This window comes from Collinsella aerofaciens, assembly GCF_040926265.1.
Classification (GTDB): domain Bacteria; phylum Actinomycetota; class Coriobacteriia; order Coriobacteriales; family Coriobacteriaceae; genus Collinsella; species Collinsella aerofaciens_BB.
The window spans coordinates 1-57671 of sequence record NZ_JBCOIL010000010.1; the positions used below are offsets into that span (position 1 = coordinate 1).

Sequence of the window (57671 nt, forward strand, 5' to 3'; positions counted from 1 at the left end):
GGGGCCGCGGGGGCGTTCGGCTAACTGCGGGAGCGAGCCATCAGCTCAATGTGTTCGGCTGAGATCGGAAATCAACCCGCGAGCCGCCTGGCATGTAGGAGTCTGACGCAGCGTAAGCGGCTTGTCCCCCGCCTCGGCCGACGTGGTCAGCGTATACGTGATCGTCGTCGTCTCGCCAGCATGCAGGTCAACGGTGCCCGAATAGAAGGGGATTCCATGCCACGTAGCGGCGCCAAGACCAAACTGGGTGCCCTCGACGGTCAGATCAGTAATGTTGCCGCCCGTCGGGGCAAACAACGAGACATTCAGACGCTCGTCGTCACGCGCGGCATCGGGTGCGCTCGCCGCAACGTAGTCGGGCAGCTTGCCAGCCTCCTCCTGCGTCATGATGTTCGTCAGGGTAACGGTGATGCGATAGGAGCACGTGCCGTCGCCGTTCTTCACGCCCTGACCAATCTGAGTGTCGGCGTTCAGATACCAGTCGAGCTTGGAGAAGCTCAGGTTGTTAAAGTAAACGCCGGCAACGGGATCGGCACTCGGATCATCCGGATCGGGCAGCGAAGCGTCAATGCCCGTCTCTTTGATGGCATTCTGCTCATCATCGTTTCTCATCCACGCGATCAGGCGGCCCTCTTCGGCACCGCGCTCAACGGCGCTGACAAGCTTCGTAACATCGACATCGCCGATACCGCCAAGGATCTTGTCGAAGGCAGCGCTGGCGACGGATGCAAAGATGCCGTCCGACTCCTCGACCGGATAGTTCCAGTACACATCGTGCATGAGGACCTTTGCGGCGTTGGTGCCGTCGACAACCGTTCCGTCGGGCAGTGACACGTTACCGACCAGGCCCAGCAGATACTGCAGGAACACCGGGTCGATACCGATGACGCCATCAACGTCCTGTCCATACTGGGACTTCCACAGCGCGGCGACACGCTGCGAGTTGCGGGGCCAATCAGGCGAATAGGTATTGCCCGAGTTGTACAGGTTGCTGTGGTTGCCGAACAGCGCCTCATCCTCTTCGTCGACGCTCTCGACCGCCTCATCCTCGCTGAGTCCAATGCGGGGAACAAACTCGCCAATCGACATCTGACCGTCGGTGACCGAAATCAGGCCCTGCGAACCGCCAAAGCCGCCGCAGGCACGAATCTCGACGTTGTTCATGGCGTACATAAGGTAGTTGCGCGTCTGGCCGTTGGCGCCGAGCATCTGGGGAAGGACGGGGGCGACCTTCTCCGCCGCGTCAACCGCGCCGTTGAGGGTGGCAAAGCCGTCCTTGGCCTTATCGACCAGCTCGGTCACCTGGGAAATATGAGTATCGCCAATGCCCTGGACCTTCTCGTTGGCGCTCTTGAACACCTTCGAGCTATTGGAAAGCGAATCGGCGACCGCCTGTAGCGCGGACACGTTAATCATGCCGTCCTGGAACAGCTTGCCGGGCGTAGCCTGCGAGAGGTTGTCGGCCATGGGAACCAGCGCATTGCTCGAGACATCGGACAGGGCGTCAATCATGGTGCGGGCCGCATTGATATCGCTGCCATACACCGGGATAAACGAAGCCGCCGCCCACAGCGGGCTCGAGGTCTTCGCCTTCATGCTGTTACAGAGCTCATCGATCTTCTTCGCGTCGTCAGGCAGCGTCGAAAAATCGCCCGACGTGACCTTGTCCTTAAGGCCACCGACGATCTCGACAGCCTCCTTCGCTTCGCTCTTTACGGTCTTTGCCGAGTTAAGCAGCATAAAGCCGCTTGCGCCAAGCGCAACGAGAAGCACCGCGACTACAGCGGCAATAATGGCGCCGGTGTGACGCTTTTTGCGCTCGCCCTTGCGATGGCGATGACGGACCAGACCGTCAGAGGTCGAACTCGACGAAGCGTCGCTACCGTAGTTCAAGCCAAAATCGTAATAATCTTCCTTGGAACCCGAGCCCGCAAACTCGGCACCGCTATCATCCAGGCGGGCGAACGTGCCAGTCTCGGAGGCGCCGGTGTAGATCGTGCCAAGGTTACCCGTAAGCCCCGCGCCACCGGCAGAGGGAGTATTGTTGTCGGCCTTGCCGGCATTAACGTTGCCGGCGGCATTCGCGGCGTTGGCAGCACCTGCGTTGTTCGCAGGTACCGAAGGAGCCCCGCTCGGCTGCGACGCGGAGGTTGCACCGCCCGCAAAGACATTCCCTCTTGCACGGCCGGTCTTTTTTGCCTTTTGAGACTGCTCGTACAGAGCGGTAAACATCGCCGTCTCGCCCGGGGACACGCGCTTACCGGAGCCGCCCTGTCCAGCGTCGCCCGGCGTGCCGGCCTTACCAGCCCCGTTCGGACGCGGCGGAACTGCAGGACGGCCGCTATCGCTGCCCTTAAAGTGATTACCAGCCATAAAGAAATCCTCGCAATTGAGTCGCAATGAAAAAGTCCATAACGTTACTAGTTTATGGCATTTTGAGCATCGACAGCTAAACTCCAGACACGGACATCAATTGGCGAAAATGCGGCACAACACCTTTTCTGTCTTGGCGGCGGCGTCAACTACACCGTGAGGAACATCATCACGATGATCATGGCAAAGCCGATAAGGTCGGTCGGCAAAAACACCGTGCCCAGCATAACGGCGCTGGTGATGGTCGCCGAAACCGGCTCCACAGTTCCGATGAGGCTCGCGCGCACCGAGCCGATGTCCTTAACGCCCTGCATATAAAGCATGTAAGCAAAAAACGAGCCGATAACCACGAACACCGCGAGCGCCTCGATGCCGGCAGCGTCGAGCGCCGGCATATGCGCCCAGGGCTGCACGAAGACGCACGAGACCACGCCCGCCGTGAGCATTGCCGAGCCCGTGACGATGGGGCTGCCGTATTCGGGCAGGATCTTGGCGGGAATCACCGCCATACACGCGGCGCTGACCGCACACATAAGACCTGCTGCCAGGCCAAGCGGCGAGATATTCAGGCTGGTGGGGTCGCCGCCGGTGGCGATTAAAAAGGTTCCACCCAGAGCCAGGCCAATGCCGATGACTTCGCGAGTACGCGGCATACGGCGATCGGTCACGCAGGCGTAGCCCATGATGATAACGAGCTGCAGGCACTGGAGCACCGTCGCGGTTCCGGCGTTCGTCAGGCGCACGGCCGAAAGATAGCAAAACTGGTTGAACAGCAGGCCAAAGGCGGTAAAGAGCAGCAGCTGCTTGCGATCGGCGGGCGTCGTCCAAAGCTTGACCAGGCGCTCGCGGTCGCGCGTAACAACCACGGCCATAAAGAGTAGACCGGCGAGAATCTGACGCACGCTCATAAGCCACAAGGTGTCGACGTGGTAGGTATCGAACAGAAAGCTCGCGCTGGTGCCCGAGAAGCCCCAAAACGAACCGCCCACCAGCGTAGCCAAGACGCCCGTGATCATCTTGCGCGACGACGCATCGTTAAGGCGCTCGCGCCAGGCGCGGCGGGTGCTACGGCTGAGCTCGTCGGTGCCCTCGGGCACATCAATGTTCGATATATCGGTCATCGGCACCGAAGCCCCTGCGCCTTCGACCTGCTCGACACACTCTTTGCTCATTCCACTCCCCCGAAACAGCCTGGAAACAATTCGGCTTACCTTACCACGGCGAAGTCACCAGCTGGAGGCTTGTCCGCATATCGGTAGGACAATTCCGCAAGCGTCTTTCCATAGCTCGATACCGCAATGGCCTTGCATTATGCGACAGCCAAATCGCGGCAGCAGGCACTTTTGAGATGGATATGACAAAGCCCCCGAATTCCACAATGTAAGCGATTTTTAAAAATGTTCTTGCCACCGAGTTCAGGCTCCGTTATATTATCCCTTGCGCGCTTGCGCACCCTTGATCGGGCGTTTAGCTCAGGGGGAGAGCGCTTCCCTGACACGGAAGAGGTCAGAAGTTCAAATCTTCTAACGCCCACCAAATGTTCGCAGCTCAGAGGCTATGCCCTCTGGGCTGTTTTGTTTTATGTCGCTAAATCCGCCGGCAGTTCCAACCGCCCAACTAGCCAAAAGCCGACCATCTACTTGCCGATCTATCCATCGGCATAACCAATCAGTCCGCACCGCAACTTCTCAGCAAAACGCCGCGATGTCTGTGCCCTGCGGTATCCTTGAGCCACTTGCACCTGCAGCACCAAGGAGCCGCCATGCGCACCGAGCTCGATGTCCCCTTTTCGCACAAAGAAGAAGCCAAGGCGCTGGGCGCCAAATGGGACCGGACCAAGAAGATCTGGTATGTACCCAGCGGCGTCAACCCCGAACCCTTTGCCGAGTGGCTGCCCGGTGTTGACCGATCCGACCCCTCAGCGCCGTATATATATCTAGTACTGGGCAAGCGCGAGTGCTGGAAGTGTCACAAAGAGACCTCGGTCGCGGCCTTCGGCATTCCCTATCGAGCCGATAACGACGAGAGCATCGTCATCGCGCACGCGCCCAACGAAGCCGGGCACATTGCCATCGACACGGCCAACGCCAACGCGCTCGCCATCGTGCCCGCTCTTGGCTGCGTGCCAGGCGAGATCCGCGACTACCTTCATAAGCGCTGCGGCTACAAGCCCGTAGGCGCGCGAGCCTCCAAAGCCCCGTCGCTCGGCAACACGTGCACCAGTTGCGACGCGCTGCAAGGCAGCCGCTATCTGTTCGAGGAGCCCTCGTCCCCATTTGCCCTCACTGCCATCAACAAGCTGCCGGCACTGGAGTTTGTGCGCGTCGAAGTTGCCGGCGTCTTTGGCGTCCCGGCCGCGCGTACCGACTTTGACCAGGCGCTCTTTACCTGGGCACGCGACCATCACGCCGAGTTCCACAGGCAACTCGGTGAGGGGATTTATTTGTAGAGACGGAGAAGCCTTCACAGCCAGCTCCTCCGCATCACCTATCCCTCGTCGCCGGCGTCATACACGATATCGAGGCCACAAACAGGGCATTTCTCCGGATACACCGGCATATGAACGCCTGTCCGTTTTCTCACTTCGTCGCTGAGTCTGTCGCGCGCATCGATGAACCGAATGTCGAGACACGGTATTTGCAAGCCGCAGCAAGGGCAGGTGACGACAAACGACCCGCAATCAACCTCTACGCTCGGAAACATATTGTTGTCTATAAGGGCACACGGCAGTTTTCCGTACTTCCCCATCGCAATATCGCCTCGCCAGCTCATACACGCTCCCCTCTCGCTATACAAAACAGGAAGAGCATGCACCGGCGGGCGGGCGCGAGATTGCATCGCCACGCGATCCGATCAAACAACACGATCGTCAAAGAATGCCAAAGCCAAATACGCTAATACGGCAGAAGCCCCGCCTTTTCACGCTTCTTTTCCGAGCGATCGAACTCAATGCGATGGGCCTCAAGAAACACCGTATTGGGTCGCCACTGACGCTCATTCGGCTGCCTTAGCGTCGCACCCGCAAAAGAAGCGTAGCCGGTCTTATCCAGCAGGTACGATCCGCACAGCCGATATTCGCCGCAAACAGGCTCAAACGAAATCAGGTGAGCATCAAATAGGGAATGAAGATCGCGCCGAAGTAGAATGCCATTGCTGGCAACCTGCGATTTGGGTCCCGAGTAATTCTCGATATGTGCAGCCTCCAGAGCTTCGCTGACGCCGCAGTCCGACACCGCGCAACGTCCGTCATAGGCGGCAACGAGCTGCTTGCGGAACCATTGCTGCCCCAATCGCTCGCGCCTTAACGCATAGCGGACCTTTTCGTCGTCGGTCGCACCCTGTCCGGCAAACTCAATATCGACGGGCATGTGCTTCAGATAACTCATGTCGGGTGCAAAACGAGGGTCCGGTCCGCCTTTATGAACAGGACCGTGCAGAACAAACCATCCGTTTTCGGGCTCGAACCGCTCAACAAACGCAAGGCCGAGCACCTTATAGCCCACCTCGGTTGCAAATATGACTCCGACCGGAACGCCACATTCCATGCAGTTGAGCATTTTACGGTTGTAATTCTGGTCTCGAAAACCAACGGTACCCGGCGCTTGAACCGAGTACTTAATGACCCACGTACCATCGTCCAAATAGAGCGGAGGCACATCGGTGTAGAAGCTCTTTTTAGAGTTATGGACCGAAAGCGCAAAGATCTTATTGGGATCTTGCTTCACCCGATCCTGGCCCGGCCAGAAGATCCCTGAATCCCGCGTTACGGGAAAGAAGTCCGAGCCAATTCTCAAACGATACTGATACTGAGGGCTATCTTCCTTGGTGTGGTGCGGAAGGCTGGTCCAAACGCCGCCGCGCTGTTCCTCATCCAGAAACCACTCCCATGCCTCAACGTATTCGGAAGGCACGAGACTGCAGGCGCGGTCATAGCTTGGTCCATCCATCAACGGAACAGCAAGGTCAATGTCGTTCATCGCCAGCACCTACAACCATACGAACGCGAGTCATGCCCCTCAATAATATGGCCGAGAGTCAATTATTACGAGATCTCATTCCGCGATCGGCACATCGTTGATGCTCCCGGTTTGCCGCTGGCGCGCTTGTACCCCGCTACCCCACTTCCCTGTATACTGATGTAGCACGTGTTTCATCCGGGCTTGTTGGGCCGGGTCGTTCATGGGAGGTTCTTGTGGCTGTTTCGAATCCGCCTAAGGGAAGCGTTTCTTCTTCGTCCATCAAGCCGGTTACGCGCAAGGCCGTGCGTTGCCAGCGCGAGGTCGCTTGGCTTGTCACGCAGGCGGCGGGCAGACTCGTGGCGAGCACGGAGGACGTCAATGCTCCCACACCGAGCTTTGTGCTGGCAGCGGCGCTGAATCGAGTACGCCAGCTGGAACTCGTCGCACAAGAAGACGGCAGCCATCTTGGCTACCAGGACGCTATGGCGCCCGACCTGTTGACCTTTTGTCGCATGACCAAATTGCCCGCCGCGCCCAATACGCTTTCGGACGCAGGCTACATGTTTACGCTCTCGGGCGCGGACCTTATCCGCGACATCTATGCATACTGCAGCGAGCTCGCCGAGCGCCACGTCTTTGACGCGGCAGAAGTCAAACCGGGAAATGTCATCAAGCTGGTTCTTAGGCTGTTCCTGATAGACGGGTTCGGGGCCATGCCGGCGTAAGCCGAGTCTTTAGCATCACCGTCGACTGGGCAACAACCGCTTTACCTTAATGGACGCCAATCGAGGGTCGATTATTGGGTCGCCTCGTCCACTAACGCATCTATCCCACGCGCTCCGACAGTCGATACTTGCGGTTGCGGCTCGTCGCCGGCGCCGTGGGCTCAAGCTCGCCTTGAGCAATGAGCGCGTTGACGCGCGACCTAACCTGGGAAATTGTGAGCCCTGTGTGCTCTGCCAGCTCGCGCGTCCCCAGCTCGCCGTAGTGTTTGAGTGCCGTCACAATTAAGCCCCCGCCATGATCGACCGGCTCGATCTTTGAACGGTAAAGTACGACCTTGAACCGATCGAATCCCGGGCAGAACAGGGGCCCGGCCAGACCATGCGCGCGCATGGCATCGATCATCATCGGGATGCCCGAGCCATTGCCCTCAGCCGGCGAACCTGCGCCATCCGGCAGCGGGACAATCGACATGAGCTTCACAAGCGTCGCGTTACGGCATCGGGAGCTGCCGTCAAACAAGTTCTCGCGAGTCTTTCCCCCGTAAAGGCCGCCAGGATTTGTCACCTCGACACGATCATCAAAGACGTCGACGGCAATCGATTGTCCACAGAACCGATCCCCGTATTCTCGATGGATTACGGCGTTGGCGATTGCCTCGCGCAGAACCTCCTCGGGAATCTCAAGCGAGTCGACACGCGAGACGCCTTGGACGGTCGAGGTTCGCCGCAAATTCTTGGCGACGGCTGCGACGGCATCCGAGATCATTTCGCCCAACGTTCCCTCACAGATTGTGCGGTCCATGAACCTCAGCGACCCCGCCATGCCCTTCTGAGTTCCCGCATGGACAGCCACGTCAATGAAGAGCTTGGGATAGAACTGCTGAGGGTAGGTGCCCACAACTAGGAGTCCAGCCTTGGTGACATTGCCCTGGGAATCAAGGATATTTAGGCGCTCCAGCTTCGTTTGTTTGTCCGGCGCGCCGCGCATTGCCCGGGGCGTCAACGAGAAAGCCCGATCTATCGTACGGTCGACCAGCGTCTCGTCGAGATTGTCCGCGCCCGCACCCGCCACCGCGTCGCGATCGCTCGGAGTCGCTCGACCGTATGACGCCAATGCGAGCACCTCAGTCGATGAAAGCGGCACATCTTTGTCATCGATGCGCTTGTAGCTGCCGCCCTGGGCGCCCCGCTCTATGACATAGCAGGGCTTGCTCGACGGATCGAGCTCCTCAATCGTAATGACGAGAACGATGACGCCCTGAAGCTCCACTCGCTCGATCGTGTATTTAGGCGGATTGGCCAGCTTTCCTCGACCGCCCGCATCACCCATGCCTGACACAAATTGGTTGAGCACTTTCTCGGTCTCGAAGTTCTCAACCGGGACAAAACCTGCGCGCTCACTCACTCCGAGCACGATGATTCCGCCGGCAGTGTTCGCGAATGCGCTCACCGTTTCCCATACGTCGCGGGAAAGCGTCGTGGCGCTCTCCTTCACTTCGACGTTAAGATCATCCGAGCCCATACGCCTTAAAGACTCAAGCAGACCGGTCAGCTCGTTTTCGTTCATCTGCACGTCCTTTCGCTCGGTCCTGCGGAGAATGCCGCGGATAGATTTCCCTCGTCTCTCAGTTATCTCTCGTAATTATCTCTCATTTATCTCTCTATCTCTCGGCTTAGAGATAGAGAGATAGATAGAGATGGAATGTCTACCATTTGCTTCATTTATACATATTTTTGCTGGTAGAACAATCGGTATTGAGACAATACCATGATTGCCTACCTCTTTGCTGCTCAGTTATCTCTCATATTTTTCTCTCATCTTCCTGTCATCTCTCATATTAGAGACGAATGAGAGACGAGAGATACGCGAGTGATGGACGAGCGAGGATTTTCGGACGGTCGGATATCGAGAGTGAATATTTGGACGGTTTTTGGGGCTTTTGCGGCAGATTCCGTCCAAATATCCACTCTCGTTCGATAGGTGTCCGGAAATCCTCGCTCGTCCGTCCGAATATCCACTCTCGTTTGGCGTGTGTCCGAATTTCCACGCTCGCGCGGCGGTCACGCGGGGCCTTTACCCATTCCGCCGGCATCGTCTTCAGTTCGCCGCAGAGCCGCGGCCCCATATGGGTATACTCTCGAGGATTCGACTCGATTCGCCCCCGCTGGGGCGTCAAAGGAGACTGCATATGCCCACCACCTCAACCGACCCGCGCGCCGCTGCCGCCGCGCTGCTGGTACCCGGCACCACCTGCCACGGCTTTGCCGTCGAGCGCTGTGAGACCGTGCCCGAGCTCGACTCGGACGCTTACGTGCTGCGCCACACCGCCTCGGGCGCTCGCCTGCTGTACCTGGCGTGCGACGACGAAAACAAGGCCTTTGCCATTGGCTTTAAGACGCCGCCGGCCGATTCCACCGGCGTGTTCCATATTCTTGAGCACTCGGTGCTGTGCGGATCGGCTAAGTTCCCCGTCAAGGAGCCGTTTGTCGACCTGATCAAGAGCTCCATGCAGACGTTTCTCAACGCCATGACCTACCCCGACAAGACCATCTACCCCGTTGCCACCACCAACGAGCGGGATCTGTACAACCTGATGGACGTGTACCTGGACGCGGTGTTCAACCCGGCCATCTATACCAAGCCGACCATTTTTGAGCAGGAGGGCTGGCACTACGAGCTGGACCTGCCGGAGAGCGTCGAGGGCGAGGGCGACGGCGGCTCCGCGAGCCTGCGCGAGGGCACGCTGCGCTATAACGGCGTGGTGTTCAACGAGATGAAGGGTGCGCTGTCCGACCCCATGAGTGTGCTGGACGACGCCGTCAACGCCGCGCTCTACCCCGACACCGCCTATGCACACGAGAGCGGTGGCGACCCGCGCGCGATTCCCGCGCTCACCTACGAGCAGTTCCTGGACACGCACGCGCGCCACTACAATCCTTCCAACTCTTATATAACGCTCTACGGCGACCTGGACGTGGACCGCGCCCTGGCCTTTTTGGACGAGCGCTATCTGTCGCAGCCGAGTGCCGCGAGCCGCCGCATGGACGCTGCCGTCGCCGCCGGCGAGGACCCGTCCACGATGGCGCCCAATCCGCTGGGCGTGCAGGCGCCCGTGACCTGCGAGTACAAGCGCGTCGAGATGGCCACCACACCCGAGAACGCCCTGGTGGGCCTGGGCCTGGTGCTGGGCAACGCGCTCGACCGCAAACGCACGATCGCGGCGGATATCCTGTTTGAAGCACTGCTGGGCTCCAACGAAGCGCCGGTTAAGAAGGCCATTCTGTCCGCCGACCTGGGCGGCAACGTGGTGAGCTACACGGCGGCCGAGAGCCTGCAGCCCTACGAGCTCATCATGCTGCAAAACGCGCAGCCCGGCGTGGCGCGCGAGCTGCGCCGCGTGTTTCAGGACGCCTGCCGCGACTTATGCGAACATGGCGTTCCGCGCGAGCGTCTGGAAGCCATCATCAGCAGCAACGAATACGACCTGCGCCAGCGCGACTACGGTATCGCCGACGGCGTGGCCATTGCGTGCGACGCGCTGAGCACGTGGCTCTACGATGACGACGCTGCGACGCTGGCGCTCAAGTACGGCCCGGTGTACGAGGAGCTTCGTGGCGAGCTGGACGGCAGCTACTTTGAGGACCTGTTGCGCGAGCTCGTGCTGGAGAACGACCACATGGCTCTGGTCGAGCTGGTGCCGGTGGACGCCGCCGAGGGCGCAGAGGGCGCCGAAGCTGCCGAGCTGGCAGCCAAGCGCGATGCCATGACCGATGCCGAGCTGGCCGACGTGGTCGAGCGCACGGCCGCGCTGCGTGCCGCGCAGGAGGCGGAAGACACACCCGAGGCCAAGGCCACGCTGCCGCGCCTGCGCGTGTCCGACATTGGCGAGGCGCGCCCCGAGCCGCCACTGGTCGTGGACACGACCGCGCCCATCCCCTGCCTGCGCCACGGCATCCCCACCAACCGTCTGGCCTACGCCATGCAGTATTTCGACCTGAGCTGCGTCGCGTTTGAGGACCTGCCCTATGTGACACTGCTCTGCCGCCTGCTTAAGCAGCTGCCCACGCGCGAGCACTCGGCCGAGGAACTCGATAACTTGCTCGCCGGCAAGCTCGGCTTTTTGAGCTTTACGACCGAAGTCATGACGCAGCCCGAAGTAGACGGCGTGCGCCCCTACCTGCTGGTGAGCGCCGGCGCCCTGTCCGAGAAGATCGATGCACTGGCGAGTCTGCCGCGCGAGGTATGGTCGAGCACGCTTTTGGCGGACGCCGACGCCGACCGCATGCGCGACGTGCTCACGCAGATTCGCATTGGGCTTGAGCAGGGCTTTATCAACAACGGCCACTCGGCGGCGCTCGGTCGCGCGATGAGCTACAGCTCGCCTTCGGCCGTGGTGCGCGAGCAGCTTTCGGGCGTTGATTTCTATCTGTTCCTGCGCGATCTGCTCGACCACTTTGACGAGCGCCTGGACGGCCTGCGCGCCAAGCTTACCGAGCTTGCGGGCCGCATCTTTGTGGCCGACGGCTGCATGGCGAGCTTTACCGGCAGCGACGAGGACTTTGACGCGTACTGGGATGCCGCGGGCGACCTGGGGCTGGACGCTGGCGACGGCGCCGATGCCGGCCGCGACGCGCTCGTGGTGCCGGCGCCGTGCGACCGCCACGAGGCTTTCGTGATCCCCAGCGACATCTGCTTTGCCGCGCGTGCGTGCGATCCGCGTCGTCTGGGCATTGACGTGACGGGCGCTTGGGCGGTTGCCGCCAACGCGCTCTCCTACGACTACCTGTGGAACGAGATCCGCGTGAAGGGTGGTGCGTACGGCTGCGGATTCCGCGCGGCCGGCGAGCGTCAGGCGGCGTTCTACACCTACCGCGACCCGGCAATCGACCCCTCGATTGAGCGCGTGGCGCGCGCAGGCGAATGGCTCGGCAGCTTTGAGCCCGACGAGGCCGCCTTTGAGGGCTTTATCGTGAGCTGCGCGAGCGGCATGGACGCGCCGGTGAAGCCGTACGCGCTCACCAAGCGCCGCAACACGACCTACCTGGCCGGGCTCGATCCACATGCACGCGAGGAGCGCCGCGCCCAGATGCTCGCCGCTACGCCCGGTGAGCTGCGCTCGCTCGGCGCCGATGTGACGCGCATCGCAGCCGAGTCGCCCACCTGCGTCTTTGGCAGCCGAGACGTCATCGCCAAGAGCAACGCCGGCTTTAACGTAGTCGACCTGCTGGGCTAAGGCACGGCAATCAAAACCACCACAAAGGAGACAGCACCTTCGTGGTGGTTTTGCCGTCTTTATCGCGTTTGCCCAGATAAAGCCTGCCAAAATAAACCTGTCCCTTTTTGGTAGGTTTGGGAGAGAGGGCCGGGATGGACAAGGCTGAGTTGCGACGGGCGGTGATTGCTCGGCGCGATGCTCTTGATTTGGATGTGCGGGCGGCAAAGTCTGCCGTTATCTGTGCGCGGCTGGTTGAGCTGTCGGATCGCTTGGATGCCGCGGTGTCGCGCACCGTTGCCGTCTATGCCGCGGTGGGTTCCGAGGCAGACCCTGCCGCGTTTGCCGCTGCGACCGCCGCGCGCGGCTGGCGCGTGGCCTATCCGTGCATGTTCTCGGCAACAGACGCCATGGCTTGTGGCCAGCGCATGTGCATGCGGGCAGTCTCTGCCGGCGATGCATCCGAGGCCCCGTTTATCGCCCACCCCACGCGGGCCTTCGCAGCCACGGACGTCGACAGCGACCACTTCCCCATCGTGCCCGCCGCCGAGCCCGACATGGTTGTCGTGCCGCTCGTGGCTTTCGACCGCACCGGCGCGCGCCTGGGCTACGGCGGCGGCTGCTATGACCGCTACCTGCCCACGCTCTCGCCCGCATGCCAAATCATCGGCATCGCCTTTGACGAGCAGCGTGTCGACCACGTTCCCACCGACGCCCACGACCTGCCGCTACCCCACATCATCAGCGCCTAACGGCTGGCGCACCTCCCGACGGCCTAGTGCTCCTCGCCGGCGCGGGCCAGGTCGTAGGGCGTGGTCTGGTAGACGTAGTAGTTGAGCCAGTTGGTGTAGAACAGCTGAGCCTGGCTGCGCCAGACGTTGCGCGGCTCGGCAGTGGGGTCGTCACCTGGGAAGTAATGCGCCGGCACCTGGGGGTTGAGTCCGCGCTTCACGTCACGCTCGTACTCCAGACGCAGCGTGTCGGTATCGTACTCGGGATGGCCAAAGACAAAGAAGCGGCGGCTGTCGGTCGACTTGACGATGTACAGGCCCACCTCGTCAGACACGGCCACGACCTCGAGCTGCGGCTCGGCCTCCACGTCCTCGCGGCGCACATCGGTGTTGCGCGAATGCACGGCATAGAAACGGTCGTCAAAGCCGCGGACCAGCGGGCTTTGCGGCTTCACCAGATAATGCTCGAACACGCCGCTCGCCTTTGCCGGCAGGTCGTGCTTCTGGATACCGTAATGATGGTACAGGCCGGCCTGTGCGCCCCAACAAATGTGCAGCGTAGAGTGCACGTGCGTGGTGGACCAATCCATAATCTGGCAGAGCTCGGGCCAGTAGTCGACCTCTTCGAACGGCATCTGCTCCACCGGCGCGCCCGTGATGATCAGGCCGTCATAGTGGATGTCGCGGATGTCGTCGAACGTGCGGTAGAACGTCTCCAGGTGGCCGGCGCTTACGTGCGTGGCCTCGTGCGTCTTGGTGCGCAGCAGGTCCACCTCCACCTGCAGCGGCGTGTTGGAGAGCTTGCGCATGATCTGCGTCTCGGTGGCAATCTTGGTGGGCATGAGGTTGAGAATGAGCACGCGCAGCGGACGGATGTCCTGGTGCAGCGCGCGGTACTCGGTCATGACAAAGATGTTCTCGCTCTCGAGCTGCGCAGCGGCAGGGAGGGCGTCGGGAATACGAATGGGCATGGATGCTCCTTACGAGTCAGTTGCAGCTATGGTACAACGAGCGGCCCCATCCGCGCGAGCACATCGCCCAGCGATGCCGTCAGCGGCCAAATCACTCCAAAAGTAGAGATTAAGGCATGTCCCAAAAATCTGCGGCGCTTTAGCCTAGCAAAGTGGTAGCAGGACGCTACAATGGTTCGACGCGAAAAACTCGGCCGGAAGGATACTCATATGTACCAGACGCGTAAGATCGGTGTGGTCGGCCAGGGCCACGTAGGAGCACATGTCGCCAACAGCCTGCTTATGCAGGGCATTGCCGATGAGCTGTACCTGTGCGATATCAACGAGGCCAAGGTGACGTCCGAGGTCCAGGACCTGCGCGACTCCCTTTCGTTTGTCCCGTACAACACCAAGATCGTCAACTGCTACGACCACTACGAGGAGCTTGCCTGCTGCGATGTCATCGTCAACGCCGCCGGTAAGGTCGCGCTGGCCGCCGGCAACCGCGACGGCGAGCTGTTCTTTACCACCGACGCCGCCCGCTCCTTTGCCAAGCGCATCGTCGACGCCGGCTTCGACGGCATCTTCGTGAGCATCTCCAACCCCTGCGACGTCGTGTGCACCGAGCTGTGGCACCTGACCGGCTACGATCCCAAGAAGATCATCGGCTCGGGCTGCGGCCTGGATTCCGCCCGCCTGCGCACCGAGATCTCCAAGAAGGTCGGCGTGAGCCCCAAGTCCATCGACGCCTACATGATCGGCGAGCACGGCTTTAGCCAGCTGGCCGCCTTTAAGGCCGCGACCATCGCCGGCAAGAGCCTCAACGAGCTTCAGGCCGAGAACCCCGACAAGTACGCCTTTGACCACATGGAGATCGAGGAGCTCGCGCGCAAGGGCGGCTATGTGACCTACCAGGGCAAGCAGTGCACCGAGTACGCTGTCGCCAACTCCGCCGCGCGCGTCTGCGCCGCCGTTCTGCACAACGAGAACGCCGTGCTTTCCGCCTCCACGCTCATGACCGGCCAGTATGGCGAGGAGGGCATCTTCACATCCCTGCCGTGCGTGATCGGCGCCGAGGGCGTCGAGGAGGTCTACACGCTCGACCTGTCCGAGTACGAGCTCGAGGGCTTCCACAAGAGCTGCCAGCACATCCGCGACAACATCGCCCAGCTCGACTGGTGGGACGCCGAGGCCTACGACGCAAAGTAGGCCGCTGGCTGCCGCAACCTTGCGAATCTAAGCGCGATACCAAGCGGGCCGCGCCGGAAATCCCCGGCGCGGCCCGCTTTTTACGCACGCTGTTCGCTTGCGAATCGAAGGTGAATGCTTTTCCCGGTACCTAGTACTGCTCGATGCCCATGTAGCGACGAACCTCGGGGCTGTGGTCAAACACCTTGCCGCGGGCGGCGCGCAGCTCGCAGCTCATGTTGTAGAAGAAGATCGGCTCCAGGTACGAACGCACGCTGGCAGGCACCTCGCCCACGCCGTACTCGAGCGCGTCGAGCACCATAATCGTGTCGGTGTGCGTGTTGAGGAACGCGAGCGCGCGCTCCTCCATGGGGCGGCACTCGCCCGATCCGAGCTGCACAAAGTAGAACACGCCGGGCTCGGTGGCCTCAAACGGGCCGTGGAAATACTCGCCGGAGTGGATATAGCAGCAGTGCTGCCACTGCATCTCCATGAGCGAGCAGATGGCCATGGCGTAGGTCTGGCTAAAGTTGGGGCCGGAACCCAGGATATAGAAGAACTTATGCTGCTGGCAGAGCCCGGCAAAGCGATCGCCCAGCTCGGCGTTGACCTTCTCGCGGGCAGCGGGCAACAGCGCATCCATCTGCTTAAGGCCGGCGTACATGTCGGCGAGCGCCTCGTAACCCTCCTGCTGGTCGAGCAGCTCGGCAGCCATCAGGACGCCGATTCCCTGCGGAACCTCGGCCTGCGGCACGCCTTCGCCCCACGGATAGACCCAGGTGGTCCACTTGCCGTTATCAATCTTGGAGCCCTCGCAGTCGGTGAGGGCGACGACCTCGGCGCCGGCAGCCAACGCCATCTCGCAGCCGTCGACGACCTCCTGCGTGTTACCGCTGTGGCTGCAGGCAACGACGAGCGACTTCTCGCCAAGACTCTTGGGAGCCATCAGGCAAAACTCGCGCGCCGTGTAGACCGTCGAGGTAAACGTGGTGGCCTCGCGCTTGAGCAGCTCGTTGGCCGGCATCAGGTCGATCATCGAACCGCCGCAAGCGATCCAAAAGACGTTCTCAATCTTGCCCTTGCGCTCGATGATTTCCTGAACCAGATCATGTGCGTTCATGCTGATGCTCCTCCTTGTGGGGCGGCTTTGAACGACGACAGCTCGTACCTGCGGTCGTTCTATGTTGTCCTATTTATAGCACGCACGACGACGCTCGTGAAGTCATTTCACCAAACTTGTTCTATGTTGTTCTATCTATGGACGTTAGATGTCGAACACGTAGCGCGAGCCCACGATCTTTTGGCGTCCGAGCAGCAAGGGTCGCTCGTCCTCATCGGTAAAGTACGCCTCCATATAAAAGAGCGGCTCGCCGACCGGCACCTCCAACAGCGGGGCCGCCTGAGCATCGGCAAGCGCAATCTCCACGGTGCAAGGGTCGGACTTGAGCGGTGCGCGGCCCGAATGCTCGGCAACGAGCGCAAAGATCGAGTTATCGGTGAGGTCCTTATCGGCAAGTGTCTGCAGATAGGGATGGTCAGCCAGCAGAAAGGCGTTGTTCTCGAGCATGACGGGGATGCCGTCGGCCGTGCGCACGCGCTCGACCACGATAAGCTCGCAGCCGGGTTCCACCCCAAAAAACGCCGCATCCTCGCGCGTCGCCGCAACCACCGTGCGCGACACCAGGCGTGCTCCGGCCACCATGTCGTTGGCAGCGCAACCCTCGGAAAAGCTCTGAACGTCACCCTTCTGGACAATCTTGCGCTTGAGCTTGGGCGCGCACACGAACGTGCCCCTCCCCTGCTGGCGGTTGAGATACCCCGCGCGCGACAGCTCCTCGATGGCGCGGCGCACGGTGATGCGTCCCACGCCGTAGTACTTCGCGAGCTCCATCTCGGAAGGAATGCGCGAGCCGGATGCGTACACGCCACGCGCGATCTCGCCCTTTAGGTCGTCCATAACCTGCTGGTACAGCGGCACAGCGGACACCTCAGTGCGCTCGGTTTTATCGTCGGATGCCATCGTTATGCTCCATTCCGTGCATGCTCGGACTCAAACTCTTCAATCGCCGCCATAAACTGCTCGCCAAAGGCGTCGGCCTTTTTCTCGCCAATGCCGTTGACCTGGACAAGCTCGTCGCGCGTCTGCGGGCGTAGACGGCACAGACCGCGCAGGGCCTTGTCGGAAAAGACCATGTACGGCGCCATCTCCAGTTCGGTCGAAATCTCCTTGCGCAGGGCACGCAGGCGCTCGAACAACTCGGCATCGTCGCCCACGCGCGGACGCTGATCCAGCTCGGCCTCCTCGCGCAGCAGATCCACCGCACGGCGGACGCGGGCCGAGGCCTTGCGCTTGGACGCGCGACGCTTAACGGTAAAGGCAAACGCCTCGTCCTCGACCTCGCCGGCACGCGGGCCCAGTCCCACGACCGGGTACTGCCCCTGCGAGGTAGCCAGATAACCGCGGCCGCACAGCTGGCCGATAATATCCTTGATGCGCCCAACCGATTCACTCGACAGCCCACCGTAGCCGCGGTCCTCGTCCAGATGCATCTGGCGAATGCGCTCGGTGTTGCCGCCGTGGAGCACGTCGGCGATGAGCGACTTGCCAAAACGCATGGGACGCGTGGCCACATAGCGCACGGCGGCGCGGGCCATATCGGTGACGTCCTCGACCTCGAACTGCGTGAGGCAGTTGCTGCAGTTGCCGCAGCCCTCGGCCTCGTCCATGGCGGCGCTGCCCGCACCCGCCGCAGCCGCATGCTCGGCCGCGGCCTCGTCGCCAAAGTAGCGCAGCATGTATTCGCGCAGGCAGCCGGTGGTATTGCAGTAGCCCTCCATCTGGCTGAGCAGACGATATCGATTCTGGAGCGCCCACGCGCGCTGCTCGTCGTCGAGCGCCTCATCGGCGGCATCGCCGCGATCGATCAGAAAGCGACGCATGCGAAAATCGTTGCCGTTCCACAGCAGGTAGCAGCTGGCCGGGTCGCCATCGCGGCCGGCGCGGCCTGCCTCTTGGTAGTAGGCCTCGATGCTCTCGGGCACGTTGTTGTGGATCACGTAGCGCACGTTGGGCTTGTCGATGCCCATGCCAAAGGCGTTGGTGGCAACCATCACCTGAATATCGTCGTCGATAAAGGCGCGTTGACTTTGACGACGGGCGTCGTTGCCCATGCCGGCATGGTAGCGCCCAACGCGAATGCCGCTGGGGCCCAGCGCCTCGGCAAGCTCACCTGCCAGCGCATCGACTGTCTTGCGGGTCGAACAATACACGATGCCGCTCTCGCTCGAATGCGCGATCACATAGTCGCGCACCCACGCGGCCTTGGCCTTGTCGCCCATCTCCTCGCAGCCAAAGTAGAGGTTCTTGCGATCGAAGCCCGTCACCACCGTCGCGGGGTTTTGCAGGCCGAGCATCTGCTGAATATCCGCACGCACGCGCTCAGTCGCCGTGGCGGTAAAGGCCGCCACGATAGGGCGCTGCGGCAGGGAATCGATGAACTCGCGAATCTGCAGGTAGGCGGGACGGAAATCCTGGCCCCATTGGCTTACGCAGTGGGCCTCGTCAATGGCCACGAGCGGCACGCCAAGGCCGCCGTCCGCCGCGGCCTCCTGCGCAAAGGCTAAAAAGCGCGGCTCGAGCAGGCGCTCGGGTGCCACGTACATAAGCTGGTAGCGGCCCTCGCGCGCCCGCTTGAGCACGGTGTTTTGCTGGGCCGGAGTAAGGCTGGAGTTGAGATAGCTGGGTCGCGCACCCGCCGCGAGCAACGCGCGGGTCTGATCCTCCATAAGCGACAGCAGCGGACTCACCACAAAGGTGATGCCGGACAGCATGAGCGCGGGTACCTGGTAGCAAATGGACTTGCCGGCGCCCGTGGGCATAACGCCCAGCGCGTCGCGACCGGCAAGGATCGCATCGACCATGCGGTCCTGCCCCGGGCGAAACGAGGTGTAACCAAAATAGGCGCCGAGCGTGTCGAGCGCCATCTGCTGCATGCTATCGATCATGGTTTCCTAACGTCCAGGTCATCTGCCGCCGATTATACGCCGCCACAGGGACAGCAGCACACGACCGCAGCCCAGACTAGTCGATGGACGTTCTTAAACGACTAGTCATACAAGAACGCCCAACGACTAGTCATTTAAGAACGTCCCCAACGACTACTTTGGACCGCGGCAACGCCGATGTTCTGGCAACGACAGCGAAAGCCCGTCAGAGCGAGCAAGGTGCCTTGAAACGAGGCGGCATTGACCTTCTGGTCATGCCGCCGAAGTTGAAAGGCAGATTGCCGCCCTGGCGGGCTTGCAGCGTCGACCAATCCGTCGTTCGGCAGAACGGCGGAACCAAAGGCGCAGCGTCGAGCCGTTACGCGGTTTGGTAAAACCGCGTAACTTACATGACCATAACGTAGCGCGATCCCACGTAGTACTGCTTACCCATCAGGACCGGCTCGCCATTGGGGCCCGTGAAGCCGGCACGCAGGTTGAGCAGCGGATCGTGCGGAGCAATGCCCAGCTCGGCCGCCTGCTCGGTATTGGCACGAACGGCCTCGACCGTGCGGTAGCCAACCGAGACAATCGGCGTTCCGCCAACACGCTCGACCTCGGCAAAAATCGACTTGTCCTCAAGATCGGCCGTCAACAGCTCACGGTAGGCGTCAAACGGCACAAAGATGTTCTCCTCAAAGATGGGCTCGCCGTCGGCCGTACGCACGCGCTTGATATGCAGCAGCAGCGCATCCTTCTGCAGGCCAAAGAACTCCATCTCGTTTTGGCGCGCCGGAACGATCTGGCGATCGATCACGTGCGCACCGGCCTTCATGCCGTTGCCGGCACACAGCGCGGTAAACGTCTGCAGCGTCGAGGCGTGAAACTGGCGATTGATGTGCGGCGTGGAGACAAAGGTGCCACGGCCCTGCTGCTTAACCAGGTAGCCATCGGAGCACAGCTCCTCGACGGCGCGGCGCACCGTAATGCGGCTCACGTCGTACTGCTCGGCTAGCTCCAGCTCGGACGGAATACGCTCCTTGGGCGCATAAACACCTTTCTCGATCGCATCCTTGATTTCGTCGTAAATCTGCTGGTAAAGCGGTGCATTTTTGGGCGCAGGCATATCTAATCACTCTTATCGAAATATCGAAATAACTAATACGTATATAACGTCTAGTTTCATATTACCTCATAATGATAAAACGATACACCCTCCCTACCAAAAAGCGACAGCTTCATTTTGGTAGGTTTTATCTGGGCAAACGAGAGCCCTCGAAAGCAACGGGGCTTTCGGGGGGCTCGTTCGGATGGGTTGCGCAGGACCGGCAAAATGCCAATACCCTACTTGCCGTCATCCTGCTGCAGGCTGTCCTGTTCGCTGAGGCGCGCCTGCCTGCTGGCCATGCGTGCGGGCTTGTCGGGATCGGGAACGGCCGTGGGCATGGGCTCGTCGACATGACCGCCCCACCAGCCGCCCACAAAGTTGAGCGTGTGGAACACGTTGATCACGGCGCCGGGATCAACGTCGCACACCAACTTGATAATGTCCTGGCTCTCGTAGGTCGAAACAACGGTGTTCAGCAGGTACATCTTTTCGCGGCTGTATCCGCCGACGACCTCGGCGCAGCTAATGCCGTGCTGAAAATGGTTTACGTAGGCAGTCATGACCTCGTCTGCCTTGCGCGTCGTAATCTGCAGCGTCACGCGGTCGTAGCGACGATAGAAACTGTCGATGGTCTTGGTCGAAATAAACTGGAACACGATGGAGTACGCCGCGTTGTCCCAGCCAAACATAAAGCCAAAGATCACCAGGATAAAGCAATTGAAACCAAAGATAACGCCCCAGATGGTCTTGCCCGTGTGGTTGGAGACCCACAGCGCGATAAAGTCGGTGCCACCGGTAGATGCGCCGGACTTTAGCGCGATGGCAGCGCCCAGACCCGAGACCACGCCGCCAAAAATGATGAGCATAATCTTGTCGCCCAAAAATGGAGCGAAGTGAAAGACGTTGAGGAACAGCGACGAGAGCACGACCTGCATCATCGAGAAGATGACGAAGCGCTTGCTAATGCCGCTCCAGCATAGGAGCGCCACGGGAATGTTGAGCGCAAGCATGCCGAGCGAGATGTCGATGTGAACGCCGCCCAGCGAGGTAACGCGATCGAGCAGGACCGCAACGCCGGTGAGGCCGCTCGGAAGCAAGTCGGCGGGCTGAATGAACGCCTGGATCAGGAATGTCTGGAGAACGGCGGAAATCGTGACCGCCACGGCAGTAATAGCGCGGCGGACGATGGTGAGGCGGCCGAGTACGAGCACTCGGTCCGTGAGCTGATCGATGGCGTTCGCCACGCAGGCTCCTTTCGAAGGCAGATGTAGTTGTGGGGTATGTCCGCGATTGTAGCATGGAGCGTGCGGGGGCGCTTCAATTCACCCTCTCTCGACAACCAAAGCGGGACCAGCAACCCCACGACCAAAGGCCCAAATTACAAGTGAGTAGACTTTACGCGACCTGCAGAGCACACCCAAAACCGCCAACTCTGTGACCTGCGGTTTTACAAAGGAAGATATGCATTGTGCTCGGCCAGCGCCAAAAAGTCTACTCACTTAGTCCGAATCGAAGCCATACGGATCAAAATCGAAACCAAATTGAGCCAGTCCACCGCAAAAAACGTTTGAACCCGTGCTTCTCGCGGCGGATTGACACTACAAAGCGGCCAAAATGTCGGTCAAATAATCGATAACGGTATCGGCTTGCGATTGATCGAGGTTGACGCCCTCGTGTGGACGCAGCGCCAGGACGCGGGCGCCGGAGCGTTTGCCAGCCTCGATCCCTAAAGGCGAATCCTCGATAACCAGGCACTCGGCAGGCTCCACCCCCAGCGCCTCCATGGCACGCAGGTAGATCTCGGGGTCGGGCTTAAACGCACCGCACTCGTGACCGCTGATGGTGTAGTCCAGCACGTCGGCGATGCCGGCAATCTCCACCAGCTCGTCGATCAGCTCGCGATAGGATGAGCTCGCGATGGCACACTTCACGCCGCACTCGTGCAGCTCGCGCATCACCGGCTCCGTCTGCTCGTTGAGCAGCTCGGCATACGGAACGGGGTGGACCGGGCTATAGACCTGCTTGTACTCCACGCGCAGACGCTCGCGCAGCTCAACATCGTCGGGCACCAGCGCCTCCCAAATGGCAGGCTCGTTAGACCCCGAAAGATCGGGGATCTCGTCAAAGTGAAAGCCCTTCTCTTCCATAAACGCCACGCGACGACGGTTGTAGAACCACTCGGTATCGACCAGCACGCCGTCCATGTCAAACAGCACTGCCTTGATCATACGTATCTCCTTTCGATAGCAAAAAAGGGGACGGGGCGCAAACCCCATCCCCTTTCAATCAACCCGTAAGGTTTACTTACTTGTGATTAGTAGGAAAGCTTCCACATGTAGCGACGCATGGTCAGCGGGTGCTGACGGGCCTCGGCGATCTGGTTGCCGTACTCGCGCATAACGGCGAGGTGCAGCAGCGGGTTGAAGTAGGTGACGACGCTCGCGGGCACAGCGTCAGCCAGGCCGTAGTCCTTGGAGTCGATCAGAGCGACCTTGGCGCCCATGCGCTTAAGGAAGGTGAGGGCGCGGGCGTCCATCGGACGGGTAGCGCCATCGGACATGAAGAAGACGTAGGGCTTACCCTCGGTGGAAACCTCGAACGGGCCGTGGAAGTACTCACCGGTGTTGTAGGCAGCGGCGTCGATCCACTGCATCTCGGTGAACAGGAAGGCGGCGTGAGAATAAGCCATCTTCTCGGAGGCACCGGAAGCCATGAAGTAGATCATCTTGTCGTCCTTGAAGTCCTGAGCGAACTTCTTGGCGAGCTTCTTGCAGGACTGAGCGGCGTTCTCGCAGAGCTCGAAGACGTTGGTGAGGCCGGTGATCATGTCCTCGTAGTGGTCATAACCCTCGGTCTGCTGAAGGATCTCGACAGCAAGAGCGATGGCGTAGCCGGGCTTCTCGCACTTGGCAGCGAAGTTGGCGTGGAAGCCGTGAACGATGACGTAGTCAGCGTCGACGGTCAGAGCGGAGCCAGCCTTGTTGGTGAGGGAGACGACCGGGCAGTTGTGCTTCTTGGCGGTCTTGTTGGCCTCGACGGTCTCGGGCGTGGAGCCACCGAGGGAGCAGGTGATCACGAAGGTGTGCTCGTTGACCCAGGAAGGCGTGTCGTAGTTGAACTCGTTAGCGGTGAAGATCTGAACGTTCAGCTTGTCCGTGTTGTTGGCCAGGAAGTACTTGGCGGGGTAAAGGTCGGACATGGAAGCACCGCAGCCGACGAAGGCGACGCTGTGAATCTCGTGGTTGGACAGGACGTCAGCGACGATCTGCTTAGGGAGGTTAAGGTCGATCTCGTACATCTGACACATTCCTTTCAATTTTTGCGGCGCCACATTGCCGGGCGCTCGCAGGGTTACCGTGGTTTGGGCCGAGTCGCCGGCCCGTTGAGGATGCGACAAGGGGACTGTCCCATTGTCACATTTTGGGGATGGAAGCCTGCCTGGGGTATGGGATGCCAGGCAGGCCCCCGGGGGAAAGCGGTTAGGCGCTTAGTCGCGACTAAGCCAAGATGCCGACTGCGGAGAGGGCGATGCCGCCCACAATGGCGATCACGAGAAGCCAACCGGTGTTGACGTTCTTCTTGATGAGCCAGTACATAAGGCCGGTGAGGCCGAGGGAGATCATCTGGGGCATCATGCTGTCCAGGATGTCCTGGATAACGACGGTGCCGTCAGCGAACTGCAGCGGGGTGGTGGCGCCGATCAGCGTGGCGATCATGCCGCCCACGGACATAAGGCCCACGATGCCGCAGACATACATGAGCTTCTCCATGAGGTCGCCGCCCTGAAGCTTGCTCAGGTACTCGTGGCCGCCCTGATAGCCCATCTTGGCTGCAAACCAAGTAATCAGCACGGAGGGGACGATGGAGATGAGAAGGGCCAGGATCGGGCCCATGATGGAGCCCTGCTGAGCCAGCTGAACGCCCAAGCCAAAGGCGATAACGCGGATGGTGCCCTGGAAGAAGGAGTCACCGATGCCGGAAAGCGGGCCCATAAGGGAGGTCTTGACCGCGTTGATCGAATCGGGGTTGAAGTTCTCGGGATCCTTGGCGTACTCCTCCTCCATGGAGGCGGCGAGGCCCAGGATGAAAGCGCTCGTCTGCGGGGTGCAGTTGTAGAACGCCATGTGACGGTGGTAAGCCTCTTTCTTAGCAGCAAGCTGCTTGGGGTCGGACTCGTCCGGATAGAGGCGGTCGAGCGTGGGAACCATACCGTAGAGGAAGCCCATGTTCATCTGACGCTCGTAGTTCCAAGAGGCCTGGATGGCCCAGGAGCGCCAGAAGAACTGGCTGACCTTCTTGTTCAGGGACACGTCCTTGGTTGCGGTTGCCATAGTGTGTTCCTCCTTAGTCTTCGTCGTCTTCGAGCGGATCGTAGTCGGAATCGACACCGGCGGCTGCATGGGAACCGTTGAACTTGAAGCCCATGAAGACGACAGCCAGGCACACACCGATCAGAGCGACCGCGATGACGGACAGGTTGAGGTAAGCGGCGAGCAGGAAACCGATGAACAGGAACGGAGTCATACCCTTCTTGATCATCATGGTGAGCAGCAGGGCCAAGCCGTAGGCGGTCATGATCTTGGTCGAAACGTTAAGACCAGTGGACAGCCACTCGGGAACCATGTTGACGATGGCCTGAACCAGGTCGGTGCCAACAAAGACGGCGAGGAAGATCGGCAGGAAGTACATGATGGCGTACAGACCGGAACCGGCGCAGATGTGCATACGGTAGGCGGTCTTGAACTTTCCGTTATCGATCGCGTTATCTGCCACATGGGTGAGGACGGCGATGATGGAACGGAACACGATGCCGAGGAGCTGACCCAGGACGGCGACCGGGATGGCGATCGTCATGGCGGTCTCGGCGGAAGCATCGGTCAGGCACGCAAAGGCAGCGGCCACGATGCCGCCCAGGACCATATCGGGCGGAACGGCGGCGCCGACCTGCACCAGGCCCATGGACACGAGCTCGACGGCGGCACCGACGGCAAGGCCGGTGGGCACATCGCCCAGCAGCAGACCGACGAGCGTAGCGCCAACGAGGGGCTGCTCGAAGTTAAGACGACCGAGCAGGCGGGAGTCCCACATGCAGAACACGCCGACGAGGCCGACGAGCACCGCACTGATGAACGTATTCATACCCTTCTCCTTTCAGTCAGGCAAAAGCCTGGTTGATTACAGCTTGGCGTCGATGTCGACGCTCTGATACGTAGGGGTCTGCTGTACATAGAGCTTGATGCCCATGTCGAGCAGCTGGTTGACGTCGGCCTTCTGGGTGGCGTCGAGGAAGACGGAGCTGTCCTTGCCGCCAATCTGATCGGCACCGTCGTGGTTGGCGGTGGCGCCCAGGTTGATGGCGTCGAGCTTGTAGCCCTGGCAGAACTGCAGCATCTCGGCCGTGTTGCCAAAGACGAACATGACGCGCTCACCGAGGGTGTTGAGCTTGTCCATCTTGGCGAGGGCACGCTCGACGGTGAAGACGTTCAGGCGCACGCCCTGGGGCTTGGCCAGCTTAAGAGCGCCCTTCTTGATGTCATCGCTGGCGGCAGCGTTGTCGACGACGATGATGCGCTCGGCCTGAACCTTGGTGGTCCAGGTAAAGACGACCTGGCCGTGCAGCAGACGGTAGTCAAGACGTGCGAGGACGATCTTGGCGGGACCGGAGCTGTGACGGGACGCCTTGGCCTTCTTGGCGGGAGCCGCGGCGACCTCGACCGGTGCGTTGGGGTTGGTCAGACCGGTGCGGGCCTCGTTGATGAGGGCCGCGAGCTCGGCGCCCTTGACGGGGACGGGGCTCATAGCAAGCGTCAGTGCCAGCGGAATGTTGAAACCGCTGACAACCGTGAACTTCGTGCCGTTCTTGGAAAGCTCGACCATGCTGTTGTTGACCGAGCTGCCGAGCATATCGGTCAGCACATAGACGGTGTCGTCCGCGTTGAACGTGGCGATCATGGCGTCCACCTTATTGGTGATGGGCTCCTTGTCGTCACGAGCAAGCGACACAACGTGGACGTTCGACACGTCACCGAGAACCATCTCGAGCGTGTCTTTGGCGCCTGCGGCCAGGCCGCCATGAGATGCGAGAATGATCTGATTCATCTTGCCTCCTCCTTTTCGTTATGGTCATTATAACGTCTTATACGTTGCTTATATTGCTAATTAGTATAAAGACCGTTCGCGGGTGAAAATCGACCGTTGACGGGTTTAACGTATTTGAAACGTTGGGGCTGGGTAGGCCGCGCTGGCTGGATAACCCGAGGTCAGACCCTGCGCGCAATCCTCTATCGCACAAAGTACCAGGGGCTTTCCTGCACGGTGGGCTCCAGCGCGATGCCGGTGCGCTCCTTAAACAGATCCATGTCCTGCGATTTCTCCGTCCACCACGCGTTGGGCTTAAAGGTCATGCTCTCAACAACATGACCGACAAACACACTGTTGCGCAGCTTGGAGAAGTCGGTGTTCATGATCAGGATGGACGCGAGCACCAGCACGATGCCCAGGACCTTGATCGCGCCGGCGGGCTCAGCGTAGATGCCAATGCCCACCAGTACGGTGACGACCGTCTCGAAAGACATTACGACGGGAACTTTCGACGTCTCGAGCCCCATGGACAGACCCTGCATATATAAGATGTAAGCCACGGCTGTGGGGATGAGTCCAAAGCCAAGGAACAGCAGCAGCAGCTGTGGCGACATTGCCGCGGCGACATCCGGCCACGGAGCCGCGATAGCCGCCATAACCGCACCGCCAAAAACAAAGCCCCAAAACGTGACAGCCAGCGGGTGGACTGTCTTGGTTGCTATCCGGCTAAACACCGCGAGCGACGCACCGCAAAGGCCTGCAATCACGCCCGACGTGACGCCCCAAACCGAAAAATGAAAACCGGAAAGGTCGCCATTGGTCACTGCAAGCACGCAGCCAACGATGTTAAAGACAATGGCGACGAGCTTGTTGGGGGTCACGTCCTCGCGATAAAGCACGCGGCCGAGCACGACGCCAAACACCGGCGAGGTATAGAGCAGCACCGAGGCCGTGGACATGCCCACCTCGCCCATGCACTCGTAATAGCAGGTGTTGGCGGCGGCCAGGCCGACAATACCGACAAGCGCGCAGGGAACAAGCTCTTTAGGGCTTGCCTTGAACAGTGCCAGCGGACCCTGAGCCACGGTAGACCCCTCACCCGGACGGCAGCCCATAAACATCAGGACCGGCGCCAAGATAAGCGCTCCGACCAACAAGCGAAAGGCAGCCATGCTCTGGGACGAAACGCCCATGGCCGAGATGCCGTTTACAAAGATTCCGATGCTGCCCCACATAAGCGCGGCGATCAGCACCAGCACATAGCCCAGATTGCTTTTCTTCAACGCAGCCTCCTCGGTATTGTTTCCAATATGTTTCACACTACGTTATAGTCGTTATATACATTTTTCAAGACACAAATCGGCGGACGGAAAAATCTGCTCTACCGCTACAACCCATTGGTGCAAAGGGGTCAGGTTCATATGCGCCAACTTGGTGTAAAGTAACCTGTCCCCAATGACTAGGACTGTCCCCAAGTGCCGAACGTCTCCAAGTGCCGCATCTGGGCCAAGGCGACGCCGATGCTTTGGCAACGCCAGCGAAAACCCACCTGAGCGAGCAAGGTGCCTTGAAGCGAAGCGGCATTGACCTTCTGGTCATGCCGCTGAAGCTGAAAGGCAGATTGCCGCTCAGGTGGGTTTGCAGCGTCGAGCCGTTACGGCGTTTGGTAAAACGCCGTAACTAATAATCCAGCTTCCACATGTAGCGGCGCGTCATGTAGTCCTTGTGGGTGACGACAGAGAGCGCACGCATGTACACGTTGTTGAGGATCGGGGCAAAGATCAGGTGGTTGAAGTACTCGCTCACGCTGTCCTTGATGTCGTTGAGGCCGAGCTCCTTGGCGTCGAGCTGATAGACGCGCTCGCCACCGTACTGGTTGACGAAGCGGATACCGCGCTCGTCGTTGCAGCGGCTGCGGCCGACGCTGATGAGCTGGAACAGCGAGGTGCGCTTGTCCAGGATCTCGAAGGGGCCGTGGAAGAAGTCACAGGTGTTGATGGTGCAGGAGTCGATCTGCAGCATCTCCTGCACGTTGCAGATGCTAAAGACGTAGGCGGCACCAAAGAGCGGACCCTGAGCCATCACGTTGATGCAGGGCTTGTCGGCGTTTTGCTCGGCCCACTTGGCGGCGAGCGGACGGGTGTACTCGACGGCCTTGCGATAGATGGGGTCAACCAGGTCGAAGGCGGCCATAGCGGTCTCATACTCGGCATAGCCCTCGGTCTGCTGCGTAAGCTCCATGGCGATCATGGTCACGACGGCGGAGTTGGTACGGCCCATGCAAGACTCGTCGACGGCCAGGCTGTCATACTGAATCTTGTAGTCGCAGACCTCGGTGAGGCCGGACTCGTCGACATAGATGGCGATGGTGCTGGCGCCGTGGTCCTTGGCGACCTGGGCGGCGACGATGGTCTCCTTGGTGCCGCGCATGGATACGACGACGGCCAGGGTGTTCTCGTTGACATAGGCGGGCGTGGCGTGCACGAACTCATTGCTGGTGTAGCTGGAGCTCACGACCTGCGTGGCCTCGTGCTCCATAAAGTACTGGGCAGGATAGTTGCCGCCGTTGGATCCGCCGGCGCCAATCCACACGACGCGCTTGATGCCGCCCTTGTCTGCCTTGTCGGCCAAAACCTGGGAGACGACGTCCTTAACCTGTTCCTGAGTAGTCATCGTACATCAGCCTTTCTTCTCGTTTGATGCTCTCGATGGCATACAAGTTACATACATGTTTTGGTTATGTCGACTAGTTGTATGCTATATTTGTCTTAGATAATTTGCTGATACGGTTTTCGATAACTTGCTACCAGCGGTTTTGTTGTTGTATTGAATACATGCTTGATTAGATACGCATACAGGTTAGATACAGGTTGATCGCATGAACGCTTCATCTAAAAAGAGACTGACCCAATACGAGCGCTTGGCGGGCATGCTGCGCGACCGCATCGCCTCCGGCACCTACGCTCGCGGAGACAAGCTGCCGTCCGAGATGGAGCTCATGGACGAATCGGGGCTGTCGCGCAGCACCGTGCGTCATGCCCTTAAGGTGCTCGTTGATGAGGGTCTGGTTCGCACCGAGCGCGGACGTGGTGCCTTTGTGGCCGACACGCCGGCACTCCACGAGAACAACCTGGTATTTTCGAGCTATACCAAGCAGGTCGAAGGCCGGGGCATGAAGCCCACCACGCGCACCGTGGACTCGGGCTTTGCCAAGGCGGCCGGCAGCATAGCTAAGTTCTTTGATGCCGCCGTGGGCAGCAAGCTCGTCAAACTTGTCCGCCTGCGTTATCTGGACGATGCGCCGCTGTGCCTGGAGACCACCTATCTACCACCGAGCTTTGGGGCACTCATCGATCGCGATATCAACGGTTCGCTCTACGCCACGCTGCGCCAAGAATTCCATCGCGCGCCGGCGCAGGGGCACAAGACCTTTGAGGTGTGCTATGCCTCGCAAAACGAGGCGTTTTTGCTCAACGTTGAGCGCGGGCAGGCGCTGATCCTGATCACCGACTACGTCTACGACACCGACGGCCGCCCGCTCCATGTCTCCAAGCGCATCCAACGCACCGACCGCGCCAAATACACCGAGCCCATCGGCTAACCTGCCAAAATAAACCTGTCCCTAAATGGTAGGTTTGGGGAGGTCGGGGAACCAGGTTGGCTTGGGTTGGTTGGGCGTGCGCTCGGCTAGGACCAGCTCCATCCAACACATGTCGTACCAGCGGCCGAACTTTTGGGCGCAGCGGTCAAAGGCGCCCACCAGGCGATATCCCATATGGGCATGGAAATCCTGACTGTTGTGCGTCAGATACTCGTCGTCCTTATCGTGCGGCACGGCGATGAGCGCGCACATGTTGGTGATGCCCATCGCGATCAAACATTGCTTGAGCGCATCGTGCAGCTTGCGGCCCAGCCCGCCGTGGCGCACGTCGCGTGCCAGGTAGATCGACGTCTCGACCGACCAGTCGTATGCCTCGCGGCTGTTGAGCGGACTCACATAGGCATAGCCTACCGGACGCCCGTCCAGCTCCATCACCAGATACGGATAGCGTTTGAGCGTGTGTTCGATGCGCCCGGCGAACTCCTCAACGCTCGGCACCTCGTATTCGCAGGTAATCGCCGTCTGGCGCACATATGGCTCATAGATGGCAAGCAACGCCGGCGCATCATCGGGCGTCGCCAGGCGAATCGTCGGCTCGGACATCTCGGTCATACAACCCTTCCCCCTCAAAAACAGAGGCCGCCTTGCGCCAAACCCAGCGCAAGGCGGCCCCCCGTCATTACATCAGGCTACAGGACAGCCGCCAACGCGTCGATATCCTCCTGCGTCGTGGCCCAGCTGGTGCAAAAGCGCACCACCGTGTGGGTCTCGTCGTACTTTTCCCAGTACTCGATCGCCGCATGCTCGCGAATGCGCGCCATGTCCTCGTTGGGCAGAATCACGAACTGCTGGTTAGTCGGCGTCTCCAAGAAGAACCGGTAGCCGTGCTCGTGCAGCACGCGACAAAGCGCCTGCGCGGTTTCGATCGCCTGACGGCCAATCTCAAAATACAGGCCGTCGGTAAAGAGTGCCTCAAACTGCACGCCCGTCAGGCGGCCCTTGGCCAACAGCGCGCCGTGCTGCTTAATACGCGGAATGGGATGCGCCGGGGCGCGCATGCCGCAGAACACCACAGCCTCGCCGCAGAGCGCGCCGCACTTGGTGCCGCCGATGTAGAACACGTCGCACAGCTGCGCCAGCTCGGGCAGGGTAATGTCGCACTCATCGGCCGCCAGCGCATAGGCCAGGCGGGCGCCATCCACAAACAGCGGAATCTCGCGCTTCTGGCACACTGCGTGAATCGCCGCGAGCTCGGCCTTGGAGTACAGCGTGCCGTACTCGGTCGATAGGCTCACGTACACGGCACCCGGGAACACCGTGTGCTCGTAGCTCTCGTTTTCGTAGAACACCTGGATATAGTTCTCGAGGTCCTCGGCGTGCATCTTGCCCTCGTAGCCGGGGATGGTGAGTACCTTGTGGCCGCCAAACTCGATGGCGCCCGCCTCGTGGCAGGCGACGTGGCCAGTCTCGGCAGCAACGACGCCCTCGTACGGCGCGAGAAGCATGTCGATCACCGTCGCGTTGGTCTGCGTGCCGCCCACCAGAAAAAACACGTCGGCATCGGGGGCCTGGCAGGCCTCGCGAATAAGGTGCTTGGCACGCTCGGTATGTGCATCGGTACCGTAGCCGGGCTGCGGCTCCATATTAGTGTCGACGAGCGCCTGCAGCACCGCCGGGTGTGCGCCGTGGGAATAATCGTTGTTGAACGCGAGCATGGCAATCCTCTCTTACCGGGCGATCGGCCAGATGATTCAAACGGGGCTATTGTACGCCGTGCGGATAAGCAATGTGCGCGGCAAGGCACTCAAGCGCCAGCACCAGGGCAAAGCCGCAGCTCACGTCACTCAAAAAGTGCGCCCCGATCACGATACGGCCAAAGGCGACGAGCGCCGCGACCACAGCCGCCGTCCAAAAGACCACCCGGCGGCGCGACAGCTTTTCCTTAAAGGCCATCGCGGGAAGCCCGGCGAGCATAAGGCCGATCGCCGCATGCGCCGTGTGTCCGCTCGCAAACGACTTGAACCCGTCCTTGATCACGCCGGCGGCAATAAAGGCCCACTTGTCGGGATTGCCGATTACCCACCACGGCTGAAAATTGAGCCCCGGCGTGACCTCGATCACGCGCATGCGCGGGCGCGACCACAGCGGCTTGACGATCACGTTGAGGATAATGGCCTGAGCGACCCACACGGCAAGTACCATCAGCGCCCAGCGTGTGAGTTCGTCGGGCTCGGTCGCGCGCGTGAGGCGACAGACGATAAGGTTGGCAGCGATGACCAGCACAAACGTCAGTACCAGCTGAACCGCGATGAGTTTGCCGCCAACCTTCAGGGACGAGACGATCTCGTAGCCGGCCAGGCCAACGTTGACGAGGATGCCGAGCACGGCGAGCCATTTGCTCCCCCTGGAGTCGGGACGCACCGCGCGCACGAGCATGACGCCTGCGACGCTTGCCGTCAGCTCGAACGGCAGCTCGCCGGCGGCCTCGATAAAGCGGCCGTACATGCTGCCGATGTTGAACAGCGCACTCGAGATCTGATAATCGAAGAAGCTGCCCACGCACAGACAAAGGCACAGGACAATCGCGATAATGGCGACATCTTTCTTATAGATGTATCCGAACATGCTTTCCTTTCGATGGAACCAGAGTGCCCAAATGGGGTGTTTGCAGCATCGACCCGCTAGTCGTCGTCGCTGGTGCCCAGCTGCTGCAGCAGCATGAGTGCCGCGGCCACCGGGCCGGTGCCGTCGTTGGCGTCGAGGCCTCGACCCAGGCCGCTGCCCGCGCCGGCACCCGCCTTGTAGGGCACCGACAGCTTGCGGCTCTTGGGGAAGTTCACCGCGCCGTAGCGCGTCTTGAGCTCAAACGCCACCTTCTTGGGCACGTCAACACCCAAGAAGGTGATGCGCCCGCCGCTGAGCGTGACGCTCTCGAGCCCCAGGCGCTCGCCGCGAATACGGATGCGTGCGCGGTTGAACAGGTTGAGTCCCGCCAACGGCAGCTCGCCGTGCGCAGCCTCGGTCTCCTCCTGCACCTCGTCGATGCTCTCCAGGTCCTCGGCCGCCGCGAGCTTTCGGTACACGAGCACGCGCTGGTCCACCGCCGGCATATACTCCTCGGACAAGAAGTAATCGGCCGGCAGGTTAATGCCCACACTCGCCGCCTCCACGCCGGCATCGTCATCGCCGCGCGCCTCGGCCACGGCCTGTCCCAGCATCTGCGTAAACAGGTCAAAGCCCACGCTCGACAGGTTACCGTGCTGCTCGGCACCCATGAGCGAGCCGGCACCGCGAATCTCCAGGTCGCGCATGGCGATACGCATGCCGCTGCCCAGGTCCTGGAACTCGGAAAGCGCGGTCAGGCGCGCCGTGGCCTCCTCGGTAAGCGGCAGCTCGCCGGGGAACATAAAGTACGCGTAGGCCTGCGTGGCAGAGCGACCCACGCGGCCCTTGAGCTGGTAGAGCTGCGCCAGGCCCAGGCGCTGCGAGTCCTCGATGATGAGCGTGTTGGCCGTTGCGTTGTCGATGCCGCTCTCCACGATGGTCGTGGCGATGAGCACGTCGATCTTCTTGGTCGCGAACTCGATCATCACGTCCTCGACCTCGCGCGGGCTCATCTTGCCATGCGCCACGCCCACGCGCGCCTCGGGCGCGGCCTCGTGCACGCGCGCCACGGCGTCGTCGATGGTCTTGACGCGGTTGGACACGTAGTACACCTGACCGCCGCGGCCCACCTCCAGGCGAATCGCCGCGCTCACCACATCGGGGTCGTACTCCCCCACGTGCACGATCACGGGACGACGCCCGGTGGGCGGCGTGGTAATCAGGCTCATGTCGCGCACGCCGCTCGTGGCCATCTGCATGGTTCGCGGAATCGGCGTTGCCGAAAGCGTAAGCACGTCAATCTGCTCGCGCAGGTTCTTGAGCTGCTCCTTGTGCTGCACGCCAAATCGCTGCTCCTCGTCGATGATCACCAGGCCCAAGTTCTTGGGGTTCACATCGGCCGAAAGCAGACGATGCGTGCCGATGAGCACGTCGATCGTGCCCTCGGCAAACGCCTTGAGCGCGCGCTTTTGCTGCGCCGGCGTGCGGAAGCGGCTGAGCACCTCGACCTCAAGGCCAAACGGGGCAAAGCGTTCAAAGAACGTCTCGTAGTGCTGCTGGGCCAAAATGGTCGTGGGGCAGAGCACCATGACCTGGCGGCCGGAGTCCACGCACTTAAACGCCGCGCGCAGGGCGACCTCAGTCTTGCCGAAGCCCACGTCGCCGCACAGCAGGCGGTCCATGGGCTTGGGCGCCTCCATGTCGGCCTTGATGTCGGCGATGGCCTCCAGCTGGTCGCGCGTCTCGTCGTAGGGAAAGCTCTGCTCCATCTCGATCTGCTCGGGCGTATCGGGCGGACAGGCGATACCGGTGATCGACGAGCGGCGCGTATAGAGGTCGACCAGGTCAAACGCCAGCTTTTTGGCATTCTTGCGCGCCTTGTTGGTGGCACGCGTCCAGTCGGCGGTGTTGAGCCTGGTCAGGCGCGGCTTGTCGCCGTCGGGGCCGACGTAGCGCGTGATGCGGTCGACCTGCTCCAGCGGCACGTAGAGCTTGTCGCCGTCGGCGTATTCCAGCAAAAAGTAGTCGCGCTCCTTGCCGCCCACTTCCTGGCGCGCGATCTCGCTAAAGAGCGCGATGCCGTGGGTGGCATGTACCACGTAGTCACCCGGCTTAAACGGGAAGGTAATCTGCGTAATGTCCACCTTGCGGCGGCTGCGCGCGCGGTTGGCGTCCATGCGGGCGTTGAGGTCGGCGATCGAGAACACGGCCAGGTTGGCATCGGGCACCACCACGCCCTGCGGCAGGGCGGCATCGACAAAGGTCACGCGTCCGCGCGAGATGGTGGGCACGGCGGCACCGGTGGCGGCCTGTGCGGCGCCCGCCTCCAGAGAGCGGGCGTTGAGCGCATCCGCCTTGCGTTCGCGAATCGAGGCATGGGCCTCCTGGCGGGCGGTGCGATCGGCAGAATCTGCCGCGGCCACGCGCACACGGTCGCCAATAGCGCCGGCGTTTTCGGGCGCCGCGGTCAGCGATTCCTCAAACGTAATGCCCTCATCGCCAAAGGTGAGCTCCATCGACTCGCGCGCACCACGGTCGGGAATGGCAAACACGCAGGCATAGCGCTTGCCCACGACCTCCTGAATACGCGTCATAAAACGGTTGTCCGAACCCGCGATAGCAGGCTGCTCAATCTTGAGCTCGGCCGTCACCGCACCGCCGGCACGGATGAGGCTCACGTAATTCAGGCGCTGCTGGGCACCAAAGTCGAGCTGCTGGGCGCGCACATACAGGCCGTCCAGGCGGTCGACCCCCGCCTCGCCGGCACGTGCCTCGATATCCTCGTAGGCGCGCAGGCAATCGTCGAACAGCGAGCGCGGCTCGGACAGCACCACGAGTGCCTTGCCGCTCACATGCGACAGCGGGCTCACGGTCTGGCCGTACATCACCGGCAAAAAGCGGTCGAGTTCGGGCGTGACGATACGCGCATCCACCATCTCGAGCAGCGCCGCCAGTTTGCTGTCGTCCTGGCTGGCGCGATAGAGCGCCACATGCATGTTGTGGACGGCCTCGTCGGTAAGCGCCAGCTCACGGCACGGGAAGATCTCGATACTGTCCTCGTTGCCGATGGTCTGCCCCGTTGAGCTCACCATGCGGCGGATGCGGTCAATCTCGTCGCCAAAGAACTCAATGCGCACGGGCGCTTTCTCTTGTGCGGGAAACACCTCGACGGTGTCGCCGTGAACGCGGAACAGACCGGGCGCATCAGCGGCACCGGCATTGGTGTAGCCCATGCCCACCAGGCGATGCGGCACCTCGTCAAAAGGAATCTCCTCGCCCACCGCAAAAGTGGTGGACTCCCAATAGCGGCTCTCGACCGGCGGCACGCAGCGCAGCAGCGCACGGGCCGAGGCAACCATGATGCAGTTGTCCCCGCGCACGATGCGCCCCAGAGCCTCGCAGCGCTGGGCCACCACGGCATCGTCGGGCGCCTGCTCGCGCCACGGATAGTCCTTGCGCTCGGGAAAGCGGCACACGTGCGCCAGGCCAACATAGGCGGCCAGGCTGCGCGCGGCGCGATCGGCAGCGTCCTCGCCGCTCACGATATAGACCGTGGGACGCGGACGGCGCGCAAACTGGGCTGCCGCCATAAGCGTGCGACCCGACTGCGACACGGCCAACGTCACGTCCTCGCCGGCATCGAGTCCGGCCTCGACGGTCTGCAGTGCCTCGGCAGTGTAGAGCTGCGCGGCCATACGGTGAATGAGCATGCTGTTCCTCCGGCATCGCAACGCCAAAAGCCCGCCGGGGCAAGCTCGGCGGGTATGCGGCGGATTTCATTGCCTGTCATGGTAGCGCATGGAGAGGACTCCGACTCAAGGGCAAACCCAGCCCCGCAAAAAACGCCAGACGAAGATGCGTTCCGCCCTACCCCGCTACGCGCACGCTGGGGCACAAATCTGCCAGCGGACACTCGTCACACTTGGGTTTGCGGGCGTCGCAGATCTCGCGACCGAAGGTAATCCACTGATGGTTGACCGATTCCCAATACTCGCGCGGCAAAATCTTGAGCAGGTCTTGCTCGGTCTTGAGCGGCTCTTTGGCATGCGTCTTGGGACTCAGCATCAGGCGGTGCGCGATGCGGTTGACGTGCGTATCGACCGCGATGCCCTCGACAATGCCAAACCCCACGTTGAGCACGATGTTCGCCGTTTTGCGTCCCACGCCCGGCAGTTTGACGAGTTCCTTCATGTCGGCAGGTACCTCGCCGCCGTAATCGGCAACGATCATCTGCGCTGCCTCCACGGCATGCTTGGCCTTGCTCTTATAAAAGCCAAGCGACTTGATGGTGTCTGCCACGTCAGTCACGCTCGCCCCGGCCATGGCCTCGGGCGTGGGCCACTGGGCAAACAGCCGCGGTGTCACCTTGTTGACCTGCGCATCGGTCGTTTGCGCCGAGAGCAGCACCGCGATCAGCAGGCGGAAGGGATTCTCGTGGTCCAAAAAGCACTCGACCGGGCCATAGCGACGGTTGAGACGCTCGCACACCTCAACGGCGCGCTCGCGCTTGGCGGCATTGGTCTCGCGTGGCATAACGACTCCTCGGCTCAACGGCACAATAAACTTATGGGCACAATTGTCCCACGTCCGAGACGCCTACGCCTCCAAAAATGCGCCGGTCTGGCGGCCCCACAGGCTTGCGTACTCGCCGCCCGCCTCGACAAGCTGCGCATGCGTACCGTCCTCGACAATCTCGCCGTCCGCCAGCACCACGATGCGGTCGAGCGCCGCCACGGTGGACAGGCGATGTGCCACCACAATGGAGGTGCGTCCACGCATCAGGTTTTCGAGCGCCTCCTGCACCAGCGCCTCGGACTCGCTGTCGAGGGCAGACGTCGCCTCGTCGAGCACTAGAATCGGCGCGTCGGTTAGGATGGCACGGGCGATAGCCACGCGCTGACGCTGGCCGCCCGAGAGCTTGACGCCGCGCTCGCCCACCATGGTGTCAAAGCCACGTGGCAAGCGGTCGATAAACTCCAGGGCATTGGCCAGGCGCGCGGCCTCGCGAATCTGCTCATCAGTGGCGTTGGGACGACCGTAGGCAATGTTTTCGCGAATGGAGCGGTGGAACAGCAGCGCCTCCTGCGGCACGTAGGCAACCTGGCGGCGCAGGCTCTGCTGCGTGCAGCGCGAGACATCCTGACCGTCCACGAGCACGCGGCCGCCCTGGACATCGTCCAGGCGCAGCAGCAACTTGGTGAGCGTCGTCTTACCCGAGCCCGATTTGCCCACCAGGCCCACGCGCTGGCCCGCCGCCACATGAAGTGTCAGGTCATCGAACACGCTCTCGCCCGCCGCAGCGTCACGGTACGCAAAGCTCAGGTGCTCAAAATCAATCGCGCCCTCGGTCACTTTGAGCTCAGGGGCGTCCGGGTCGTCTGCCACCAAACATGGCTCGTCCAGCACGCGCGTCATCTCGGCCGCATCGCCGAGCGCGCGGTTGATGCGCTGCATCATGGAGCTTACGTAGTTCAGGCGCATGGTGAGGTTATAGGTGTAGGTAAAGATCCTGACGAGCGAGCCGGCCGAGATGCCAAACCACGCGTTGCCGCCCGCCACGAACACGCTCACCACGGCCATAGTGATGACGATAAGGCCCGAGGTCGTAAAGTTGCGCTGCATCATGGCATGCATCGAGACCGTCTCGGCGTCGCGCGCGGCACGATCGGCGGCGTCGAACAGATCGCGTTCAAAGTCCTCGCGCCCGCAGGTCTTGACGGCCAAGATGTTCGTGACCGCGTCGGAGAGCACGCCCGAGAGCTTGTTCTGCGCGGCGGACGTCGCGGCCGAAAGCGGCATGATGCGCTTGTACATAAGCCAGACAAACGCGATGTAGACGACCATGATACACACCAGGATCACGGTAAACGTCGGCACCACCGGGGCGAGTGCGGCCACGGTGCAGACAACCGAGGTGATGGTGGGAATGAGCGAATACACCGTCACGTCGACCAAGCCCGTGTAGCCGCTCATAAAACGGCTCGTCTGGCTCACAAGCGATCCGCCAAAACGGCTGGTGTGGAATGTCATGGATTGATTGGAGAGCGTGTCGAAGCACAGGCGTGCCAGGTGATAGTTGCCCGCAATCTCGAGCTTGTAGACGGTGTAGTCCTGCAGCTTGGAGAGGATTTGGCCCACTAGGTTAACGAGCACGAGTGCCAGAATGTAGGGGCCAAAGACCTCAAACACCCGGTCGCCCGCCACGGGACCGGCCTGGACGCGGTCGACGATAAGGGCCATCACGTAGGTGTTGGCAAACGTGAGCAAAAAGATGTAGCCCGCCGACGAGAACACCGAGAGAAAGACGATCAGCGGTTGCGTGCGCGTGACACCCCAAAACCGCTGCAGCGTGCGGCGCACGGTGGAGCGGCTGAGCGGGCTGGTGCTTCTCTGAGACATGGGCTTCCTTTCGCGTCTGATAGGGCGAAACGCCATTGTTGCACATTGGAGCACGCTTCAGACAAGCGCGATGCGAAAAGCGCCCGCGCCGTGCTTGCGCAGGCGCTCCGCCGTCAGATGCAATTAGTCCTCGTCTTTTTGGTCTGCGAGCAGCTCCGCGGATGTGGGCCCCAAGATCTCGTCGGCCTCCTCGGCATCTTCCAGCGCGTCGATATCCTTGAGTTTGCGCTCCATGACGTTGGTGCGCGTGGTGATAATGCCCTCGACCGTTTTGCCCGCGGTCTCGATCTGCTGCTGGGCGCGGCGCAGCGCCTTTTGATAGCGCGGCAGCTCGGCCTTGACGGCGGAGAGCACTCGCAGTACATCGTCGGTGCGTTTTTGCAGCTTAAACGTTTGGTAACTCATCTGCAGGCTGTTGAGAATGGCTGCCATGGTGCTGGGGCCGGCAACGTTGACGTGATAGTCGCGGCCCAGGGTCTCGATAAGCCCGGGGCGGCTGACGACCTCGGCGTACAGTCCTTCAAACGGCACGAACATGATGCCAAAGTTGGTCGTTGCCGGCACACTCAGGTACTTTTCGCAGATATCCTTGGCCTCGCGCTTGACCATGGTGTCGAGCGTCTTGCGCGCTGCGGCGACGGCCTCAGCGTCACCCGACTCCTGCGCGTCGAGCAAGTGCTCGTACGCGTCGCCCGGAAACTTGGAGTCAATCGGCAGCAGCACGGGGTCGCCCTCGTCCACCGGCAGCTTGACGGCAAACTCAACGCGCTCCGAGGCGCCGGGCTTGGTGGCGACGCTTTCCAGATACTGGTCGGGTGTAAGGATGTCCGCCAGAATTGCACCCAGCTGCACCTCGCCCAAAATGCCACGCGCCTTCACGTTGCCCAGCACGCGCTTAAGGTCGCCCACGCCGGTGGCGATGGACTGCATGTCGCCCAGGCCCTTGTACACGGCCTCGAGCTGGTCGCTCACCTGCTTAAACGATGCCGACAGGCGATCGTTGAGCGTGCGGGAAAGCTTCTCGTCCACCGTCGCGCGCATCTGATCGAGTTGCACGTTGTTGTCTTTGCGGATAGCACCCAGCTGGGCATCGACCGTCTCGCGCACCTTGTCCAGGCGGTGCTCGATGCCCTCGCGGTTGGCACCGAGCTGTTGGGCCGTCTCGCGACGCAGGTCATCCATCCGGTCACCAGCTTGCGAAAACTCACGTGCGATGGTCAGGTAACGTTGCTGCTCCACGGCCGCATCTGTCGTCTGCTGCCGCGCGATGGCATTGGCCGTGCGGCGAGTTTCGGCCAGCGCGACGTTCAGGGCATCGAGCGCGTTGTTGGCCTGCTCGAGTGCTGCCAGCGTTTCCGCGCTACTGTCGCCACGCTCCCGCAATTCGGCACGCAGGCTCTTGAGCTGGAGGGCGCAAGCCACAGCAACCCCCACCGCCACCAAGGCGATCACAACAAGCACAATATCAATAGCAGACATAAACTCCGCCCAACAAACCCAATCGAGCACCAATCAAAACCGCGATCAATCTTACCCCGTCACACACACCGGGTGCCCGGCCCCTTCTTGGGTGCCCCTCCCCTCCGCATATTCCATAATGCGGCGCGCCGTTTTCCTGCTCACCTTTGAGTCATCGCCGGCCAAGTATGCGTATACGTTTCCTTTATTCAGGCGCAGAGCACGGCAAAGGCCATAGCGCGTTACACCCGATTCCTCCAATGCTTCCAGCGTTTTCTTTCTCATCAGGGCGTTCACCCTTCTATCGGCCGCCGGCTTTTCCTTCACTGCTCTATACGCACGCCAAACGTTGGCATAACGATTAGGGAGCTCACTTTTAGCGCATAGAGACGTCATGCTACCCGCTTGGCCGTACAAGGATAAAACGTCTCGGTAATCCTGTTCCATCCACGAGCCCTCGGATAAGCCCAGAACGTATTCGGCTTTTCCTTGCGCCAAAGCGAGCAAAAACAGAGGCTCCGCCACGCGCGGCGCATCCGTCGTCGCCTGCTCAACCAATTTTCTAAAACTCAGCGACTGCTGTCCGGATAGTTCTCGGCAATAGCCTTTTAAGAATCCCTCAAAGGTCAGATTCAACCGAGTACCTCCTTTTTGTATTGCCTGTATGCACAGACCATCTCTTGATAGCTTCGCTCCGAAGGCGACGACGCCAGATTCTCCAAGGATGTCGTTAAGTACCTTAACATGGCATTTTCTATTATTATTCATCTTCAATAATACTATTCAGTCGCACGACAGGACCAACAGGATGCAAGGATTCTACTCGTGGCGACAATCCCTACACCCTCGAAGTCCTAATGCGACAAACGCTAACTCTCCCAGCCGGCGCGGATGGTTGTTATGACGTCGCCTAGGCGCTGGCCCAGGGCCGTTAGATGTTGGAGCACCTCGTTGGGCGATGCGCCGTTGAGGATGCACGTGAGGGCATACGACGCCAAAAAGATGACCGCAAGCCCCAGCGGGATGAGCACGATCATCGCCAATGTGCGCAGGTGCTGGCCCACGCGGCGACGACGCGCACGACGCTTGTCGAACGCGAGCTCCTGCGCATATGAATCTTGCTGTACGGAATAGGCCTCTGGTGCCGATTCGCCCGCAGGCGAAACCGCAGGCGTGGCATTTTGCGCAGGGGGCTGGGCTGCCGCCCCCTGCATTTGCATCTCCATGAGTCGTTGCTGCTGACGCAGCATGCGCTCAGCTTGTTGCTGCGGAGTCTCAAGAAACAGATCCATGCTGGCCTCCAAAATCGGAGCATTCGACGCTTACGACCAGCATCCCGCACCGCCATGACCGCGACAACGCAATTGCCGGCAATAGCCGCAAAGATTCTTTTGTCAGAAAACTGTCAAAAAGCTCAACAACTCGCCTACCAGCACTTTCTTTGAGCTTTTTTCGCCAGCAATCTTTTGCCCTTCCGCTCTTGCGCCAACCGACCAAAACCTAACCAAAAGCTTGACGGAAATTGTGGAGACCGGAACCCCACACAAAAAGTGCCGCCCCAAAGGGGCGGCACACAAACTTATTATCAGCTTTTCTGTAACGAGCACGCGACGACTCAACGCCGGAGCGCAGGGCGGGGAAACCTTTGCCTCGCGCGACCCTGCGAAGCCGTGAGCAAAAGGGAGGGGTTTCCCCGCCCTGCGCTCCGTGGTCGGTGAGGACAGACTACATGCCCGCGAGACCTCGGGCGGCGGTGGCGCACATAAACGCCAAGGCTAGAATCACGAGCGAGCCCGCGATGTCTGCCAGCACGCCCATTGCACGGCGCTCAAACAGCCAGCTCTCAAAGTGCGGGGCAACGTTGCGCCAAACACGCCACAGCAAGATGCCCATACCGATGACGCCCGGGATATTGAGCAGTAGGATCTCGGAGCACAAAAGACTGATCAGGTTGCCGGCGACAAAACCAGCGTCGCCCTCGCAGTATTTGCGGTAGACCATATACAGCATGTACGCCACAAACGGCTGCAAGCACGCAGAAATAAACGTGACCACCATCGAGGGCTCTTGCGAAAAGACCTCGGTGAGTTTATCGACACTCGTAGCGTCCTTCGAAGCCAAAAATAAACCGATAACCACAAGGGGCACCACGCCCAAAATTACCTCGACCAGAGTAAACAACTTGGCAGTCAAATCCTCACGAGCCGAATTCAAATGGGGCGCCCACTCAGGATGAGCATGCGCGCCGACTTTCTTGTCCTTCTCGGCACGATCGGCCTTTTTACCCTCGGCAACCCGACGACCAGGATCCTTGCGAGTTCCCGCCGCAGCAACCCGAGCCCGAGACTTCTTACCCATAACCAACACCTCACAAGAGGAAACGAATAGCCAACGCTACCCAGTGCACCCTCTAAGCAACGTCACCGCCCCAACCGGCCCCCACAAAAACGTGCCGCCCCATAAGGGGCGGCACACAAACTTTTTTATCAGCTTTTCTGTAGCGAGCACGCGACGACCCAAAGCGGGCCGGGAGGGCCGGACTACCTTCCCTCAACGCGACCCTGCGAAGCCGTGAGCGAGGAGGGAAGGTAGTCCGGCCCTCCCGGCCCAGCTCACGTTAGCGCCAAGCGCTAGTAGTTCACCACCTGCTCCTCAAAGTACGCCTTCGGATGGTTACACACCGGGCACACCTCAGGCGCCTCGGCACCAACGTGCAGGTGCCCGCAGTTCAGGCACTTCCACACCTTCACGCCCTCACGCTCAAACACCTCGCCCGACTCGATGCGCTCGACGAGTTTGTTGTAGCGCTCCTCGTGGGCCTTCTCGACGGCGGCGACACCGCGGAACTTCTCGGCGATCTCGACAAAGCCCTCCTCCTCGGCGGTCTTGGCGAACTCGTCGTACATCGTGGTCCACTCGTAGTTCTCTCCTGCGGCGGCATCGCGCAGATTGTCCAGGGTGTCGGGAACGGCACCGTCGTGTAGATACTTAAACCACAGCTTAGCGTGCTCGGACTCGTTGCCCGCGGTCTCGGCAAAGATATTCGAGATCTGAACGTAGCCGTCCTTCTTGGCCTTGGATGCATAGTAGCGATACTTGGTATGCGCCTGCGACTCGCCGGCAAAAGCGGCCTCGAGGTTCTTCTTGGTTTGGGAATTCTCAAAATCCATAGGTGTACTTCCCTTCATCACATGCCGCCCGTAGGCTTCGAGCGGCCCTATCTTTAGGATGCCCCCATGCCGAGAATCTAAACCTTACAATCCCGTTCTTCAAATTCAAGCGAGCTAGACGCTCAGCCAGCGATTGCCCTCGACACGGCAGAATCCCTCGCGTTCCAGGTCGGCAAGAATGCTTGCAATCAAATCACGCCCGATCGGCGCGCGGCCCGCCGCCTCCTCCATCTCGTTAACGCCTGCCATGGCGGCATCGAGCGTGATGCCCGCAGGCTGTCCATCGCGCGCAGCCAACAGCATACGCACGATGTGGGCGCGCTTTTGACGACGCGAGCCCTCAAACTTGGACTGGCGACTATAGCCCGCCGATCGCCTAGACGGATTGGGCAACGCCTTCTTAAGATACGCGCCATAATCCAGCAGCGCGTAATACCACGCACGCGGCGTGTCGGCGTCGTCTTGAGGCATGGCAAAGGGGGCAATCTCGTCCGCCGTCGCACCGGGAGTCGCCGGGCAGGCCGCCTGAATCAGCGGCACCAGCTCGCGATCGGGAACAGCCGGCACGTCGGGAAAGAAATGGTGCAGAAAGACCGTGCGCACGTTGGTCTCCAGATACACGCCCGGAAGATCGAATGCGAACGACCGAATGCCCTGCGCCGTCGCCGGCCCAATACCGGGCAGGGCGACCAGATCGCGCGTCTCGCGCGGGAACTCCCCGCCCCAGTCCTCTACAAGCTGCTGTGCGGCCCTGTGAAGTGCCAGAGCACGACGGTTGTAGCCCATGCCCTGCCAAGCGTCCAAAACGTCCGAGGGTGCTGCCTGCGCAAGTGCCTGCACAGTCGGAAAGCGCTCGAGCCACGCCGGCATGCGTGTCTCCACGCGCGGCACCTGCGTCTGCTGCAGCATGACCTCGGAGAGCCAAATAATGTACGGGTCACGCGTACGTCGCCACGGAAGGTCGCGATAGCGCAGGACCCCTTCCGATCGAATCATCGAACGAAAGGGGTCCTGAATCATATCTATGCTCCTTATGCGGCGTTATTTCTCCTGGCAAACACACGCACAGGCGGCGTACTCGGGAAACGCATCGCGGTCGGCAAACTTGGGGTCGACGGCCGGGAACTGGCGGTGAGCAACGATATCGCCCAGCGAAACGGAATCGAGGTAGTCGCGCATCAACGCTTGAGCTCCGGCCCACAGGGGATGATAGCAGCACATACCCATGCGTGCACAGTCGCCATCGGGTGCGGTGCAATCGTTCATAACCATAGGACCCTGAACGGCCTCGACGACCTGGCGGATAGTGACGTCGTCCGGACTGACCTTGAGACGCATGCCACCGTGGGCGCCACGCAGGCTCTCCACAATACCGGCCTGGACCAAACCGTGCTGAATCGAGCGGGCAAACGAATACGGAACATTGACCTCTTCGGCAGCGGTGCGAACAGAAAGCAAACACTCCGGATCCTCAGCAAGCATCGCCAGCATACGAAGGGCGTAATCAGTCTTCCTCGATATGTCCATTTTTCCCCTTTCAAGGAATACGAACAGCTCGAACGAGCTCCGGGGCCGAGCTTGTGTCGAGACGCTAAATGACCGCCAGGACATCCAAATGGTAAATCGGATATCCACTGAGTGCCGCGCTTGGAGCGAAATGCATCAAATGCGGCGCACAGTGCAATTTAGTATAACCTAACCCCCTGTCTCGTAGAACAGGTGTTGCGCAACAAAGCTGTTGTTCAGACAGATATACTTATTAGATTTTACTTGCGTTCCCGAAGGCGCGGGGATTCTGGGCGAAGATGCACCAGGGCGATCGTTCTATCAAAACAAAGTGCATCAAACGCAAAAAGCCACGTCCGAAGACGTGGCTTTAATTGCGTTGGCGGGAAGTACGGGGCTCGAACCCGCGACCTCCGACGTGACAGGCCGGCGCTCTAACCAAACTGAGCTAACTCCCCAGGCAGACGTTCACGTTTGTTTCCGCTCGCGTGCGCTGCGGGGATTAGTATACACAGAAGTCTGTCCGGCGCGCAACAACTTTTTTTAAAAAAATTTTTCGGTCCCTCCGGGAGGGTCTCCGGGGCTGAGGGCGGGGGTTAAGTTTACTGCTCTACAGTCCTGCGCAAGACGGAAAGCACATTAAGTGCTTTCCTTTGCGTGCGGAACTCGCGACAAACTTAACCCCCGCCCTCAGCCCCGGAGACCCTCCCTGCCGTCACATTATTCAACCAGTTTTGCGGACGTGCGCCGCTGCGCGGCTAGCCCGCGTGCTCCTCGGCGGAGTTGGTCTGATGGATCTTGTTGAACTTCGGCCTTTGGCTTAAAGAAAGCGGGGGATGCATTGTGCATCCCCCGCTTTTGTTGCGGTTAGTCTAGATCAATAAACTTGGTGCTTAGGATCTTGCCGTCTTTTACTAGCATTCTGGCCATGGTGGGGCCTCGGGTGCCCCTGGGGTAGCTGGCGCTGCCCGGGTTGAGGACTAAGCAACGGCCCACTTGGGCTTCTTTGGTTACGTGGGTGTGGCCGTTGATGGCTACGTCTACGGATCCCACCGGAAGGTCTTCGCGGTAGTGGGCTACGGCGAATTTGAGGCCTTCGTAGGTAAAGAGTGCAAGACGGTCTACATCGGGGCCGTAGTCGCGGTAGTAATCGTTGTTGCCCAGTACGGCCCGCACGGGGGCGATGGTGCATAGGTGCTCGTAGTCCATCTCCGACGTGAGGTCGCCAGCGTGGATGATCAGGTCTGCGCCCTCAAGCTCATCCAGGAGCGCAGGCGAAAGATAGCCGTGGGTGTCCGAGATGATGTCGATGCGCTTGGCGCTTGCACTGTTCATGGGATCCCTTCCGCAAAAAAACGATTCGGCAGATACATACAAAAAGGCCCCACGGCTCCGCAGACGATAGGTCTACAGGGCTGCGGGGCCAGTGTGCTAGAGACTCAGGGCCTTCTTAAGCGGCACGACGCGGCGGCGCGAAACCGGCACGCGTTCGTCGACGCCCGTAATGCCCAGCTGGATGGCGCCCGAGGGCACCGTCTCGACGTCCGTGACGCACGCCAAGTTGACGATATAGCGGCGGTGAACACGGAAGAAGCCAAAGTCGCAGAGCTTGGCCTCAAACTGCGCCAGCGAGGTCGTCGACAAAAAGCGATCATCGACGGTATAGATGCAGGAGTAATCGTCCTTGGCCATGATAAAGCGAATGTCGTCCACGGGAATGAGCACCTTGCGGCCGCCCTTTTCCACCGGGATACGCTCGATGGTCACCTTGCTGTCCGTAACCGGCTTGGCGCGCTGCATGACCTTCTCAATCGCGCGATCCAAGCGAGCTTCCTCGACCGGCTTCATCAGATAATCGACGGCATCCACGTCGAATGCCTCGACCGCATGGTCGCTATACGCAGTCACAAACACGATCGCCGGCGGATTTTTAAGCTTATGCAGCGCCTCGGCAAGTTGCAGGCCCGAGGCACCGGGCATCGAGATATCGAGAAACACGACATCCACGCGACTTTCCATAAGCATCTCGATGGCGGAGCGGACGCTCGACGCCTCCGTGATCGTGCCGATCTTGCCCGTTTGCTCGAGCAGGAAGCGAAGCTCCGAGCGAGCCGGCGCCTCATCATCCACAATCATCGCACGCAGCATAGGGATAAAACCTTTCGTCAACTAACTACGCCGGGCATCCGTCGCATGACGTTGAACCCGTAGCCTTTTATTTTACTCTTGAATGTCAAAGATGCTCTCTGACAAATCAAGATGAAGAAGCACTTTGGTGCCCTTGCCCGGCGCCGATTCAACACGCGTATAGGAGTGTGGCCCATAAAAGCGATGGATGCGCTCCGAAATATTGTGCATGGCCACACCGGCGCCGCCACCCTGGGGAGAGCTGGCGTCGGGACGGGCAGAGCGCTCGTCAAACAGTCTGGCGGCGGTACCCTCATCCATGCCCACGCCATTATCGGCCACGGCAATCAAGATTGCATCCTCGCCGTCTTGGTGAACGGTCACGTCGATCCTCAGGGCGTCGTCATCGCCCATACCATGACGTACGGCGTTCTCGACAATCGGCTGGATCACGAACGCCGGCACCAGCGTATCTTCCACGTCCTCGGACACATCGAACGTCGCAAGCACGCGGTCCTCGCCAAAGCGGGCCTTCTCAAAGGTAAGGTAGCGCTTGGTCTGTGCAACCTCGCGCGAGACCGGAATAAGCGATCCCGAGTTGTCGAGCGTGGCACGATAGAACGATGAGAACTCACGAAGCAGTTCGCGGGCCCGCAGCGGATCGGTGCGCGTAAACGATGCAATGGTGTTCAGCGTGTTGAACAGGAAGTGCGGGTTAATCTGCGCCTGCAGCGCACGCACCTCGGCGCGCGCTGTGAGTTCCTTTTGCACCTCGAGCTCGTGGATGGCGAGCTGCGTGGACAAGATCTCGGCAAAGCCCGAGGCAAGCGCGTACTGGGTACGGTCGACGGCGCGCGGGGTCTTGTAGTAGAACTTGAGCGTGCCGACGGTGCGGTCGCCCACCTTGATGGGCGCGATGATACCGGCGGGAACATGGTTGTGCGAGCCATCCGAACCCACCACGTCCACCACGCGGTTGAACGACTGCACGATGCCGTGCTCAATGACGTAGCGCGTGGCAAGCGTATGGATGGGCGAATCGGGCAGCAGCTTTTCCTCGAACTCGCCCGCGCAGGCCAGCACGTTGCTCTCATCGGTGATGGCAACGGTCATGGCACGTGTCTCGGGCAGAATACGCCGGCACACCAAAAGCGCCGATTCCTGCGTCAGGCCGCCCTTAATGTCCTCGAGCATGGCCGAGGCAACCGAGAGCGTCTCCTCGGTGTACTGGGAGCGCACCGAATCGGGATTGAGCGTCAAATAGATAAAGATGCACAGGAAGATACACAGCAGCGCACAGGCGATCACCGTGGCAATCGGCTCAATGCCAGTCGCCAGGGCAAAGATAAAGTACACCAACACGCAAACGGCGCAGACAACGGCGATGATGCGAAAGATTGAAATTGAATTATCGCGCTGGGCGCGGCGGTCGATCATTCAGCCCCCTCCAGGATGCTAATCAGCTGTGCGTCGCGCCAAAGTTCGTCCATGATCTTGGGCCAGAAACTCTGAAAACGCAAGTAGCTTGCGGCGTTTTGGCGGGCATAGGTCTTGGCCTCGTCAATACCATGACGCCAGATGCGCAGATACCCCTCGTGCTCGCGGGTAAACATGCTGCGGACCATGGCAGTCTTGCGCACGCGGTCGTCGAGCTCGCGCGAGATCCACGGACCCGGATAGGGCATGAGTGATGCGGCCGTAACCGGAATGAGCTCCTTTTGGTGCGCAGCGAACGTCAGCTTGGCCCGCTCGTAGTACCAACGATACACGTCCTGCATAAAGCGCGGCGAGCGCTTCTCGGACTCGGGCGGCAGGTGGCGCACGGTCCACTCGTTATCGAACCACACGTCGTAGCCAAACATGCGCATGTTAAACAGGTAGTCCAGATCCTCGCCGCGGGTGATAAACGGGTCGAAGGCCACGCGTGTAAAGGCGCGGGCGTGCAGGGCCATCAGGCCGCCGCATACGTAATTGGAGCGCGAGATGCGGGTGCCCGAGAGCGCCTTTTTCATCCAGCGATTGAACTCGATACGCTTGGTCCACCAGCGATGGCAAATGCCCGCTTTGTCCGTGGGAGCCAGCGGCGACCCGTCGCGATCGTAAAAGTATCCGCTCTTGACTAAAATCGGCAGGCCCTGACGCGTCTGTTGGCCCAGTGCATAGGTCGCACGCTTCATAAAGTCGGCATCGATGACGGTCTCGTCGTCATCCAAAAACACAACCGCGTCGTGCCCCAGCACCGCCGCGCAGGCAAGACCCATGTTGCGGATGGCGCCGTAGCCGCGCAGGCTCACGCACTCGCCCGAGCCTTTGGGCGCAATCTGCGCCACGCGGTCGGCAACACGCGAAGCCTGAGTATTGGTAACGATGGTGACCTTAAGTGTGGGATGCGCATTAACGATTTCGCGCACGCGACGGGATACGTCGGACGTGGCAGAAACCGGACAGACCACCAAGAGAATGATGCGCGGAATGTCGCGCACCTGCTCGAGCGAAGTCAGGCAGCGATCGAGCTCCGGGTTGGCGGCATTGAGCGACGTCGAGTGATCGTAGGTGCCGGGAGCGTTTGCTTGGGTATCATCGCCCGCCCAATATGTTGGGATCACAACCGTGGCGTTCATACCTTTGCCCTCCTTACAACACAAAAACGGGGCGCCGCCAAACACAGGCGACGCCCCGCGACCTAGCTGGTTCCATCATACCCACTTGGGCTAAACATTGTTCGGAAGTCAGAATGATTTATGCGGCTACTTCCAAAAGAGTACTGCAGATAGGCCCAATTGCTGTACTGAGCCCGGTTGCCTTACGCCGCCGCCTGAGCCATGCGGGACAGACGGACCAGCAGCGCAAAGCCAAGCACCAGCAGCACGCCGATGGAAAGGACACCCAGCGACGGGTTGCCGGTCAGCGAGGTGACGACCGACACCAGGAAGGTGCCCATCACGCTTGCGTAGCGGCCAAAGATATCAAAGAAGCCGTAGTACTCGTTGGACTTTTCCTTGGGGATGATGCGGCCAAAATAGCTGCGGCTGAGCGCCTGCACGCCACCTTGGAACAAGCCGACCAAAATGGCGAGCACCCAAAACTCAAAGGCGGTCTTTAAGAAAAACGCGGCAAAGAGCACGATGCCCATGTAGGCGGCGACGGCCACCATGATCATGTTGAGCGTGCCCACGCGACCGGCGAGCTTGCCGTAGATGATGGCGGACGGGAAAGCGACGAACTGCGTAACGAGCAGTGCCAGTACCAGCTGGGTCGAGTCGATGCCCAGAGCCGATCCGTAGCTGGTTGCCATGGAGATGACCGTATGGACACCATCGATGTAGAAGAAGAACGCGATCATGTAGACCAGCACGGGCTTGTTGTGGGCGATCTCGCGCATGGTGTGTCCGACCTCGGAGAACACGCCGCCCACGATGTGGCCGATGGTATCCTGGGGACCGCGCGCGCGACCGTACTTTTGCTTATAGGTGCGAATGAGCGGCAGGGTAAAGATGAGCCACCAGGCACCAGTGATGACAAACGACAGACGCGTTGCCAGCATGGTGGGGACGCCAAGAGCGGGGCCACCCATGATAAGCGCCAGGCAGATGATGAACGGCACGGTGGAACCGATGTAGCCCCAGGCATAGCCCGAGCTGGACACGGCGTCCATGCGCTCGTCGGTGGTAATGTCGGGCAGCATGGCGTCGTAGAATGTCATAGAAGAGTTAAGGCCGATAGTGCACAGCACGTACACGGTCAAAAATGCCATGGCGGACATGGGGATAGCCTGCGCCAGGCAAAGAACCAGGCCCGTGAGGAAGAAGCCCAAGAAGAACTTAATCTTGTTGCCGGCGTAATCGGCAAGCGCGCCCAGAATGGGCATGAGCATGGCAATGACCAGCGAGGCAATCGTCTGCGCGTTGCCCCAGGCGACCACCAGGTCTGCCGAGGAAGCACCGGTATTGATGGCGTTAAAGTAGATGGGCACCACCGAGGTATTGAGCAGCACGAGGGCCGAGTTGCCCACATCGTACATAACCCAGTTACGCTCGAGCTTGGTGTATTTCATGGACAGGGCCCCTTCGTATTCGCCCGATATGCAGTTAGTTCATCGTACCCCAATTGTCCAGAGGCGCCGGTAAGGATTCGGCAAAGGGGCACGCACGAGCCCTACTCCTCGCGGTCGAACTCTTCGTCGGCGCCGAGCACGCGACCGCTGTAATTGACGTGGTTGGTCACGGCTTCCATATCGCCGGTCTCGATAAAGCGGGCGACGGTGAGCTCGTAATCGAGCAGTGCGCGGTCAAAGACCTCGGGGAAGCTCTCGGTCGAGACTTCATCGGTAAAGGGGCTCTTCCATGCCAAGTGGCCCAGATTTCCGGTACGCTCGGGCAGCTCGGTCGTCACGCGGTGCGCAAGGCCGTCGAGCAGCGAATAATCGTGCACCAAGCCCTCGAGCAGGGCAATCGCGCGCGTCTTGGCCGAACCGGCCGGCTCGATAGTGCGGTAGAGCAGCTGCATGTCCGAGACGGCGCCGGCGTACTCCCCCGCCGGGATGTCGATACCGTACACGCGTCCGGCGACGTAGCTCATCAGCACGCCGGCAACGCGATTGATGCGGTCGGTGGTGACGATCTCGCCCGCCGGCGGATAATCCTCGACCGTAGCCCCATCGCGCTTGAGCTGCAGCATCAGCACGTCCAAGTCGCTTTCGAGCACGGCATGAACTTGACTGCCCGAAGCCTCGAGCTCGGGATCGGACTCGACAATGCCAAACTGCTGCTCGTAGACAAAGGGATGGGCATTGCGATCGAGCACATAGTGCGACAGCAGGCCCAGCGCAAAGGCGCGACCCAGATTGGCATCGCGCGGCTGCAGGTGCGACACGCCGTCGCGCAGGCACGAGAACTGGCGCGACATGCGCGAGCGGTGCATGACCTGAGCAAGCGACATGCAGTCGGAAATGCGCGGCGTGAGCATGTGGAAGAAGAACGGGTCGGGACCTTGGTTTCCCAGGATAAAGGCGATGCGCTCCTCGTCGGACGTGATGACGCCCTGCGGAAGACGGTCGATGCTTTCCTCGCCAAACAGATGATGGGTGATAAGCGCGGGCATAATGATCCTTTCGATTTCATTCGATGCCACCCATTATGCCCACCGCGCGCCCATGCCAAACCTGCGATGGTAAACGACGGCACGCAGACCGTCTACGCAAGCCCCAAGTGTGCTTTAACCTCGGCAGCGCGACGGCGGGACACGGGCACCGTCGAGGTTACGCGATCGAGTCTGAGCTCCATAAGACCCGTGGAACCGATCTCGACATTGTGCACGTCTTCCAAATTGACCAGATAGCTGCGATGAACGCGAATAAAGCCCTCGGAGACCAAGCGACGCTCGAGCGAAGAGATCGACTCATTGATCAGGTACGTTCCCTCGGCGCAGATGGCGTTGCAAAAATCGGCGCGCGCCTCAAAGTAGCAGACGTCTGCGGCGGGAATGAACACCTTTTTGCCCCCGCGGTCCACCGTCAGACGCAAAGGCTGGCGCGGAGCGTGGATAACACGACGGGCACCCAAGGCTGCCTCGATCTTGTCGAGTGCCTTTGACAGGCGTGCGTCCTCGACCGGCTTGACGACATAGTCGACCGCATCGAGGTTATACGCATCGGCGGCAAACTCGGCAAACGCCGTCACAAACACAACCACCGGCGGCGTCTTTAGGTTCTGCAGCGTCTCGGCAAGCTCAATTCCCGAGCGGCCGGGCATCGTGATGTCCAAAAACAACACGTTGGGCTTGTTCGAGAGAATCGACTCCACGGCCTCGGTGACATTGCCCGCCTCGGCAATCTGGCCCACACGCGTATCCTTTTCCAACAGATAGCGTAGCTCAGCCCTAATGGGAGGTTCGTCATCAACCACCAAGATGTTCCAGCCTTCGGACATATGTGCTTCCCCTCTTTTTCTCTCAATCCAACCGCGTGCTACGCCGTCAACGGCGCCGGCTCATGCGGCTCGCCGTTCAGCTCGACGATGACCTGCGTTCCCACGCCCTCCTGGGACTTCACGCGCATGCCGGAATCTTCTCCGTAAAAGAAATGGATGCGCTGAAGCACGTTGAAGAGCGCCAGGCCGCAACCTCGCTTGACGGAGCCGTCGGCGGTAATGCTCTCGGGCTCCTCCAGGCGATGTTGCTCAAACAGATGCGCGCAGACTTCTTCGCTCATACCGATGCCGTCGTCCTCGACGATGATCTCCAAACCGTCATCGGTCTCGAAAGCCCTAACATGAATAGAAAGCGGCTCGGTCTCGCGCTGCGCGTGCTTGATGCAGTTTTCGAGCAACGGCTGCAAGATAAACGGCGGCACCATGCAATCGCGCACCTCAAAGTCGATATCGACCGAGACGCGCAGACGGCCGTCGCCATAACGAGCCTGCATAAGATTGATATAGCGAGTGCCCTGTTCCACCTCGTGCTCGAGCGTTGTGAGGGTATCGGAATCAGAAAGCGTCTGACGGTAGTAATTGGAAAAGTCGATCAGCAGCGACCTGGCCTTGTCCGGCTCGGTACGTACGAGCGACACGATGGTGCTGATGGTGTTAAACAGAAAATGAGGATCGACCTGCGATTGCAAGGCGCGCAGCTCCACGCGGGCCGTAAGCTCGTCCTGGCGCTCGAGCTCAAAGCTCGCAAGCTGCGTGGAAATGAGGTCGGCAAAGCCCGAGGCAAGCGCCGTCTGGCGCATATCGATGCTGCTCAGACGGGGATAATACAACTCGAGCGTGCCCACGCAATGCCCGCGCACGGTAAGCGGTGCGACAATACCGGCGCGCAGGCGCGGAAAGTAGCCACCTGTCTCGGTCGAGGCATCGCGCGAGAACACGCTTTGCTCACCGCTGTTGATCACGTTGAGCGTAGTCCGCAGCACCACCGGGGTGCCCGCGGGGCATTTTGCCGAGTCCTCGCCCCAGCTTGCCAACACCTGCTTGCCGTCGGTAAAGCAGATGGCAGAGGCGATAGTTTCGGACAGGATGATCTTAGAGGCGCCCAGGGCAGCTTCGGGCGTAAGGCCGCGCGACGTGTAGGCGAATATTTTTGAAGCGATGGCGAGCGTGCGGTCGGTTGCGCTCGATGTGAGGTCGTCGGGAACGACAAAGACGTACGAGAAGAAGAAGCACAGCATGACCAAGCCGGCAATGACGACAACGGCCGGAACGGGATTGGGATTATCGGTTAGATCCCAGATGAGCAGCAGGATAAGCAGCGGAACGACAATACCGAGCAAGATGGCTTGAACCACATGCTGAGCGGTACGAAAGACCTTGGTAGAGTTGTAGCTCTTGCCCAGAATCAGCCTATTGAGATCCACCGTCATCTCCTTCTTACCGACGCACCCCATAGCAATAAAGAGGGCCGCAAGCGACCCTCTCCATTGCATTATGCAATCAAATACTGTGTTTTACATCAAGCCATCGATGAACGGTAGCTTAGGCGCTGTACTTGTTTGCCTCGCCGAAGGTGCCGCCCTCGACAATCCAGCCGTCCTTCATGATGACGTCCATGTTGTCGGTGTTGAGCACGTGGATGTCGGCGGCGACGTCACCGTTGACGACCAGCAGGTCGGCGCACTTGCCGGCCTCGATGGAACCGGTCTCGTCCTCGATGTGGCACATCTTGGCACCGTTGAGGGTGGCGCAGGTGATGGTCTCGACCGGGGTGAAGCCGATCTTGTCGACGAACTCGTACATCTCCTCGATGGAGCAGGTGCCGTACGGGGTGACGAAGGAGAAGGAGTCGGAGCCGATCGTCATGACAACGCCGCGCTTCTTGGCCTCGCGCAGGCAGTCGTAGTTGCGCTGCAGCTCCTTCTCGACCAGGGTGCCCTCGTACTTGTCGTGCAGCTCGGGGACGTAGACGGGCGGATAGGTGGCGTACCAGGTGGGCAGGAAGGCGATCGTCGGGGTGAAGAAGGTGCCCTGCTCGGCCATGAGGTCCATGGTGCGCTCATCGATATCGAAACCGTGAATCAGCTGCTCGCAGCCAAAACGAACGGAATCGTAGGCAGCGGCGTGGTTGTTGTAGCAGTGGCTCCACACGGGGATGCCGACCATCTTTGCCTCTTCGACCACGGCCTGGATCTCCTCGGAGCAGTAGTGCTGGTCGCGACCGGAGTCCCAGCGCCAGATGCCGCCACCGGTAGCCCAGATCTTGATGGCATCGGGGTTCTCGCGCAGGCGACGACGGACGGCCTTGCGCAGATCCCAAGGACCGTCGACCTGGTCGCCCCAGGGATGAGATTCCTTGTTGAGCTCCTGGGTGCAGTGGTGGGAGTCACCGTGGCCGGCAACGCGGCAGAAGCCGAGGCCGGTGGCCAGAACGCGCGGACCCTTAAAGACGCCCTTGTCGATGCAGTCACGGATCTGGATACCAAAGCGGCCGATCTCGCAGACGGTGGTGAGGCCGTGGGTGAGGCAGTCGTAGGCCTGCTTGACGGCGACGGCCTGCTTCTCGAGGAGCGGCTGCATGACCCAATCGGTGTCATCGTCGGTCAGGTTGCCCGAGAAGTGCAGGTGGGTGTCGATCAGGCCGGGAAGGACGGTCTTGCCGGCGGCGTCGATGACCTCAACGCCCTCGGGAAGGTCCTGCATAGCGCCGGCGTACTCGATCTTGCCGTTGTCGTCGACGAGAACGAGGGAGTTCTCGACCGGCTCGGCACCGGTGCCGTCGATGAGCTTGCCGCCAACGATTGCATACTTAGTGGACATGGTTCCTCCTTATGGATCATATAGTGGGCGAGGCCGTGTTGGGTTAAGGCCTCACAAAGCTACCCAAGTGGTGCCGGGTTCGGTGCGCGGGAGAGAGGATTCCGCGCACCCGATCCGCCCCGGCTAGGCGTTACTTTTTGCGGGAATTGGTGAAAGCCATGAGGGCCAGGCCAATAGCCAACCAACCGATCACGATGCTCCACTCCACCATGTTGAGGGAGGCGGGAGAGAACGGAATCACGAGCAGGCCGATGATGATGGCGCAGGCAGCGATAGCGAGGCCGATGCCAAACTTGCCGCCGGGCACCTCGTAGGGACGAGGCAGGTCGGGCTCGGTGAAGCGCATGCGCAGGCAGGCGAGGGCGACCATACCGCAGGAGAAGATGAAGGCGAGAGCCGACACGTTGGTCAGAGGGATGAGCATGTTCTTGCCCAGGAACGGACCGATGACGGTGATGACGCCCAGAACGACGCAGGCGAGCTTGGGAGCGCCGGACTTGGGGTCGACCTCGGCGAACTTCTCGGGCAGTTGGCCCTTGCGGCCCATGGCGAGCATGATGCGGCTCGTGGCGCCGTAGAAGGAGTTCATCGGGCCCATGGGTCCAAGCGTGGCGATGACGAGCATGGCCAGGTACAGGAGCATGTTGATACCCTTGAGGCAGGCAAGCGCGGGAACCGGGCTCTTAACAAACTCATGCCAGTCGAGGATGGTGCCGAACGAGTAGATGCAGACCATGTAGAAGCCGCCGGCGGCCAGCAGGGCCAGGGAGATGATCTTGCCGAACTTGTTCCAGTTGAGGCCCTCGGCTGCTTCCTCAGCCTGCTGAGGAATGGTGTCGAAACCGGCGTAGAAGAACGGGGTCAGAACCAGGACCGACACGATGCCGGCGAACAGGCTGGCGCCCTCGGTAGCGGCCTTGCCGCCGCCAGCGCCGGTGACCTGGGAGAACACGGGCATGGCATTGTCCGGCGAGCCGGTGAACAGCGAGACGCCCATGGCGAGCAGCATGCCGCAGAGCAGAGCCTTGGTCAGGAAGGCCTGGAGCTTGGCGGCCGAGCTGGCGCCGCGGAAGTTGAGGAAGATGACGTAGGCTGCGAAGCCGAGCGCGATCAGCGTCGGGAACAGGTAAACGTCGGCGCCCAGGATGGTGTAGAGCTTGACGGCGCGCAGCCACTCAAGACCGGGCAGGCTGCCGAACATCTCAGACACGAGGGTCGAAATGGCGATGGCCTCCCACGGGCACAGGATACCGTTGCCCAGGGCCAAAAGCCAACCGGTGATGTAGCTCAGCGTACGGCCAAAGCTACGGTCGACATACTCGACGATGCCGCCCGAGATGGGGATCGCAGCCGTGAGCTCACCGAAAACAGCTCCGACGGGCACGAGGAAGATTGCACCCAAGAGGAATGCGATCATAGCGGGAACGGGACCGCCGCCCACGACCATCCAGTCGCCGACCTGCAGAACCCAACCGGTGCCGATGATGGCACCGAAACCGATGGTGAAGAAGTTCCAGAGCGAAAGCGTTTTCTTCATACCGCCGTTGTCCTCGACTGCAACTTCTGCGTTCTTGTCCGCCATTGTTCCCCTCCTTTCCTTTTTGACGCCCCTTGACGTCACCCCTTGCGCGGTCTGTTTTGCCGCGCTCTTTTATTTCGTGGCTTTACAATACGGCCTTGGCGCAGCAGCTCCGCTTGTAGCTCGACCGAAGGCAGAACTGCAAAACGAGCGGCGTCGTTTTTGGGA

46 protein-coding genes and 2 tRNA genes are annotated in these 57671 nt (G+C 60.6%); 7 read left to right on the plus strand and 41 right to left on the minus strand.

The window, feature by feature from the left end; genetic code table 11:
* Positions 1–45: 45 nt before the first annotated feature.
* Together AB5767_RS04285 and AB5767_RS04290 are read right to left on the minus strand one after the other, a co-directional pair.
* On the minus strand, positions 46–2373 hold the full coding sequence (locus AB5767_RS04285) for a DUF4012 domain-containing protein (protein WP_368131886.1): 2328 nt from the start codon (positions 2371–2373) through the stop codon (positions 46–48).
* A 149-nt stretch (positions 2374–2522) separates the two neighbouring features.
* Positions 2523–3545, minus strand: a complete 1023-nt coding sequence (locus AB5767_RS04290) for a DMT family transporter (protein WP_368131887.1) — start codon at positions 3543–3545, stop codon at positions 2523–2525.
* 289 nt (positions 3546–3834) lie between these two features.
* On the opposite strand from AB5767_RS04290, the gene AB5767_RS04295 reads away from it, so the two are divergent.
* A tRNA-Val gene (locus tag AB5767_RS04295) sits at positions 3835–3909 on the plus strand.
* Between the two features lie 226 nt (positions 3910–4135).
* Positions 4136–4822: a DUF5710 domain-containing protein gene (locus AB5767_RS04300; protein WP_217750359.1), complete on the plus strand. Its 687-nt coding sequence runs from the start codon at positions 4136–4138 to the stop codon at positions 4820–4822.
* Between the two features lie 445 nt (positions 4823–5267).
* On the opposite strand, the gene AB5767_RS04305 is transcribed toward AB5767_RS04300, so the two are convergent.
* Entirely contained in the window at positions 5268–6350 is a 1083-nt protein-coding gene (locus AB5767_RS04305) for an HNH endonuclease (RefSeq protein WP_195621152.1), read from the minus strand.
* A gap of 215 nt (positions 6351–6565) precedes the next feature.
* Between AB5767_RS04305 and AB5767_RS04310 the strand changes: the two genes are divergently transcribed.
* Positions 6566–7057, plus strand: a complete 492-nt coding sequence (locus AB5767_RS04310; protein ID WP_346964794.1) for a hypothetical protein — start codon at positions 6566–6568, stop codon at positions 7055–7057.
* A 100-nt stretch (positions 7058–7157) separates the two neighbouring features.
* On the opposite strand, the gene AB5767_RS04315 is transcribed toward AB5767_RS04310, so the two are convergent.
* The gene (locus AB5767_RS04315; protein WP_368131888.1) at positions 7158–8624 is read right to left on the minus strand and encodes an ATP-binding protein; all 1467 of its coding nucleotides are present in this window, start codon (positions 8622–8624) and stop codon (positions 7158–7160) included.
* 622 nt (positions 8625–9246) lie between these two features.
* Between AB5767_RS04315 and AB5767_RS04320 the strand changes: the two genes are divergently transcribed.
* Positions 9247–12291, plus strand: coding sequence for an insulinase family protein (locus AB5767_RS04320; protein ID WP_368131889.1), 3045 nt, complete (start codon positions 9247–9249; stop codon positions 12289–12291).
* 134 nt (positions 12292–12425) lie between these two features.
* On the plus strand, positions 12426–13022 hold the full coding sequence (locus AB5767_RS04325; RefSeq protein ID WP_368131890.1) for a 5-formyltetrahydrofolate cyclo-ligase: 597 nt from the start codon (positions 12426–12428) through the stop codon (positions 13020–13022).
* Between the two features lie 23 nt (positions 13023–13045).
* On the opposite strand, the gene metA is transcribed toward AB5767_RS04325, so the two are convergent.
* Entirely contained in the window at positions 13046–13972 is a 927-nt protein-coding gene (gene metA, locus AB5767_RS04330) for a homoserine O-acetyltransferase MetA (RefSeq protein ID WP_117716974.1), read from the minus strand.
* A 210-nt stretch (positions 13973–14182) separates the two neighbouring features.
* Here metA and AB5767_RS04335 point away from each other — a divergent pair, with 210 nt between their 5' ends.
* Complete coding sequence (locus AB5767_RS04335; protein ID WP_368131891.1) at positions 14183–15160, plus strand: L-lactate dehydrogenase; 978 nt, start codon at positions 14183–14185, stop codon at positions 15158–15160.
* Positions 15161–15290: 130 nt separating this feature from the next.
* Here the strand turns inward: AB5767_RS04335 and AB5767_RS04340 are convergent, their stop codons facing one another.
* The 12 genes from AB5767_RS04340 to AB5767_RS04395 form a co-directional block, all read right to left on the minus strand.
* Positions 15291–16259 carry an SIS domain-containing protein gene (locus AB5767_RS04340; RefSeq protein WP_368131892.1) on the minus strand — a complete coding sequence of 323 codons (969 nt, stop codon included), beginning with the start codon at positions 16257–16259 and terminating at the stop codon, positions 15291–15293.
* Between the two features lie 144 nt (positions 16260–16403).
* Positions 16404–17159, minus strand: coding sequence for a GntR family transcriptional regulator (locus AB5767_RS04345; RefSeq protein ID WP_368131893.1), 756 nt, complete (start codon positions 17157–17159; stop codon positions 16404–16406).
* Between the two features lie 2 nt (positions 17160–17161).
* The gene (locus AB5767_RS04350) at positions 17162–19144 is read right to left on the minus strand and encodes a RecQ family ATP-dependent DNA helicase (RefSeq protein ID WP_368131894.1); all 1983 of its coding nucleotides are present in this window, start codon (positions 19142–19144) and stop codon (positions 17162–17164) included.
* 385 nt (positions 19145–19529) lie between these two features.
* On the minus strand, positions 19530–20249 hold the full coding sequence (locus AB5767_RS04355) for a GntR family transcriptional regulator (RefSeq protein WP_055310102.1): 720 nt from the start codon (positions 20247–20249) through the stop codon (positions 19530–19532).
* Positions 20250–20467: 218 nt separating this feature from the next.
* Positions 20468–21475, minus strand: coding sequence for a YitT family protein (locus AB5767_RS04360; protein WP_368131895.1), 1008 nt, complete (start codon positions 21473–21475; stop codon positions 20468–20470).
* Between the two features lie 354 nt (positions 21476–21829).
* Positions 21830–22459, minus strand: coding sequence for an HAD family hydrolase (locus AB5767_RS04365; RefSeq protein ID WP_368131896.1), 630 nt, complete (start codon positions 22457–22459; stop codon positions 21830–21832).
* Between the two features lie 86 nt (positions 22460–22545).
* On the minus strand, positions 22546–23529 hold the full coding sequence (locus AB5767_RS04370) for an SIS domain-containing protein (protein ID WP_240125854.1): 984 nt from the start codon (positions 23527–23529) through the stop codon (positions 22546–22548).
* Positions 23530–23728: 199 nt separating this feature from the next.
* A complete protein-coding gene (locus AB5767_RS04375; protein WP_161115155.1) occupies positions 23729–24562 on the minus strand; it encodes a PTS system mannose/fructose/sorbose family transporter subunit IID in 834 nt (277 codons plus the stop codon).
* Positions 24563–24575: 13 nt separating this feature from the next.
* Complete coding sequence (locus AB5767_RS04380) at positions 24576–25370, minus strand: PTS mannose/fructose/sorbose/N-acetylgalactosamine transporter subunit IIC (RefSeq protein ID WP_195246997.1); 795 nt, start codon at positions 25368–25370, stop codon at positions 24576–24578.
* Positions 25371–25406: 36 nt separating this feature from the next.
* Positions 25407–26330 (minus strand): PTS sugar transporter subunit IIAB, encoded by a 924-nt coding sequence (locus AB5767_RS04385; RefSeq protein ID WP_368131897.1) that lies wholly within the window; start codon positions 26328–26330, stop codon positions 25407–25409.
* A 182-nt stretch (positions 26331–26512) separates the two neighbouring features.
* Positions 26513–27595 (minus strand): DMT family transporter, encoded by a 1083-nt coding sequence (locus AB5767_RS04390; protein ID WP_195364151.1) that lies wholly within the window; start codon positions 27593–27595, stop codon positions 26513–26515.
* A 397-nt stretch (positions 27596–27992) separates the two neighbouring features.
* The gene (locus tag AB5767_RS04395; protein WP_368131898.1) at positions 27993–28985 is read right to left on the minus strand and encodes an SIS domain-containing protein; all 993 of its coding nucleotides are present in this window, start codon (positions 28983–28985) and stop codon (positions 27993–27995) included.
* A gap of 205 nt (positions 28986–29190) precedes the next feature.
* On the opposite strand from AB5767_RS04395, the gene AB5767_RS04400 reads away from it, so the two are divergent.
* A complete protein-coding gene (locus AB5767_RS04400; protein WP_368131899.1) occupies positions 29191–29913 on the plus strand; it encodes a GntR family transcriptional regulator in 723 nt (240 codons plus the stop codon).
* 21 nt (positions 29914–29934) lie between these two features.
* Here AB5767_RS04400 and AB5767_RS04405 read toward each other — a convergent pair whose 3' ends face one another.
* The 24 genes from AB5767_RS04405 to AB5767_RS04520 all read right to left on the minus strand — a co-directional run bounded on the left by AB5767_RS04405 (position 29935) and on the right by AB5767_RS04520 (position 57506).
* On the minus strand, positions 29935–30525 hold the full coding sequence (locus AB5767_RS04405; RefSeq protein WP_368131900.1) for a GNAT family N-acetyltransferase: 591 nt from the start codon (positions 30523–30525) through the stop codon (positions 29935–29937).
* 77 nt (positions 30526–30602) lie between these two features.
* Positions 30603–31628, minus strand: a complete 1026-nt coding sequence (locus tag AB5767_RS04410; protein WP_368131901.1) for a threonine aldolase family protein — start codon at positions 31626–31628, stop codon at positions 30603–30605.
* A gap of 46 nt (positions 31629–31674) precedes the next feature.
* The gene (locus tag AB5767_RS04415) at positions 31675–32538 is read right to left on the minus strand and encodes a phosphatase PAP2 family protein (RefSeq protein ID WP_368131902.1); all 864 of its coding nucleotides are present in this window, start codon (positions 32536–32538) and stop codon (positions 31675–31677) included.
* A gap of 56 nt (positions 32539–32594) precedes the next feature.
* Complete coding sequence (gene mfd / locus AB5767_RS04420; protein ID WP_368131903.1) at positions 32595–36227, minus strand: transcription-repair coupling factor; 3633 nt, start codon at positions 36225–36227, stop codon at positions 32595–32597.
* Between the two features lie 157 nt (positions 36228–36384).
* Complete coding sequence (nth, locus tag AB5767_RS04425) at positions 36385–37050, minus strand: endonuclease III (protein ID WP_368132883.1); 666 nt, start codon at positions 37048–37050, stop codon at positions 36385–36387.
* Positions 37051–37113: 63 nt separating this feature from the next.
* Entirely contained in the window at positions 37114–38916 is a 1803-nt protein-coding gene (locus AB5767_RS04430; protein WP_368131905.1) for an ABC transporter ATP-binding protein, read from the minus strand.
* 123 nt (positions 38917–39039) lie between these two features.
* Complete coding sequence (locus AB5767_RS04435) at positions 39040–40395, minus strand: DNA recombination protein RmuC (protein ID WP_368131906.1); 1356 nt, start codon at positions 40393–40395, stop codon at positions 39040–39042.
* A 51-nt stretch (positions 40396–40446) separates the two neighbouring features.
* A complete protein-coding gene (locus tag AB5767_RS04440) occupies positions 40447–41010 on the minus strand; it encodes a hypothetical protein (RefSeq protein WP_368131907.1) in 564 nt (187 codons plus the stop codon).
* A gap of 233 nt (positions 41011–41243) precedes the next feature.
* Entirely contained in the window at positions 41244–41666 is a 423-nt protein-coding gene (locus tag AB5767_RS04445; protein WP_368131908.1) for a hypothetical protein, read from the minus strand.
* A 433-nt stretch (positions 41667–42099) separates the two neighbouring features.
* The gene (locus AB5767_RS04450) at positions 42100–42732 is read right to left on the minus strand and encodes a hypothetical protein (protein WP_368131909.1); all 633 of its coding nucleotides are present in this window, start codon (positions 42730–42732) and stop codon (positions 42100–42102) included.
* Between the two features lie 272 nt (positions 42733–43004).
* Positions 43005–43544: a rubrerythrin gene (gene rbr, locus AB5767_RS04455; protein ID WP_368131910.1), complete on the minus strand. Its 540-nt coding sequence runs from the start codon at positions 43542–43544 to the stop codon at positions 43005–43007.
* Positions 43545–43658: 114 nt separating this feature from the next.
* The gene (locus AB5767_RS04460; protein WP_368131911.1) at positions 43659–44564 is read right to left on the minus strand and encodes an HhH-GPD family protein; all 906 of its coding nucleotides are present in this window, start codon (positions 44562–44564) and stop codon (positions 43659–43661) included.
* Positions 44565–44585: 21 nt separating this feature from the next.
* Complete coding sequence (locus AB5767_RS04465; protein ID WP_148345456.1) at positions 44586–45071, minus strand: RrF2 family transcriptional regulator; 486 nt, start codon at positions 45069–45071, stop codon at positions 44586–44588.
* Between the two features lie 359 nt (positions 45072–45430).
* Positions 45431–45508: transfer RNA gene (locus tag AB5767_RS04470), tRNA-Asp, on the minus strand.
* 409 nt (positions 45509–45917) lie between these two features.
* Positions 45918–46385, minus strand: a complete 468-nt coding sequence (locus AB5767_RS04475) for a YfcE family phosphodiesterase (RefSeq protein ID WP_117584170.1) — start codon at positions 46383–46385, stop codon at positions 45918–45920.
* A 96-nt stretch (positions 46386–46481) separates the two neighbouring features.
* Positions 46482–47198 (minus strand): LytR/AlgR family response regulator transcription factor, encoded by a 717-nt coding sequence (locus tag AB5767_RS04480; RefSeq protein WP_006235156.1) that lies wholly within the window; start codon positions 47196–47198, stop codon positions 46482–46484.
* 72 nt (positions 47199–47270) lie between these two features.
* Positions 47271–48614 carry a histidine kinase gene (locus tag AB5767_RS04485; RefSeq protein WP_368131912.1) on the minus strand — a complete coding sequence of 448 codons (1344 nt, stop codon included), beginning with the start codon at positions 48612–48614 and terminating at the stop codon, positions 47271–47273.
* Positions 48611–49798, minus strand: a complete 1188-nt coding sequence (locus AB5767_RS04490; protein ID WP_368131913.1) for a glycosyltransferase — start codon at positions 49796–49798, stop codon at positions 48611–48613. The genes AB5767_RS04485 and AB5767_RS04490 overlap by 4 nt, the downstream gene beginning before the upstream one ends.
* Positions 49799–49980: 182 nt before the next feature.
* Positions 49981–51231, minus strand: a complete 1251-nt coding sequence (locus tag AB5767_RS04495; protein ID WP_368131914.1) for an MFS transporter — start codon at positions 51229–51231, stop codon at positions 49981–49983.
* Positions 51232–51332: 101 nt separating this feature from the next.
* A complete protein-coding gene (locus tag AB5767_RS04500) occupies positions 51333–52277 on the minus strand; it encodes a zinc dependent phospholipase C family protein (protein ID WP_368131915.1) in 945 nt (314 codons plus the stop codon).
* A 92-nt stretch (positions 52278–52369) separates the two neighbouring features.
* Positions 52370–53104: a LytR/AlgR family response regulator transcription factor gene (locus AB5767_RS04505; protein WP_006235161.1), complete on the minus strand. Its 735-nt coding sequence runs from the start codon at positions 53102–53104 to the stop codon at positions 52370–52372.
* A 38-nt stretch (positions 53105–53142) separates the two neighbouring features.
* A complete protein-coding gene (locus AB5767_RS04510) occupies positions 53143–54534 on the minus strand; it encodes a sensor histidine kinase (RefSeq protein WP_117786915.1) in 1392 nt (463 codons plus the stop codon).
* Between the two features lie 112 nt (positions 54535–54646).
* Positions 54647–55924: a metal-dependent hydrolase family protein gene (locus tag AB5767_RS04515; RefSeq protein WP_368131916.1), complete on the minus strand. Its 1278-nt coding sequence runs from the start codon at positions 55922–55924 to the stop codon at positions 54647–54649.
* 130 nt (positions 55925–56054) lie between these two features.
* The gene (locus AB5767_RS04520) at positions 56055–57506 is read right to left on the minus strand and encodes an APC family permease (protein WP_055310077.1); all 1452 of its coding nucleotides are present in this window, start codon (positions 57504–57506) and stop codon (positions 56055–56057) included.
* Positions 57507–57671 lie beyond the last annotated feature (165 nt).

Bases quoted from the DNA above. Each gene is read 5' to 3' on its own strand.
- AB5767_RS04285 (WP_368131886.1), bottom strand. From the start codon at position 2,373: ATGGCTGGTAATCACTTTAAGGGCAGCGATAGCGGCCGTCCTGCAGTT.
- AB5767_RS04290 (WP_368131887.1), bottom strand. From the start codon at position 3,545: ATGAGCAAAGAGTGTGTCGAGCAGGTCGAAGGCGCAGGGGCTTCGGTG.
- AB5767_RS04300 (WP_217750359.1), top strand. From the start codon at position 4,136: ATGCGCACCGAGCTCGATGTCCCCTTTTCGCACAAAGAAGAAGCCAAG.
- AB5767_RS04305 (WP_195621152.1), bottom strand. From the start codon at position 6,350: ATGAACGACATTGACCTTGCTGTTCCGTTGATGGATGGACCAAGCTAT.
- AB5767_RS04315 (WP_368131888.1), bottom strand. From the start codon at position 8,624: ATGAACGAAAACGAGCTGACCGGTCTGCTTGAGTCTTTAAGGCGTATG.
- AB5767_RS04320 (WP_368131889.1), top strand. From the start codon at position 9,247: ATGCCCACCACCTCAACCGACCCGCGCGCCGCTGCCGCCGCGCTGCTG.
- AB5767_RS04325 (WP_368131890.1), top strand. From the start codon at position 12,426: ATGGACAAGGCTGAGTTGCGACGGGCGGTGATTGCTCGGCGCGATGCT.
- metA (WP_117716974.1), bottom strand. From the start codon at position 13,972: ATGCCCATTCGTATTCCCGACGCCCTCCCTGCCGCTGCGCAGCTCGAG.
- AB5767_RS04335 (WP_368131891.1), top strand. From the start codon at position 14,183: ATGTACCAGACGCGTAAGATCGGTGTGGTCGGCCAGGGCCACGTAGGA.
- AB5767_RS04340 (WP_368131892.1), bottom strand. From the start codon at position 16,259: ATGAACGCACATGATCTGGTTCAGGAAATCATCGAGCGCAAGGGCAAG.
- AB5767_RS04345 (WP_368131893.1), bottom strand. From the start codon at position 17,159: ATGGCATCCGACGATAAAACCGAGCGCACTGAGGTGTCCGCTGTGCCG.
- AB5767_RS04350 (WP_368131894.1), bottom strand. From the start codon at position 19,144: ATGATCGATAGCATGCAGCAGATGGCGCTCGACACGCTCGGCGCCTAT.
- AB5767_RS04355 (WP_055310102.1), bottom strand. From the start codon at position 20,249: ATGCCTGCGCCCAAAAATGCACCGCTTTACCAGCAGATTTACGACGAA.
- AB5767_RS04365 (WP_368131896.1), bottom strand. From the start codon at position 22,459: ATGATCAAGGCAGTGCTGTTTGACATGGACGGCGTGCTGGTCGATACC.
- AB5767_RS04370 (WP_240125854.1), bottom strand. From the start codon at position 23,529: ATGTACGAGATCGACCTTAACCTCCCTAAGCAGATCGTCGCTGACGTC.
- AB5767_RS04375 (WP_161115155.1), bottom strand. From the start codon at position 24,562: ATGGCAACCGCAACCAAGGACGTGTCCCTGAACAAGAAGGTCAGCCAG.
- AB5767_RS04380 (WP_195246997.1), bottom strand. From the start codon at position 25,370: ATGAATACGTTCATCAGTGCGGTGCTCGTCGGCCTCGTCGGCGTGTTC.
- AB5767_RS04385 (WP_368131897.1), bottom strand. From the start codon at position 26,330: ATGAATCAGATCATTCTCGCATCTCATGGCGGCCTGGCCGCAGGCGCC.
- AB5767_RS04395 (WP_368131898.1), bottom strand. From the start codon at position 28,985: ATGACTACTCAGGAACAGGTTAAGGACGTCGTCTCCCAGGTTTTGGCC.
- AB5767_RS04400 (WP_368131899.1), top strand. From the start codon at position 29,191: ATGAACGCTTCATCTAAAAAGAGACTGACCCAATACGAGCGCTTGGCG.
- AB5767_RS04405 (WP_368131900.1), bottom strand. From the start codon at position 30,525: ATGACCGAGATGTCCGAGCCGACGATTCGCCTGGCGACGCCCGATGAT.
- AB5767_RS04410 (WP_368131901.1), bottom strand. From the start codon at position 31,628: ATGCTCGCGTTCAACAACGATTATTCCCACGGCGCACACCCGGCGGTG.
- AB5767_RS04415 (WP_368131902.1), bottom strand. From the start codon at position 32,538: ATGTTCGGATACATCTATAAGAAAGATGTCGCCATTATCGCGATTGTC.
- mfd (WP_368131903.1), bottom strand. From the start codon at position 36,227: ATGCTCATTCACCGTATGGCCGCGCAGCTCTACACTGCCGAGGCACTG.
- nth (WP_368132883.1), bottom strand. From the start codon at position 37,050: ATGCCACGCGAGACCAATGCCGCCAAGCGCGAGCGCGCCGTTGAGGTG.
- AB5767_RS04430 (WP_368131905.1), bottom strand. From the start codon at position 38,916: ATGTCTCAGAGAAGCACCAGCCCGCTCAGCCGCTCCACCGTGCGCCGC.
- AB5767_RS04435 (WP_368131906.1), bottom strand. From the start codon at position 40,395: ATGTCTGCTATTGATATTGTGCTTGTTGTGATCGCCTTGGTGGCGGTG.
- AB5767_RS04445 (WP_368131908.1), bottom strand. From the start codon at position 41,666: ATGGATCTGTTTCTTGAGACTCCGCAGCAACAAGCTGAGCGCATGCTG.
- AB5767_RS04450 (WP_368131909.1), bottom strand. From the start codon at position 42,732: ATGGGTAAGAAGTCTCGGGCTCGGGTTGCTGCGGCGGGAACTCGCAAG.
- rbr (WP_368131910.1), bottom strand. From the start codon at position 43,544: ATGGATTTTGAGAATTCCCAAACCAAGAAGAACCTCGAGGCCGCTTTT.
- AB5767_RS04460 (WP_368131911.1), bottom strand. From the start codon at position 44,564: ATGATTCAGGACCCCTTTCGTTCGATGATTCGATCGGAAGGGGTCCTG.
- AB5767_RS04465 (WP_148345456.1), bottom strand. From the start codon at position 45,071: ATGGACATATCGAGGAAGACTGATTACGCCCTTCGTATGCTGGCGATG.
- AB5767_RS04475 (WP_117584170.1), bottom strand. From the start codon at position 46,385: ATGAACAGTGCAAGCGCCAAGCGCATCGACATCATCTCGGACACCCAC.
- AB5767_RS04480 (WP_006235156.1), bottom strand. From the start codon at position 47,198: ATGCTGCGTGCGATGATTGTGGATGATGAGGCGCCGGCTCGCTCGGAG.
- AB5767_RS04485 (WP_368131912.1), bottom strand. From the start codon at position 48,614: ATGATCGACCGCCGCGCCCAGCGCGATAATTCAATTTCAATCTTTCGC.
- AB5767_RS04490 (WP_368131913.1), bottom strand. From the start codon at position 49,798: ATGAACGCCACGGTTGTGATCCCAACATATTGGGCGGGCGATGATACC.
- AB5767_RS04495 (WP_368131914.1), bottom strand. From the start codon at position 51,231: ATGAAATACACCAAGCTCGAGCGTAACTGGGTTATGTACGATGTGGGC.
- AB5767_RS04500 (WP_368131915.1), bottom strand. From the start codon at position 52,277: ATGCCCGCGCTTATCACCCATCATCTGTTTGGCGAGGAAAGCATCGAC.
- AB5767_RS04505 (WP_006235161.1), bottom strand. From the start codon at position 53,104: ATGTCCGAAGGCTGGAACATCTTGGTGGTTGATGACGAACCTCCCATT.
- AB5767_RS04510 (WP_117786915.1), bottom strand. From the start codon at position 54,534: ATGACGGTGGATCTCAATAGGCTGATTCTGGGCAAGAGCTACAACTCT.
- AB5767_RS04515 (WP_368131916.1), bottom strand. From the start codon at position 55,924: ATGTCCACTAAGTATGCAATCGTTGGCGGCAAGCTCATCGACGGCACC.
- AB5767_RS04520 (WP_055310077.1), bottom strand. From the start codon at position 57,506: ATGGCGGACAAGAACGCAGAAGTTGCAGTCGAGGACAACGGCGGTATG.